The organism is Bradyrhizobium liaoningense (genome assembly GCF_018130785.1).
GTDB lineage: Bacteria > Pseudomonadota > Alphaproteobacteria > Rhizobiales > Xanthobacteraceae > Bradyrhizobium > Bradyrhizobium liaoningense_A.
This window is the reverse complement of record NZ_JAFCJT010000006.1, coordinates 1-55,228: the sequence shown is the minus strand read 5'-3', so window position 1 is coordinate 55,228 and position 55,228 is coordinate 1. Positions and strand designations below refer to the sequence as shown.

Below are 55,228 nucleotides of genomic sequence, written 5' to 3'. Positions count from 1 at the left end.
CCGAGCGCGACCCTGGTGGCATCGACGCGACGCACCGGCAGCATGGTCGCTTCCCCGATGAAGCTCGCGACGAAGGAGTCCGCGGGATGATCGTGCAGCCGCTCGGGCTGGTCGATCTGGATCAGCCGGCCATCCTTCATCACGGCGACGCGGTCGCTCATGGTCAGCGCCTCGCGCTGGTCGTGGGTGACGTAGATGATGGTGGCGCCGATCCGCCGGTGCAGTGCGCGCAGCTCGATCTGCATGGATTCGCGGAGCTGCTTGTCGAGCGCGGAGAGCGGCTCGTCCATCAGGATCAGACGCGGCTCGAAAATCATGGCGCGGGCGAGCGCCACGCGCTGACGCTGTCCGCCGGAGAGCTGCGCGATGCCGCGCTCTTCATAGCCCGCGAGACCGACCATCGCGAGCGCGGCACGCACTTTCCCGGGCCAGCTCGTTTTCGGCAGGCGCCGCGCGCGCAGGGGAAAGGCGACGTTCTCGCCGACGCTCATATGCGGGAACAGCGCGTAGTTCTGGAAGACCACGCCGATGTCGCGCTGGTGCGGCGGCATCCAGGTGACGTCGCGACCGCCGAACAGGATCGTTCCGCGCGATGGCAGGATGAAACCGCCCAGGATGCCAAGCAGCGTGGTCTTGCCGGAACCGGAGGGCCCGAGCAGCGAGACGAACTCGCCCGCGCCGACATTGAGGGAGACGTCATCGAGGGCGCGTACGGCGCCGTACGCCTTGCTCGCGGACCTGATCTCGACGCTTTCCGCTCGTTTGTCCAACGATCGACCTCGCCTCGTTCCCTGCAATGGCGTGCCTCACTGCGCGCCATAAGCCTGCTTTATAGACAGGAATTTTGACCAATCACGGCCGATGCGTGCACCGCACCAACTCTTCGCTCGCAAGCCCTGTCTTTAGGCTGTGATGCCAATGACACCAGACTTGGCAAAACTCGGCAATTGCCAAATTCTCACCGCATCCATAACATGACGTTATGCCCGAGCTGCGCCGGATGCTGCCCTCCAGTAACGCCCTGTTCGTCTTCGACGCAGCGGCGCGCAACGGCAGTTTCACGGCGGCAGCAGCCGAACTCAATGTCACGCAGCCCGCGGTGAGCCGCATGCTCGGCCAGTTCGAGGAGCATCTCGGCGTCCGCCTGTTCGACCGCACGGCGGGCCGCGCGGTGCTCACCGAGGAAGGTGAGCTGCTTTATCGCCGCGTGCTCGAAGGCTTTCGCAGCATCGAGACCGGGCTCGTCGAGATCGAGCGGCGCCGCAAGGGCACCGAGACGGTGACGCTGTCGGTCTCCTCCGCCTTCACCACGCATTGGCTGATGCCGCGCATCGACAAGCTGCAGCGGCAATTTCCCGAGGTCGATTTGCGCTTCCAACTCATCTCCGGCGCGCTGCGCGGACCGGTCGAGAATGTCGACCTCGGCATGCGCTTCCGCGATCGCGACGAGCCGTCATCCGGCGGCACGCTGGTGATGAAGGAAGTCATGCTGCCGATGTGCAGCCCCGGCTATCTCGGCGAGACCGATCCCACCGAGGGCAACACCATCATCCGCCTCGCCGAGACGCCGGGCGACTGGGCCGCGGATTACGCGTCCCTTCTCACCGGCCGCCGCGGCGCGGCCAAGGCGCTGAGCTTCACCGACTATGCGGTCGTGGTGCAGGCCGCCCTGCTCGGCCAGGGCATCGCGCTCGGCTGGCTGACGGTGGCCTCACACTGGCTCCTGACCGGCGCGCTGGTACCGGCCTCCGACACGCTCACCACCACGCGCCGCATCTGCGAATTCCTGCCGCCGCGCAACCGGCCGATGCGCCCCATCGCCGCCGAGATCCGCGACTGGATCATCGCGCAGATGCAAAGCGAGATCGCCGCGATCGACCGACTCTATCCGAAACTCGGCGCGATGGCGGCGTGTTATTGAGGGCGCACCTCTCCCTCCACGTCATTGCGAGCGAAGCGAAGCAATCCAGAGTGTTTCCGCGGAGGGATTCTGGATTGCTTCGCTTCGCTCGCAATGACGGTGTGGATAGAGCTTCGGCCCCTACCGATGCTCGATCGCCCTGATCGCGCCGCGCAGCTCGGCGAGGCCACGGAGGCGGCCGATGGCGGTGTAGCCGGGATTGGTGCGCTTGGTGGCGGCGAGATCGTCCAGCATGCGGTGACCATGATCGGGGCGGAACACGATTCTCTTGTCGGGTGAGCGCTGTGCGTTCTCCTTCAACAGCGCCTTGAGCACCGCGACCATGTCGACGTCGCCGTCGAGATGATCGGACTCGTAGAACGACAGGCCGTCGGCCTCGCGCTTGGTCGCGCGCAGATGCGCAAAGGCGATGCGCGGGCCGAAGCGCTCGGCCATCGCAGGCAGATTGTTCTCCGCGCGCACGCCGAGCGAGCCGGTGCACAGGCAGATGCCGTTCGCCATGGACGGCACGGCGTCGAACAGCGCCTGATAGTCGTCGGCGCTGGAGGCGATACGCGGCAGGCCGAACAGCGGACGCGGCGGATCGTCCGGGTGCAGCGTCAGGGAGACGCCGAGCTGCTCGGCGACCGGCGTCACGCGCGCCAGGAATTCCGCGAGATGCTGCCTCAGGATCTCAGGCGTGATGTCGCGATAGGTCTCGAGCCGGTCCCGGAATTGCGGGATGGTCATCGGCTCGGTCGTCGAGCCGGGCAGCGCGCTGGCGATCACCATCACGAGGTAATCGATATCGGCCTGGCTCATCTTCTCGAACAGCGCTTTCGCACGCGCCTGCTGCTCGGGCGAATATTCCTGCACGGCGGCGGGACGCTTCAGGATATGCAGCTCGAACGCCGCAAAGCGGTCCTGGTCGAAGCGCATGGCGCGGGCGCCGTTCGGCAGCTCCCATTCCAGGTCGGTGCGGCACCAGTCCACCACCGGCATGAAATTGTAGCAGATGATCTTGATGCCGGAAGCGGCGACCGCCTCCAGGCTCGCAATCCAAGCCTCGATCGACTTCGTCGCCCTGCCCCCGAGCCGCTTGACATCGTCGGGGATCGGAATCGACTCCACCACCGACCAGGTCAGCTGCGAGCGGCCGGGCTGGCCGTTCTCGATGAAGTTCTTGCGCTCCTCGACCGCCTTACGCGTCCAGGCCTCCCCGATCGGCACCTGATGCAGCGCCGAGACGATGTCGCTCGCCCCGGCCTGCCTGACGTCGTCGAGCGATACCGGATCATCGGGCCCGTACCAGCGCCATCCCTCGAGCATCATACGATCACTCCCATCAGTTCGCGGTCAGCACGACCTTGACGCTTTGCGAGCGGTCGAGCGCCAGCCGCAGGGCGTCCGGCGCGGTCGACAGCGGCCGCTCGGCGGTGACCAGCGACAGCACGTCGACGCTGCCAGCCCCGATCAGTTCCACCGCCGTCATGAACTCGAAGCCGAAGCGGAACGAGCCGCGCAGGTCGATCTCCTTGGCCATCACCGCATTGGACGGCGTCGGAATCTGGCCGCCCGGCAGATTGCCGATCTGCACCACGACGCCGCCGCGCCTGACGATGCCAATCGCACTGGCAAGCCCGGCAGCCGTGCCCGAGACCTCGAAAGCGACATCGTAGGGACGCGCCGCCGCCTGCGCCTTCAGACCTTCCTCGCCAGCCGAGACGTTCTCGACATGCGAAGCGCCGAGCCGGGTCGCGAAGGCCAGCGGTGCCGGCGCGATGTCGGCCACCGTAATGTCAGCCATGCCGGCGCGGTGCGCCGCGAGCATGGTCAGAAGCCCGATCGGGCCGGCGCCGAAGATGATGCCGCGCTTGCCCTCGATGTTGCCGGCGCGCGCGACCGCGTGCAGGCAGACCGCGAGTGGCTCGGCCAGCGCCGCAGCCTGATAGGACACATGGTCGGGAATCTTCACGCACTGCGCCGGGATCGCGTCAAAGTAATTGGCGAAGCCGCCCTGCATGTGCGGCGTCTTCGAGGCCGAGCCCATGAAGTAGATGTTCTCGCAGAGATTGGGCCGTCCCTCGCGGCAGGCGACGCAATGGCCGCACCAGCGCGACGGGTTGACGGCGACACGATCGCCGACCTTCAGGTTCGCTGCGGAACCTGCGATCTCCACGACCTCGCCGGAGATCTCGTGGCCGAGCACGAGCGGCGACTTCACGACGAAATCGCCGGTCCGGGCATGACGGAAATAGTGCATGTCGGAGCCGCAGATGCCGCCGGCGCCGAAGCGGATGCGCACCATGCCGGAAGCCAACTTGTCGAGCGGATGCTCGATCATGCGCAGATCTTCGGGGCCGAACAGGGTTGCGGCGAGAGCGGTGGAGGTCATTTGGAGAGTCCCATGTATTTAGGCAGCCAGAGGGTCAGTTCGGGGATGTAGGTGATCGCGATCAGCGCGACCATCAGCGGCACCAGCCAGGGCAGGATCGCGACCGTCGTGCGCTCGACCGAGAGCTTGGCCACGCGGGCGAGCACGAACAGCACCATGCCGAGCGGCGGATGCAACAGGCCGATCATCAGGTTCAGCGTCATGATCAGGCCGAAATGGATCGGATCGATGCCGAGCTTGAGCACGATCGGCAGCAGGATCGGCACCAGGATGGTGATCGCCGCCGTGGTGTCGATGAAGCAGCCGACGAACAGGATCAGGACGTTGGCGAGCGCCAAAAACACCCATTTGTTGTGGGTGATGCTGAGCATCCAGTCCGAGAGCATTTGGGCTGCCTGCGACACCGTCAGCAGCCAGGCGAAGATCGAGGCTGCGGTGACGATGAACAACACCGAGGCCGTGGTCTCGATGGTGTCGAAGGTCGCCTTCGCCACCGTCTTCAAGGTCATGGTGCGGTAGCGGACGAGTCCGAGAAACAGCGACCAGATCACGGCTGCGACCGCGGCCTCCGTCGGCGTGAACCAGCCGAGCGTCATGCCGCCGATCAGGATGACCGGCGCCATCAGCGCCATCACCGCGGAGAAGTCGAAGTACCAGTCGATCGCGAGCAGCGTGCCGAGGCCGATGACAACGGCCATGTTGGTCGACATGCCGGCCAGCACCATCAGCCAGATCGCGAGCGGGAAAGCGAGCACGATGGCGATCTCGAGGCCGGCCGAACCGAGCTGCGGCCAGGAGAACGGCGTGTCGCTGCCCCATTTGTTCTTGTGCGCGAAGTAGGTGACGGTGGCCATCATCAGCAGCGTCATGACGATGCCGGGAATAACGCCGCCCAAAAACAGGGCTCCGATCGAGACATTCGCCATCATGCCGTAGATCACGAAGGGCAGCGACGGCGGGATGATCGGCCCGAGCGTGGCCGAAGCCGCGGTGACGCCGACCGAGAACTCGGTGGAATAGCCGTGGTCCTTCATCGCCTTGATCTCGATGGTCCCGAGACCGGCGGCATCCGCGATCGCGGTGCCGGACATGCCGGAGAAGATCACCGAGCCGATGATGTTGACGTGGCCGAGGCCGCCGCGCATCCAGCCGACCAGCGCGACCGCGAATTTGTAGATGCGGCCGGTCACGCCGGCGATGTTCATGAGATTGCCGGCCAGGATGAAGAACGGCACCGCGAGCAACGGAAAGCTCTCGACGCCGGCGATCATGCGCTGTGCCAGCGTGACGTCAGGCGTCACGCCGCTGACCAGGATGTAGAGCAGCGACGACGCGGCCATGGCAATCGCCACGGGAACGCCGAGCAGCATCAGGATGAGAAAGCCTCCAAGCAACAGCAACATAACTTTACCCCTCAAAACCGTCGTAGGCGCCGGGACGTTCGAGGATCGAATAGCCCTGTCGCAAATGTTGGATGGCCACCTGCACCGAGCGCAGGAACATCAGCACGAAGCCCGCGAGCACGGCGTAATAGACGTAGTCCTTGGGCAGATTGATCGTGGTCATCGATTCATCGCCGATGATCTGGATGTAGACCCAGACCAGCTTGATGGCGTAGCCGAAGAAGGCGATCCGGATCAGGTCGATCGTCGTGGACAGCGCCCGCGCCACGATGTGCGGCAGATAGCGGTAAATCAGGTCGACCTGGATGTGCCGCGAAAGCCGTACGCACATCGAGGAGCCGATGAAGACCACGCCGATCAGGCAGTAGGTCGCGATCTCCTCGGTCCATGCATAGCTGTCGTTGAGGACGTAGCGGGTAAAGAACTGAAGGAAGACGGCCAGCGCCATCACCCAGAAGATCACCAGCGCCACCCAGTCCTCGAAAGCGTAGACGCCGAGATCGACCTTCGGCACCGCCTCTTCCTCGAAGGTGTGGGCGATCTCGTCCCCGGTGATCTGCCGGTGCACTTCGACGGTGGACATGGGCGGTACTCCTCAAACGACTTGAACGTCATTCCGGGGCGGCTCGAAGAGCCGAACCCGGAATCTCGAGGTTCCGGGTTCTCGCTTCGCGAGCCCCGGAACGACGGCGCTGGCTATTTCACCGCCTGGATGCGTTCCCAGTCGGCCTTGCGATAGCCAAAGGTCTCGAACGGAACGTTCTTCAGCACGATGTCACGGAACTCGTTCTTGTCGACCTCGGTCACGGTCAGGCCCTTCTCCTTGAAGAAGGCGACCAGCTTGGCCTCGTTCTGCTTGATCTCCGCGGTCGCTTTCGCAGCCGCTTCCTGGGCGACGTCGGTGAAGATCTTCTTGTCCTCGTCGCTGAGCTTCTTCCAGAGCGCGCCCGCCACCACCGTGTTGAGGTGGTCGACGATGTGGCCGGTCAGCACGATGTGCTTCTGCACTTCGTAGAACTTCTTGGCCTCGATCGTGGTCAGCGGGTTCTCCTGCGCCTCGACGGTGCCGTTCTGGAGCGCGAGATAGACTTCGGCGAACGCGATCGGCGCGGTGTTGGCGCCGCAGGCGCGCGGCATCGCGAGGTAAGCCGGCACGTCGGGCACGCGCATCTTCAGGCCCTTGAGGTCGGCGCAGCTCTTGATCGGCTTGTTCGACGAGGTCTGCCGCACGCCGTAATAGGTCACCGCGACGATGTGGTGGCCGCTCTTGTCCTCATAGCCCTTGGCGAGCTCCTTGAAGATGTCGCTCTTGGTGTAGGCAAGGAGATGGTCGGCGTCGCGGAAGGTGTAGGGATAGTAGGTCACGCCGATCGGCGGAAAGCTCTTGGCCGCAAAGCTCGAGCCGGAGATGATGATGTCGACCGAGCCAAGCGAGAGGCCCTGGTTGATGTCGGCTTCCTTGCCGAGCTGGGACGCCGGATAGACGTCGACCGTGTAGCGCCCGTTGGTGCGCTTGCCGATCTCCTGCGCGGCCCAGACCGAGGCGGTGTGGAACGGCTCCGAGGTCTCGTAGACATGGGCCCATTTCAGCTTGGTCTGCGCCATGCCGGGATTGGTCGCCGCGAACATTGCCGCGACCGAAGTCGCCAGCACCATCGTCATCTTCTTCAACACTGACTTATCCTCCACTGACTAAAGTCTGCTTCTTGTTCGCCCGCCCAAAACCGGGACGAGCCCCCCAATTTCATCGTCGCCGCACGCCGCCCCTTTTGGCCGGCGTCTTCGCGCGTCTTGGTTTTGCCGGTTTCGCCGGCGTGCGCGCGACCCCGCCTCGCTCCGCGGGCGATCCCGCGGCGGCCTCGGCACCAAAGTTCTGCGCAAAGCGCTCCTGTGAGTGCGCCAAGTGCTTGCGCATGGCCTCGCGCGCGGCGTCCGGATCATGCGACGCGATCGCGTCGCGCACGGCGCAATGCTCGTCGAGCGCAGTGCGCCACGTGCCCGGGCTCTCGAAGTAATGCGCAAGCTGCGCAAAATAGGGATTGAGGCGCTGGTCGAACAACTCGCCGACCACGCGCACCAGCACGGCATTGCCGAGACTGCCGGCGATCGCGACGTGGAAGGCACGGTCGTGCACCATCGAGGCCTCGCCGGGATGCTCGACATTCTCCATCGCGACAAGCGACGCATCGATGCGGGCGATATCGTCCTTGGTCGCCACGCGCGCCGCCTGCTCGGCGATCGCGCTTTCCAGGAATTCACGGGCGCGGAGAAGCTCGAACGGACCTTCGATGCCGGCGGCTGGCGGTGTGGGCGCGGCGTCCGCTGGCTCGATCACATAGATGCCTGAGCCGACGCGGATGCGGACGCGGCCCTCGACCTCGAGCGCGATCAGGGCTTCGCGCACTGTCGGCCGCGAGATCCTGAGCTGCTCGGCGAGCTCGCGCTCGGTCGGCAAGCGGCTGCCGACCGCGTACTCGCCGCTGTCGATCAGGCTTCGCAATTGATCGGCGACCTGGCGATAAAGCCGTCTCGCCTCCACAGCTTCCAGCGGCACGCTGGCCTCCCCGAAAGGGTCTCGCCGGGAAGCATCGCGTCCCGGCGGCCCGCCAATTTTGGGAAATTGGTCTTACCAATTGACCGAAGCATTGACCGAGGACAGGCGCCATGTCAAGCAGCGGCCAAACACAGGGAGAGACGACCATGCGCCATAACTCAACGCGTCTTGGCCGCGCCAATCTCGACCGGCTGCCGTCCGCCATCCGCCGCCCGGCCTATGACCGCTCGCGCGTTACGCCCGGCATCGTGCATTTGGGCCTGGGCGCCTTTCATCGCGCGCACCAAGCCGTCGTCATCGACGACTGCCTTGCCGCAGGCGGCTCGTCCTGGGGCATCGTCGGCGCGAGCCTGCGCAGCCCGGATACGCGTGACGCCCTCGCCCCGCAGGATCATCTCTACACTGTCGCCATACGTGCTGCCGAAGGCACCGAGCACCGCGTCGTCGGCGCGCTGCTCGACAGCGTCGTCGCGCGCGAGAAGCCGGCCGCGCTGGTCGAGCGGATGGCCGATCCCGCCATTCGCATCGTCTCGCTGACGGTCACCGAGAAAGGCTATTGCCACACGCCACAAACCGGCGATCTCGACGAGCGGCATCCTGATGTGGTGCACGATCTGAACAATCTTGACGCGCCGCGCTCGGCGCCCGGCTTCATCGTCGCCGCGCTGGCGCACCGGCGGGCGCAGGGACTTGCGCCCTTCACCGTGCTGTGCTGCGACAACCTCGCCGCCAACGGCCACACCGTGCAGCGGATCGTGACGCAGTTCGCCGGGCTCCGGTCGAAGGACCTCGGCAAGTGGATCGCCGAAGCGGCCACCTTCCCGTCGACCATGGTCGACCGCATTGTGCCGGAGACGACGGACGCCGACCGGGATGCGGTCTCGAACGCGCTCGGCATGCGCGACGCATGGCCTGTCATGACCGAGCCGTTCACGCAATGGGTGGTCGAGGACCGCTTCGCGGCAGGGCGGCCCGATCTCGCTGCCGCAGGCGTCGAGCTCGTCACCGACGTCAAGCCGTTCGAGCTGATGAAGCTGCGGTTGCTCAACGCCAGCCATTCCGCACTTGCCTATCTCGGCTATCTCGCGGGCTACGAGACCATCGCCGACACCATGCAGGATCCGCATTTCGCCCGTCTCGCCGCGCAGGTGATGGGAGAGGCCGCGGTGACGCTGACGATGCCGGCTGGCACTGATCTCGCCGCCTATCGTGCCTCGCTGCTCAAGCGCTTCGCCAACCCGGCGCTGCATCACCGGACCTGGCAGATCGCGATGGACGGCTCGCAAAAGCTTCCGCAGCGCCTGCTCGGCGCGATGCAGGATCGCCTGCTCAAGAACCTGCCGATTGCGACGCATGCGCTCGCGGTGGCCGGCTGGATGCGTTACGTCACCGCACGCGACGAGCAGGGCCGCACGATCGACGTGCGCGACCCCCTCGCGGCCGAGTTTGCCGCGTTGGCGCGCGAGGCGGGGCCGGTCGCCGAACGGCTCGCGCCCGCATTGCTCGGGGTCGAGAAGGTGTTCGGACCGCTTGGCGCCGAGCCGCGCCTGCGCGAGGCCGTGACCGCGGCGCTCGGACGTCTTTATAAGGACGGCGCGCGGCGGGCGGTGGAGACGCACGTCTCGACGTGACCACAAAGTGGGCAGCACGTTGAATGCTGCACTGCGGTCAAAGTCGAACGGAAGTCGCGCTTGATTTTTGCCTGTCATTGGCCCACCCGAGAGCGATGGCAAAGGACAGCAAGGTCATCGCCGCGAACGCGGCCTTCTACGCCGCCTTTTCAACGGGCGATTTCGACGAAATGGAGCGGATGTGGGCGGATGACGACGCCATTTCCTGCATCCATCCCGGCTGGCCGGCGATCATCGGCCGCGCCACGGTGATCGGAAGCTGGCGCGACATCCTGCAAAATCCGGAGCGGCCGCAGATCGTTTGTGCCGAACCGCAGGCGATCGTCGACGGCGACAGCGCCCGCGTGCTCTGCATCGAGATCGTCGACGGCACCGCTTTGGCCGCTGCCAACCATTTTCGACGGGTCGGCGACGGCTGGCGCCTGGTGCATCACCAGTCGAGCCCAATCGCGCAGATTGTCGAGCAGGCTGAAGACGATCGAACGAGCCACCGCGTCCACTGACCGCGGCAGGCCGGCCGGCGCTTTCTACTGTGCATGGGGTTGTTTTTCAGTTTTTCTGTTTGGCGGCCCCGAGTTCCGACAACTCATCCAGCACGACCCGCGCCTCGCCGAAATCATCGTCCCGGAAGAACATGCTTCGGGTGATCAGCACCGGAATGTTCGCCCTTGAAGCCGCGATCAGACCGTTGCGAGAATCCTCGATCGCGACGCAGTCGGCTGCGCCCAGCTTCAGCCGCGCCAGGGTTTCCAGATAGACATCCGGCGCCGGCTTCTTGTGGCGGACGTCGTCGCCGGCGACGACCGCATCAAAATCCGCAGCCCAGCGCGTTCCCAGCGCTTGCGACAGCAGCGCATCGATATTGCCATGCGAGGTGGTGGTCGCGATCGCAAGCCGCTGGCCGCGGGCCTTGGCCGCGGTGAGCAGGTCCGTGACGCCGGGCCTTAAGGGGCAGCAGCCGGTTTCGATCAGCTCGGCATAATGCGCGGTCTTGACGCGGTGAAGCTCTGCGATGTCCGTATCCGGCAATGGCGGCGCGATCCACAGCCCGTCATGATGGGCGCGCATGCGCTCCTTGCCGCCGGTCACGCGCAGCAGTTTCTTGTAGATCGCACGGTCCCAATGCCAGTCGAGACCATGGCTGGCGAAAGCGTGGTTGAAGGCCCGCCGGTGCAGCTCTTCGGTCTCGGCCAAGGTACCGTCGACATCGAAGATCAGCGCGGCTGCGCGCCCGATCAACTCCGCGGCGTCCGCTGCCGCCAGAGCGGTCGCGACTACCTGCATGAACGACGCCTCCCTCCCGACTTACGTGTGACAGGCGAGCATCGCCCGAGGCGACAGGCGAGTAAAATCGCAATATCTTTTGCCGGACCCAAAAATCTCTTATGAGCGAGGGCGCGCTACGGCGCGAACGGGAACTCCGACCTGCACGGGAGACGCATGCGGCTCTTCATCCTCGGCCTCGGCTATAGCGCCCGGCACTTCGTCCGCCAATGCGGCGACAGATTCTCCCATATCGCCGGCACCGTCCGCGATCCCGGGAAGCGGGACGCCCCCGCCGGCATCGAGGTGCACGCCTTTTCCGGAGCCGGTCCGGCACGCGAGGTGGCCGGGAGAATCCGCGACGCCGATGTCCTTCTGATATCGATACCGCCCGGCAGCACCGGTGATCCCGCAATCGCGGCATTCGGCGACCTGCTGGCATCAGGCCGCCGCAAGGTCGTCTATCTCTCGACCATCGGCGTCTATGGCGACCACGCCGGCGCATGGGTGGACGAGAGCACGCCGCCGCAGGCGACGCTCGACCGCACGCGCATGCGGGTCGCAGCGGAGCGGGCCTGGACCGACACGACAGGCGGCGATGCCGCGATCCTGCGGCTTGCCGGCATCTACGGCCCGGGCCGGAATGCGCTGGCGACGCTGCGCGCCGGAACGGCCCGGCGCATCATCAAGCCGGGACAGGTCTTCAACCGCATCCATGTCGACGATATCGCAAGCGCGATCATGGCCGCGCTTCGTCACCAGGGAGGCGGCATCTGGAACGTCTGCGACGACGAGCCGACGCCGCCGCAGGACGTGATCTCTTATGCCGCGCAGCTGACGAACGTTGCGCCGCCCCCAGAGGAGCCGTTCGAGACGGCGGAGATGTCGGCGATGGCGCGCAGCTTTTATGCCAGCAGCGCGCGTGTCTCCAACGCGAAACTGAAGCAAGAGCTCGGCGTCACGCTTGCCCACCCGACCTACCGGCACGGCCTCGACGCGCTGTGGCAGGCGGGCGAAGGACGATAGGGTTCCGGCATCTCCGGCGCGTCCCTGACATGCCCTTCCCGCGCTTGACTTCGCTCCGGCACAGCCGTGATCTAAGCGCTCAGCGAGCCACTACCAAACGAGCTCGCCCCTTGGGAGCATTCAATGAACAAGACGATCGCCATGATCGCGGCGGCGGCTGCCGTCATCACGTTCGGTGCGGCGCGCGCCGCACCACTGCCCGAAGTCAATCCCGACGAAGCCGGGTTCTCGAAGCAAGGCCTTGCGCGGCTCGACAGCTTCTTCGCGCGCGAGATCGCAGCCAAGCGCGTGCCCGGGGCAGTCGTTGCGGTGGCGCGAGACGGCAAGCTCGTGCACTACAAGGCCTACGGCATGCTCGATCCGGACAAGGGCACGCCGATGCCGGTTGACGCGATCTTCGCGCTGGCCTCGATGACCAAGCCGATGGCGGCGGTCGCAGGCCTGACGCTGATGGAGCAGGGACGGCTGCCGCTCCAGGCCAAGCTGTCCGACTACTATCCCCGCTTTGCCGACATGAAGGTCGGCGTGACCGAGGCCAATGGCTCGCTCAAGCTCGAACCGCAGGCCTCCCCGATCTTCATCCATGATCTCTACCGGCATACGTCCGGATTGATGTATGGTGGCAGGCCGGACAGTTCGAGCCCGGTGGCGCGGCTATACCCTGATGGCGTCGCGCCGGCGGTGGAAGGCGACACCGAGGCCTTCATCGATCGCATGACAAAGCTGCCGCTCGCGCATCAGCCCTCGACCGAGTTCGAATACGGTTTTTCGATCGACGTACTTGGTGCCGTGGTCGAGAAGGTGAGCGAGCAGAGGCTCGGCGACTATCTCGCCGCAAATGTGTGGCAGCCGCTCGGCATGAAGGACGCGACCTTCCACCCCACAGATGCACAGCGCCCTCGCCTCGCCCGCCCGTTTGCCAACGATCCGCTGACCGGCAAGCCGCAAGCCATCAAGCTGCTGGACACCCCGACCAAGTTTGATTGCGGCGGAGCCTGCTCGTTCGCGACCATGGGCGACTACATCCGCTTCGGGCAGATGCTGCTCAATGGCGGCGAGCTGGACGGCCAGCGCATTCTCGGGCCCAAGACCGTGCATCACATGACGACCAACCACCTTGGTCCCGAGATCAAAAACAACGTGGCGAACGTCGAGCCGCATCGCGCCGGCTTCGGCTTTGGTCTCGCGGTCGCGGTCCGGACCAGCGAGGGACTGTCGTCGGTCCCCGGCAATCCCGGCGAGTTCACCTGGAATGGCGCCTACGGGACGCAGTTCTTCTGCGATCCCAAAGAGCGTCTCGTCGTGGTGGTGGGAACGGCGGCGCCGGGCGAGCTCAGGAAATACTATCGCGAGCAGGTGCAGGACATCGTCTATGGCGCCATGGTGAAGTGAGACCGGCGCACTGGAATAGCAAGGGCGGCCGCTCGGGCCGCCCTTTTCGAATCTGGCGTCAGCTCAACACGCCGTACTTCTTGAACCAGGCCTCCGCCTGCTTCCAGGCATCTTCCGCCGCATCCTTGCGGTAGCTGCCGCGATAGTCGGCATGGAAGCCGTGCGGCGCCTCCGGATAAATCTTGAATTCGGCCGTCTTCTTGTTCTGCTCGAGCGCCGCCTTGAGCTGCTCGACCTGGGCCACGGGAATACCGGTATCGGCGCCGCCATAGAGGCCGAGCACAGGCGCCTTCATGTCGGGGGCGAGCTGAAGCGGGCTCTTCGGCCACAGCGGATTGGCGGGATCGACCACCGAACCGTAGAAGGCAACGCCCGCCTTGAGGGTGCCGCTGTGGGCGGCGTATTCCCAGACGGTACGCCCGCCCCGGCAGAAGCCGATGACACCGAGCTTGGTGATGTTGCCGCCTTGCGATCCCGCCCATGCCACCGTCGCATCGAGATCGGACAGCAGCTCCGCGTCCGGCTTGGCATTGACGATCGGCACCAGGTCCTTGACCTCGACAATCTTGGTGAGATCGGTACCCTTGCGGAAGTAATAGTCGGGCGCGATCGCGAATGCGCCGAGCTTGGCGAGGCGCCGTGTCACGTCCTTGATGTATTCGTGCAGACCGAAAATCTCCATCGCCACGATGATCACCGGCGCCCCGGTGTCGCCGGCCGGACGCGCGAAATAGGCAGGCATCTCTTCGGAGCCGACCTTGATCCTGGCGTCCCCAGCCTGGAGGCCGCCGGTATCTGTCGTGATGATTTCGGCACGGACCGGACCGGCCGCAAGCGTGTAGCCGGCAGCGACGGCTGCGGTGGCGCTCATGAATCCGCGGCGCGAGACCGGGGCGATTTTTGTCAGCCCGACGACGTCGGATGTCATGGTGATTTCAAAGCTCATCGGTCTATCCTTCCTGATGCCTAGCCCTGATCTTTCAGGCGACGCATTCGCCGATAGTTGCCGGTGAAACGCAAATCACCAGCCTGCGAGCGTGCCGCCTGATCGCGCTGTTTCACCGGCGCCGTCTCGGGCAACAGGCTCATCGCGACAAGTCCGACGATTGCCGCAAGCAGCAGATACCACGCCGGCGCCAGCGGATCGCCGGTGACGTGGAGCAGCCAGGTGACCACGAGCTGCGCCGTGCCGCCGAAGCTCGCGATCGCGACTGCATAGACTGTCGCGAATACGCCTCCGCGGATGTTCTGGGGCAGCGCTTCGGTGAAGGTCGCATAGAACGCGGTGAACGGCAGCGAGCCGATGATCGATAGCACGCCGAAGCCAATCAGGAGCGACAGCGCGCCCGGTGCATGGACGATCCACAGGAAGGTCGGATAGGTGAGCAGGAGGGTTGCGAGCTGCGGCCAGATCATGATCGGCTTGCGGCCGAGACGATCGGCGAGCCATCCGCCGACCAGTGCGCCGACGAACTGAATGCCGTTGCTGACGAGCGACACGGCGAAAGCCAGTGTCGACGACACGTGCAGGGTATTCTGCGCATAGGTCGTCATGTATTGCGTGACATAGGTCGAGATCGTGCCGCTGGCCAGGATCATCAAGGCCAGCACGATGATGCCGAGGTGACGCCGTGCTTGCGAGAGGTGACCCGAGCGCTCTTTCGCTGCGACACCGGCATCGGCATGCGGAATCGTCTCGGGCAGTGTCCGCCGCATCCAGAGCCCGAACGGCAGGCAGACGGCCCCGATCAGAAACGCCACCCGCCAGCCGTAGGAGTCCAGCATCTCCGGCGCCATGGTCGTGCTCAGGATGACGCCGACCAGCGCACCGGCGGTCGCCGCGATCTCCTGGCTCGCCGGCTGCCATGCCACGACCAGCGCCCGATGCTCGGGCGGGGCAATCTCGAGGAGATAGGCGGTGGTCGGTCCGACCTCGCCGCCGAGGGCGAAGCCCTGCGCCATGCGCGCCGCAATCACGATGATGGGCGCGGCGACGCCGATCATGCGATAGGACGGCGTGAGCGCGATGGTCAGGATCGCAGCTCCCATCAACGCAAAGCTCAGCAGCATGGCAGGCCGACGGCCGATCCGGTCGGAATAAATGCCGAGCACGATCCCGCCGATCGGCCGCGTCACGAAGCCGGCCCCGAACGTCGCCAGCGACAGCATCAGGCTGCCGTATTCGCTTCCGGTCGGGAAGAAGGTGTGGCCGATCTGGATGGCGAAGAAGCTGTAGGTAATGAAGTCGTAGAATTCGAGCATGTTGCCGATGGTGGCTGCGAATGCTGCTCGTTTGACGTTGAACGGCGCCGCTTGCTCAATTCCCAACGACACTTTGACTTCCCTGGATTCGCTCGTTTGCCGGCCTTAACCGTCTGGCTGCATTGCGTCGCAACATCCATTAACCGAAAGAGAGGGTTCTCTCCCGGCCAGCCACATCGCCAGGCGTTCCCGGTGAAGCGCCCTTTTGCGCATTCGCAACTCCAGGCCGCAATAAATGGGCTCCGCAGTGGCGACTATGACACATCATGTTGCTCAGGCGTCGCATATCACCGTCAATTAACGTGCAAGCTGTCGTGATTTGACTGAAATTTTCAGAAGAGTTGAGCCGTGCGATTTACTCGAACTTTCTGTGTGACGCTCTAGTTCCACGGCCGGAAGTTCCATCTGCACAACGGATGCAACTTCCCGAGCGCGGTCCTCCATCCGGCAACGGACGAAGAATCGCCCGAGAACTTCATTCTCGTCCACCCAGATTGCGCTACCAAAGGCTCAATTGAATAAAGCTTGTCCGACCCGGAACTGAAATGATTTTAGCTCGTGAAGCGATTGAATTGTTGGGGCAGATGGCCCGCATCCTGTGGTTCGAAGGCACCAAGCATGGCTTGCGCGACCGCGAATGGATGGCCCTGCGCTTTCTCTCCCGCGCCAACCGTTTCTCGCGGACGCCCTCGGCGCTCGCAAGCTACGTCGGCACCACGCGCGGCACCGCCTCCTTCATCATCGGCGAACTAGAGCGGCTCGGATATCTGGAGCGAAAGCGCTCCGCTACGGACAAGCGATCGGTGACGCTGAGCGTGACGCAACAGGGCAAGAAGTTCCTGGTGCGCGACCCCATCAGCGTGCTCCTCGAGCCGATCGCCGTCCTCGACGACGAGGCCAAGCTCCGCTTTCGCGACACGCTTCGGCACGTGCTCGATCAGGCGGACGCAGCCGAGCAGCGGCACCATACCGACGTTTGCAAGCGATGCATCTTCCTGCGTGAAGATCGCACCGCCACGGACGGCAAGGCGGCCGCCGAGTTCAGCTGCCGCCTGTTTCGCGCGCCGATCGCGGAGGCGGAGGTCGATCTACTATGCACCAGCTTCGAGCATCATCGCCAGTAGGAGGCGGCCCTCGATCACGGCGTCGCCTTGCGTGACGAGTAGATGACGCCAGCGCTGGACTCCACCACCAGACGGCCGTTCTCGTTCTTGATTTCTTCGATACGGCCAAGGCCGGGCACCTGCTGGCCAAGCACGGCTTCGATGACGCCGTTCGGACTTTGCAGGATCGCAATCCCCTCATAGGCCTGGCGGACCGACCAACCCTTGACCGCCTTGCGCGGCGCCGTCGGAGCAACCGAACCCGTGATCTCCGGCGCGGCAACCGAGGCCATCATCGGCATCGTCTGCAAGGGCGGCTGCGAGGCAACGGCTGCCGGCGCCGGCGCTTGAGCTTGAGCCTGGGCGAGCTTGTCCAGCTTCACCGTCGAGGACGAGCTCACCCGCTCGATACGGTCCAGGTTCTCGGCGAACCTGCCGAAGCGATCATTGGTCGCCTTGCTCGACTGATCGACCGCGGTGCGCAGGCCGTCGAGATTTTCGGACACGCCCGACACCTGCTTGCGCAGCTGCGCGACCGTCTCGCGCAGATTCCTGATCTCCGTATTGGCGGCAACGTTGCTCTGGGCGGGCTGCGTGGTGAGATAGGCGATCACGCCGGTGCAGGCGCAGACCACCAGGATCGCAGCGACCGCTAATGTTGCGAGCGGCACGACCCATGTCGGACGCGGCGGCGGCGGCTTGGCCACGATCACGGCCGGCTTCATCACTGTCGGCGCAGGCTTCGGTATCGCCATCTTGTCGAGGCGCGCCTTGGCACGAATACGCTTCAGCCCCTCGAGCGCCTCTTTCGCCAGAGTTTCGTCGTTCGCCGCCGCCGACACGCGCTTTGCATTTGCAGCGGGCTTGGCCGCCTGCGTCGTGTTTGTATCGCGCGCATCCGGAGCCGGCTTCGCCGCCGCGGAAACATCAGCGGTCGCGTTGGGACGAGCTTGTCCATCGGACAACATGTGAAAATGCTCCGTTCGGTTCGATCCATCGAACGGTGAAGTTATTTGCCGAAGCTTGCCTGAAACGTACGCAACGAAAACTTTTCACCGCGCACGATGCGACGTCGCATGAGTCAAAAGCGTCATGCACGTGGCGAGAGTGCGACTCGAAAGACACACACTCGCCAAGATTTCGCCAAGCTGGAGTCGCCTCGCCGTACATGAGTCGAATTGTCGCATGTGGAAACACGAGCAGGAGAGTCAATCCCGGGTTGAAAACCCCTCCATGCGCATCACACCCAGCACCACGCAAAATAGCTGAGATTATACGGGGATGCGGAACTTTAGAAACGCTACAGTGCAAAACTAGTTCGGATATCAAATCAACTGATGCGATTGGATATACAAAGAAACAACCCGAAACAAATCAACAGCATCAAACACGCATAGCAATCGCTTTGTTGCGCGCGCTTGATCGGAAATCGGCAATTGTTACGGTCCTACTCAAGTGATTCTCGCCAGTTGGCGAGGAGATCGACACAGTTCAGGTGCGTTCGGACGCGATAAGCAACTTGGCGCAACTGTTCTAGGTCGTCTCAATCCGCTCCGCGGGGTGATCCGTAAGACACCCGCCGGGCCTCACGCAGTAAGCGTTCAGTATCGAGTCGAAGTAGCAGGCCTGCACACGCAGGCACTGAATGCGTAGGGCTGCCCGCGAATATCGAAACCATAACAACGGTTCGCGGGATGGAAATATCGTCAAACAGCATGGTTGCCGAGCCGGGCATCACAACAACCCTCCGGCCGCAACAAGTGCGAAACAGGGGCGACAGACTAATGTATATTATCGTTGATGATCGCGAGAGCGTCACGAACAGCTACGTTGGAGGGCTCGTTCGCGAAGGTGTATCGTCGATTGGCTTCTCCTCCGGAGAATTCTGGGACTGGCTGCAATCTGCGAGTGAACCGGATCTGGCGGCGGTCGACGCCTTCCTCCTCGGGGACTGCGACGCCCGCGGAAGTCTGCCACGGGCGATGCGCAAGCGTTCCTCGGCGCCCATCATCGCCATGAGCGGCCAGAAGATGCTCAAGAACACGCTTGAGCTGTTCGAATCGGGCGTCGACGACGTCGTCCACGTGCCGATTCACCTGCGCGAGATCCTCGCCCGAACGGCCGCAATCGCGCGCCGCCGGGTCGGCGAACTACCGAGGCCCTGCGAGACCAGGATCCAGGTCTTCTTCAACGGACGTGACCCCGAGATCGCGGGCCACGCTCTCACCCTGCCCCGCCGCGAGCTGCGTATTCTCGAATATATGGTCAGCAACCACGGCAAGTGGATCACCAAGACGCAGATCTTCAACGCGGTCTACGGCATCTTCGAGTCGACCTTCGACGAGAGCGTGATCGAGAGCCACGTCAGCAAGCTGCGCAAGAAACTCCGCGACCGCCTCGGCTTCGATGCGATCGTGGCCCGGCGCTACGTCGGATACCGCCTCAACATCCCGGCCGGCGAGACCATCGACGTGCCGATGCAGGAACTCGACGAGGTCGGCATCCTCCTGAACAGGGCGCATGCCGCGCCGGTGGCGTACCCGGCCGGAAACTGACGCGGCAGGGCACCGCCACGAAACCGACAACGGCCTCTGCGAAGTGCCCTTCGCAGAGGCCGTTGCATTTTCAGCGGCAGAGAGGGCGAAACAGCGGCCTCGCGATGCCGGCGCCGCGGCAGCTACGGCTTCTGCTGGAATTCTTCCTTCGAAACGTAGTTGAAGTCCTCGACCAGAACGTCCTGGACGACGTCGGCCTGCATCCGCTCGTTGACGCGCTGCTTGATGGCCGTCGTGAGGATGGATAGGTCGTAACGGGCGAGCTTCCTGAAATCGAGGCGGTCGTCGGCATAGATCCTGCGGAAGGCCTCGTCGACGACGAACGGCTCCGGCGGGACGTTGAGCTGGTGCATGGTGCGCGCCTCAACGGTGTAGACGAAGCGTGCCACGATGTAGCCCTGCACATTGCCGCCCTCGACCATTGGCACGCTCAGCGCCCGCGTCTTCTGGTATTGGAGGCCGTCGAGATATTCGTCCTTCGCCGGCAGCAGGCTGCCGTTTTCCTTCCAATAGGCGACGGCATAGCTCGTGCCCGCGGTGAGGATGCATACCCAGAGCCCGGCCAGCACGAGTCTGATCATTTTCCGTCCTGTGTTGCGCGGCCGGTATAGGTGCCGTCCGACTCGGCATCCTTGATCGCCTTGACGATGATGCTCGCGACCTCGCGCACCGCATCGTAGTGCATTTCGAGGATGGCACGGTTTCGCTCGAGCTTCTCGCGCAACCGCTGGATCTCCTCGGTGATCTCGACCTCGCTGCCGAGATGCATCCGTGCCCGCATCAGGCGGACGAATTCGAGCATGCTCCGGCTCTTCCGGGCACTGAAGTCGTCGAAATCGATCTTCTTGCCCGTCGTGAGCGCGAACGTCTCTTCCTCGACGATGTTCTCGAGCCGGCGGATCGCAGACAACAGGCCTTGCACCTCGTCCGATCTCGCCGCGTCCGTGCCCTCGTTCACCACGTCACTGGCGACATTCGGCAACAGCGCGGGCAACAACGCATCGCCTGCTGCCGTTTCCATCGTCATCGCCTCGGTGTCCACGATCGGCTGCTCCACCACCAGGGCCGCCGCGCCTTCTTGTGCCTGCATAGGAAATTCACCCCTCAACTTCTGTCACCCATTCCCGGATCGTCATCCGGCCTTCCCCGTAACGTCAGGCCCCGCCGGATGCGCAGCGGCAAGCTGCTTGGCGATGCCGATGCCTTTGCCCTTTGCCAGTTGAGCACCAAGCTGCTCCGCCAGCATCGACTTCCAGACGCCGCCAGCCGTGCCCTTGCCGAAGACTTCCTCCGACTCCTTCGGCAGCATTGTCTCGACGAAGGTCTGGAGAATGAACGCCTCGAACTTCCTGTACACCTCGCCGGACGCGGGCGCCTTGATCACCCGGACCGGCGCCCCGTTCACCGCACCCGACTGCTGCGCTTCGGCAATCTGCGCCGCGGATTGATCGGCAGTCGCCGCCTTGGCCTTGCCGACCTCCGCGTCCATCGTGGCGGCGAAATCGGCGCCCGACGATTTCAGCGCATCGAGCTTCGCGGTCGCCGCCCGCTGCGTCACGGGATCGGCGGCCTCGAGGACATCGAGAACGAGGTCGGGTGTCGCTGTCACGATCATGTCTTGTTCCGGCTGGCTGGCCGTGGCGTCCAGTCGCGCACGGCGGGGCTTGTTCCCGTCATCTCCTCGAGCGAGCGCGCTTCCGCGTCGCGAAGCTTGTCTGCTAGCGCGGCCTTCGCGACCTGCTCGAGCTGTTTCACACGCCGGGTCTCCGAGCGGACCTGGTCGAGCTGCTGCGACGCCTGCGCCTGGACCGCGCGCGCACCGACGCTCGTCCGGTTCAGGCGCCGTGCGATCGATTCGCTCGACGACCCCGCCGGCGGCTTCCCCTCGTTGAGGGTTCCTACCAGCCATTCCTGCTCGTCCTGCAAGCTGCGCTCCTGCTGCCGCAGATGTGCGAGCTGCCATTCGGACAGCCGGAGCTGAAGCTTCACGAGCGAGACCATCCGGCCGAGCTTGTCCGCGCGCGACGCCATGACCGATCACCCCGCCAGCCACAACGAGACGCCGAGCATGAATTGCGTCAGGAGCTCGTCGCTGGTGAGGTAGAGCAGCAGGAAGCCGCCGAACAGCACAAAGGGCACCGAGATGAAATAGACCGGAATCGCCGGAGTCAGCTTGTTGATCAGGCCGACCGCCAGATTGACGATGACCGAATAGACAATGAAGGGGCTCGTGATCCGCAGCGTCAGCACGAACGCCTCGGACAGGCGGCCGACGAGCTGGTCGAGCGCCATGCTGCCGCCGATCCTGTTGCCGGGCTGCCAGACGTCGTAGGAGTTCATCAGCCCGCGCAGGACCTGCCAATGCTGGTCGGTCATGAAGAACAGCGTGGTGACGGCTGCCATGATCAGCGGTACCAGGGCCGGCGCCGGATCGGTGTCGCCGACCGGCGTTCCCGGGATGTTGCTCAGCCCGATCGCGCTCGCCATCACGGTCGCCATGGTCTGCAGCGCGAGGAAGAACACGCGCCCGCCGAGCCCGATGACGCTGCCGACCACGAGCTCGGAGCAGATCAGGAGCGCAAGCGTCAGCGGCGCGGCGTTGTCGGTGAGAGGCTTCAGGACCGCGATCAGGATCGGCGTCAGCGCAAACGTCGTGACGAGCGCGACGAACAGGCGGACCTGGGCCGGAACGTTGACGCTGGAATAGCCGGGTACGAGCATCAGGCAGGCGCCGATGCGGCAGAACACGATGAACGTGACCAGCACGCTGTCGGCAAGGCCGTTGATCACGATATGGCTCCAAGCGCCCTGATTTCGGCGCTGCGCGCGACCTCGACATGCGACAGGATCGGCAAGGTCGGGAACACCCGCTCCAGGATCATCCGGACATAGGGGCGGGCTTCCGGGGTCACCGCCAGAACCACGCTGGTGCCGTTCTCGGTGAATTTTCGGATCGCGGCGCTGGCTTCGGTTGCGAACTGCTCGATCAGGCGCGGATCGGCGTCGAACTCCATGACGTCGCCCTTGGCGTCGCGCTTCAGGCTCTGGTGGAACGCCAGGTCCCAGCGATTGCCGAGGCGGACGACGTTCAGCACACCGTTGTCGGAAAGGTCGCCGCAAATCTGCTGGGCAAGTCGCGTCCGCACATGCTCTGCGACCTGCTCGGAGCGCCGCACATGGGGTGCGATCTCGGCAATGGCCTCTAGGATCAGATGGAGGTTTCGGATCGACACGCGCTCGGCCAGCAGGATCTTCAGGATCGCCAGCAGGCCCGAATAGGAGATCTGCGACGGGCAGAGATCCTCGACCAGGCGCTTGTATTCGGGATCGAGACGGTCGAGCAGCCCGCGCATGTCCTTGTACGACAGGAGCTGCGCGAGATTTGCCCTGAGTACTTCGCTCAGATGCGTGAGCAGCACCGACAGATTGTCGACCGGCTTGCAGCCCTGACGCTTGACCTCGTCGGTGAACGCCTCCGTCACCCACAGCGCCTTCATGCCGAAAGCGGGTTCGATCACCTCTTCGCCGGGGACATCGGGCTTGCCGTCCTTGTCGACGAGCACCAGCACCTCGCCGAGCCGCAGCTCGCCATGGGCGACACGCGTGTCGTGGATCCGGATCTGGTAGCCCTTGGGATCGATCGACAGATTGTCGCTGAGCTTGATCTCCGGAATGACGAAGCCGTATTGCTTGGCGAACTTCTTGCGGATCTTGCTGACCCGGTGCGCAAGCTCGGTGCGCGAGCCCAGCAGATGGACCGACAGATGGCCGCCGAGCGACAGCTCGATCTCCGCGGTCTTGAGCGATTCCTTGACGGATTCCTTGGCATCGGCCTGGGCGCGCTCGTCAGCCTTGCGCGCATCCTCTTTCCGCTCCCGCGCCGCCTGCTGCTTCGGCAGCGAATAGCCGACGAAGGCCATGACGCCGCCGAGCAGCACGAAGGGCGCCATCGGCAGCCCCGGCATCAGGGCGAGCACGAACATCATCAGTGCGGCCGCGGATACCGCACGCGGATAGCCGCCGAGCTGCCGCAGCACGGCCTGCTCCGCCGAGCCCCTGGTGCCGCCCTTCGAGACCAGCAGGCCCGCCGACAGCGACACGATGAGAGCCGGCATCTGCGACACCAGACCGTCGCCGACGGAGAGTTTTGTGTAGACGTCTGCGGCGCGTGCCAGCGTCAGCCCGTGATGCGTCACGCCGATGATGATGCCGCCGAAGATATTGATCGCGGTGATGATCAGGCCGGCGATTGCGTCGCCGCGGACGAATTTCGAAGCACCGTCCATTGCACCGAAGAACGCGCTCTCCTCTTCGAGCTCGCGGCGCCGGCGCTGGGCCTCCTTGTCGTCGATGAGGCCCGCGGAGAGATCGGCGTCGATCGCCATCTGCTTGCCCGGGATGGCGTCCAGGGTGAAGCGGGCGCCGACTTCGGCGATACGCGTCGCACCCTTGGTGATCACGACGAAATTCACCGTCACCAGGATAGCGAAGATGATCAGACCGATGACGAAGTCGCCGCCCATGACGAACTTCGAGAAGCCGGCAACGACGTGGCCCGCGGCTTGTTCGCCCTCGCCGCCCCGCGACAGGATCAGACGGGTGGTCGCAACGTTGAGCGCCAGCCGCAGGATCGTCGCGATCAGTAGCACGGTCGGGAAGGCGGAGAAGTCGAGCGGCCGCTGGATCCACAGCGCGACCATCAGGATCAGCGCGGACAGCGCGATCGAAAAAGCGAGGCCGAGGTCGATCAGGATCGGCGGGATCGGCAGGAACAGGATCGTGAGCATGGCCACGATGCCGCCGGCGAAAAAGGCGTCGGCCCCCAATCGTCGCGGGGTCGGCAGGCTAGCAGCTAATATATCGGCCATGGGTCACCGGCAGAGGGTCCGCCCCCAATCTGCCGCGCAAAGCTTACGCGGGGGTGGTGGCCGGGCCGTAGCGGATCAGAAGCCGTGCTCGATCCGCGAATAGACCATCTCGGTGAAGGTGGAGAGGTGGGCGCCGATGAAGGAGCCGGAGACGGCAACGACCAGGAGAATGACGATGATCTTCGGCACGAAGGTCAGCGTCACCTCCTGGACCTGGGTCAGCGCCTGGATCAGCGCAATGGCGGTGCCGACAAGCATCGCGGCGCCAACGGCGGGTCCGGAGGCGACGATGATGGTCCAGATCGCCGCCTGGACGATGTCGAGGGCGTCCCGCTCGTTCATGACTGGCTGATCGTGAGCCCGGGCCCGACCGCGACCTTCGTGCCGTTCTCGAGGGTTGCGATGGAGCCGTCGCTGTTGATCGAGACCGACGCGACCTTGCCGCTGAAGCTCGCGCCGGTCGAGTCGGTGAAGCTGACGGTCTTACCGATCAGGCCGTTGGCCTGCGACAGCGATTGCGAGGACAGCAGCGCATCCAGCTTCGTATTGGTCTGCATCGCCTGCTCGACCGTCGAGAGCTGGGCGAACTGGCTCATATATTGCGAGGTGTCCATCGGGTTGGTCGGATCCTGGTTCTTCATCTCGGCAACGAGGAGCTGAAGAAACGTATTGTAGTCGACGCTGTTGCTCGCCGTGGTCGAGGTGGAGTTCGTCGAACTGGACTTGCCGGTGCTGTCGGTCGCGCTGGTGACGTTCATGTAGCCTCTCCGCTGTCAGGCAGCCTGAAATGGGATTTCGGTGGCAGCGCCGGCCAGGTTGGCCAGGATTGCATCCTCCACCGGAAACAGCGCCCGGATCCGCTTGAGCGCCTCGAAATAGCGCGTCGTCCCGACCAGCTCGTCGATCGCGGCGAGCCCGTCGAGCATCTCCCGGCTCTCGCAAACCGCGAGAAGGGCCGCATGATGCTCGCCATAGAGCCCTGCTGGAGCTGCGACGTCCGTCGGGTTCATCAGCATGAGCTGGACGATGAAGTAGAGCTGCCGCATCGCCGTGGTAGCGTCCGCGGCCTGCATGACCTGCCCCTCGAGCAGGAACATCACGTCGTTGACGAGCTCGACCGAGACCTTGCGGTCCACGCGCAGAACCGCGCCGTTGATGTAGATCCGTTCGCCCGCCCGCAACGATACTTTCATCAGAGGGCGTCTCGGATCAGGCGGTTGATTTCGATGAGCTGTATCACGTCGTTCGACCTCTCCTCGCGAAGCCGATCGGCTTCCTTGACGACCCACAGACCGATCGAGATGATGTCGGCGCGCAGCTTCTCGGGAAGTCCGTTCTCCGGATGCGCGAGATCTTCGATGAAGATCGTCCACAGCCGCCGCACATAGAGCAGGCTCTCGACCTGGTCCTCGCGGTTGAAGCGCCCTTTCTGGAGTCGCTCGAGCCGGTCGATGCCGAGGCTGAGCGCCTGCCGCTCGCGGCCCCGCGCCTCGTTGCCGCTATCGTCGACGACCGCTTCATAGGCTTCAAACGTCATCAAAATCACTCTGCGCAGGAGACCGAACAATACGACAAAGGTTACGAGCCGCGCCTCAGAGGTAGTTGACCAAGCTGATCTTCTGGAGCTGCGAGGTGAGCGCCAGCGCGGTCTGGATCTGGGTCTGCAGGGTATTGACCCGGACCGAAGCCTCGGTCGGGTCGACCGCTTCCATCTTGACGATCTGGTTGTTCAGAATGTCCTGCTGCACCTTGAGCTTTTCGGTGGCGCCGCTGACCCGCTGCTGGACTGTGCCCATCTTGCCGCCGAGCGTGGCTAGGTCAGTGATGGCGTTGCCGACGAGACCGATGGCCTTGTCCACGACCACCTGGAACGTCGCCTGGTCCAGACTCACGTTTCCGAGATCCGCCATCATGGTGTAGGCCTCCGCGAGCTTACGGAAGGCGGGTTCGTTGGCGCTCACGGACGAATCGGCGACCTCGGTCGTGGAGATACGGCTTTGCATGACCTGGTCGGTTGCGGATGACCAATTGGTGTTCCAGGCCGGGCTCGCGAACTCCGCATCGAAAGTGGTGTTGAGGAAGGTCTGCATCTGGGCCGGGGTGATGGTGCTCACGGCCGCCGAAGATTGCGGGAAACCGAAGGCCGCAAGGAAGTCAGCGTCGACCTGGTTCTTGCTCGCCGAGCCCGCGGTGTAAGCCGTGATCGGCGTGTTCTGCGTGTTGATGCCCGAGAAAAGAAACGAGCCGTTATAGGAGACGTTCAGCGCGCCGATCAGATCCTGGAGGTTGGAGGACGCCGGCGGCAGGATGATCCGCCCGCCGCCATCGGTACTGCGGGCAGCGATCAGATCCTTGAGGAAAGAGGTCGCGGTCTGGCCAAGCTGGGTGATCCGGCTCTGGGTAATATCCAGGCGTCCCGAGACGAGCTCGTTGGTATCGACGAGCTGGTCGGCGAAGCTGAAGTCCGCCCGCAGGGTGACGTCGCTTCCCGTCGTGGCACCAAGCTGGAGGCCAACATCGGCGAAGCGGCCGGTGGTGGCTTCCTTCGAAGCCTTGGCCAGCGCGGCCTGATTGTTCGTGATCGAGGACCTCAACGACGAAGACAGCATCAAGGTCGAGATGTAGTTGGCGCTCATCATGACTTAATTCCCCACGGCAGCCAGCAGACTCTGCAACATTTGGTCGACGGTCGAGATGATCTTCGACGACGCCGAGTAGGTACGTTCGACCTGAAGCATCAAGGACATCTCGTCGTCCATGTTGACGCCGCTGACGTTCGACAGCGCCGCGTTGCTGCGGTCGAGCAGCGTGTTCTGGTAGGTGGCGTTGTCGTCCGCGGTCTTGCGCTGGTTTTCGATCCAGCTCGTCGACGACGCCGCGAAGTCGATCAAGCTGCCGCTCGGCTTGCCTTGCGTGGTCGCATCGAACGGACGCGACGCATCCATGTCGCCGATGAGCTCCTGCAGCCGGGTCGAGTAGCCGCCGTTGCCGGCGGTGTTGTATCGATATGCGACGTTGCCGCTGATCGCGCCATCGCGCAACAGATTGGGGTTGCCGCCCTGCGCCGGATCGACCGACGCAGCAACGCTGATCAAACCGGCAAGGCCGACCGAGACGGTGGCGCTCGCGGGCATCGCCGGCGCACCCGGATAGGTGAAAAGGCCGGGCACGTCCGGCAGCGCCGCGCCGGACTGGTCGACCTCCTTGAAGGCTTCGACAAGGCCGCGTGCGATTTCGTCGAGCTGGCTCTGATACGTGACCGTGGCGCTGTCGCGCAATTGGGAGAGGCCCGCGAGCTTGCCGGTCTTGATCGGCATCACGGAATTGGCGCCGGTGACCGGGACACCGTCGATATAGACCGCATTGCCCGTGGTCCCGGGCGTGTAAATGTTGGTCGCAGCGAAGCTGACCGTGCGCGCCGTCTTGTCGAACAGCACGACGCCGCTGTCGGTGTAGAGCGCCGCGTCGCCGTTGGCGCGCAGCGTCATCGAGACGCCGACCTCCTGCGACAGCTTCGAGACGATGGTGTCGCGCTGGTCGAGATAATCGGTGACGTCATCACCGGTGATCGTTCCCTTCACGATCGCGGTGTTGACCTTGTCGAACTGGCTGAGCAGCTGATTGATATTCGCGACCGAGGTCGCCATGTCGGCGTCCGCTCCCTCGCGTACCGTCTGCACGGTCTTGGTGGCCTCGTTGAGCGCGGTCGCCATGTCCTTGGCGGACGTGACCGCCGCCTGCGCCAGCGTGGTGTTGTCCGGGGCGTTGGCATATTGCTGGAGCGCCTGCTTCAGCTTGTTGAGCTGGGCGGTCGGCGACTGCCCGGCTTCGGGATCGTCCACAGTCGAGGCCGATATCTTCTGAAGACCGTCCAGGATCGCATTCTGCTTGGCGGACGCAGACGTCGCGATCAAGACGTTATTGTAGAGACCCGAGCTGGCGGCGCGCTGGATCGCCGCCACGTAGACGCCGGCCCCGGGGAGATTGTCCAGCACGGCGATCTTGCGCGAATAGCCGGTGGCGCTGGCACCGGCGATGTTGCGCGAGATGGTCGACGACTGGATGCCCGACGCCATGAGCGACGCGCGTGCGGAGTCGAGAGCAGCAGTAAGAGACATGATTTGCTCTTGCCCGGAAGGAGCGCCGAAGGATTCAGCGCTTCAGGTTGACGACGACGTCGAGAAGATCGGCGCCGGTCTGGAACGATTTAGAATTCGCAGTGAAGCCGCGCTGCGCCTCGATCATCCCGGTGAGCTCGTCCGCGAGGTCGACGTTGGAGTCTTCCAGAGCGCCGGACTGGATCGTGCCGAGCCCGCCGGTGCCTGCATTCGCAGCCTGCGCATTGCCGGAGTTGGCGTTGGTCGAATAGACGTTCCCCGGCTCGGGAGTCAGATTGTCGGGGCTCGCGACATCGGCGAGCATGAGAGTGTAGAGCGTCAGCTGCTGTCCGTTCTTGAGGACGGCCGTGACGTGCCCGCCCTCGTCGACATCGACCTTGTCGATGGCCGACGGAACGCTGCCGTTGACGGTCGCCTTGAAGGAGAAGTCGGTGCCGACCTGCGTCATGTTCGACAGGTCCATGGTCAGCGGCGCACCGCCGGGCACGGTCACGGTGAGGCCCGTCGGGCTCGCCGCCGCCAGCGTGCCCTTGCCGGCCGCCGTGGTGTCGAAGGTGAATGTGGTGGCGGGAGCGAGCGACGTACCGGTCGCGGAGTCATAGACCTGAATCTGCCAGGTATCCGAGCCGGCGGCCGTCGCGGTGTGAGACATATAAACGTCGAGCGTCACGGCCTGGCCGATATTGTTGTAGGCCACGATCGAGCTTTTCGACGAATAAGACGCCGGGCCGGGCGGACCGGCGATGACGGCCGCTTTCGGATCCAGATTGCCGGTCGTGAGCGTCCCCGCCGTCGACGGCACGGGCACCTGTGAGACCTGGGCGATGTTGACGATCTGCATGCCGGCCAGGCTGTTCTGCGAGAAATTGGTCACGAGGCCGGGCTGACCGAGGAGGTAGTAGCCGGCGGCGTTGACCAGATTGCCCTGGCTGTCAGGCACGAACGAGCCGGCGCGCGTCAGGAACTGCTGCGTGTTGGCGGCGTTCGAGACCACGAAGAAGCCGTTGCCCTGGACGGCGAGGTCCGTCGTCGACGTCGTGAACTGCGTATGTCCGGCGTCGCTGATGGCGTAACGGACGGTGGTCTCGACGGCGCCGGAATCGTAATTGCCCGAACCGCTCTTGAGGATCAGCGAGGAGAATTCTGTCGAAGCCCGCTTGTAGCCGGTGGTGTTGACGTTCGCGATGTTGTCCGAGACCGTCGACAGCTTGTTGGACTGCGCAGACATGCCGGAAACGCCGGTGCGCATAATGCCGTAGAGGCTCATGGATTGGGCTCCTTTGGTAGGGTGGAATTACAATGAGGGTTCTTGCTTGCGCGGGGCTGATGGTCGGGAACCATGCACAACTTCTCGCTATGACGTTGTCTTCGGCTGACAGAACGAGCGCGCCTTGTCGGTCCACGCGCCGAAGCCGCTGGAGACGAGATGAGCCACGATGTGGCAGACGTAGCGCTTCTGCGCGGGCTGGTTGTTGGGACCTGCATTGTAGCGGGCGACCGCCATGGTCCAGCTGCCCTCGCGTTGCTTCAGCTCCTTCAGGAAGCGCGCGGCGTACTCGACGTTCTTGGCGGGATCGAACATCGCGCGCACCGAGGTGAACTTGTCGCCGTGATAGTAATGATTGATCTGCATGCAGCCGAGGTCGATCAGCTTGATGCCCTTGCTCCGCATCGCCTCGAAATTCGCGATCGCGTCGTTGATGTCCTTGGCGAACACGGTCTGGCCGTCGGCGCCGAGTGCGTAGGGATAGAGTGCGCCGCGCCGTCCAGTCTCGGTGAGGCCGACCGCATAGAGAATGCCGAGCGGTATCCCGTGCTGCTGAGACGCACGCGCCATCTCGCGCTCGCAGGGACGCGCATTGTCGGTCGCAGCTAGCGCGGCGCCCGCGTTACAGATAAACAGGGCCGCGACGATTTTGCGGCCCCACGTCCTGGTCATGACGCGTCTCCTGGTTGGACTGGCGCTCCTGCCGCGCCTGCTTCGCCCCATCGTCCGATTGCCCCGACGACGTGCCGGCGCCGCCGAACGTGCCTTGCGACTGCGACGATGGCTGTTGCTGGCTGGAGAGCTGCGGCTGCGACTGGCCGGAGCCGCTCTGGAATCCGTCCAGCGAGCCGTGCTGCACGGGCGCGACGTCGGCGACATAGCCTGCCGACTGCATGAGATCGCGGATCGAGTCGCGCTGCTGATCCAGCATCAGGCTGGTGTCCTTGCGCTCGGCCGCGAGGTGGACGGAGACTTCCGAACCGACGAGACGTAGCCGTACTGTGACGTTGCCGAGCGCCGGCGGTTCGAGATTGATCGTCAGGATCTTGAGCGGCTCAGACGCGTTGGTCTGCGACGTCGCGAGATCGGCGGCGGTCGACGCCGTCGGAGCCGGCGATTCCTTCAGCTCGGCGACGACTGCGTTGGCGACCTGCTGCGGGGCGCTGAACTGCGCCGGCGGCAGATGGGTCTCCTGCTGGACCACGGTGACCTTGGTCGCTTCGGGCAATGCGTCCCGCGCCGAGGCTTTGACCGCGCGTTCGACATTGGCCGTGACGGCCTCGAAGCCCTGCGTCGCGGGCATTGCCTTCGAGGACGCATCGCTGCCTTGCTGCGGGGCTGCCGCGGCCTGCAAGCGCGCGCCCGTTGAAACGGCAGCGGACGGCGCGGGTTCGGCAGATGCGACCTTCGCCGTGCCCTGGACCTCATGCTTCGTCGTGGAAGAGCGCTCGTGGCGCGCAGGCGCGTCCCTCTTGTCGCCCTCCGGCGATTGCATCTGCTGCTTCACGGCTGGCACGGCGGCGAATTGCTGTTCGACGATCGCCGGAATGCTCGATCGATCCGGAACATCGGCCTTCGCGCTGTGATCGACGGGAATTTGCGTCTCCGGCGACTTCTCAGTTTTCTCGTCGGACGATTTGCGAATGGCTTCAGGCTTGTCATCCGCCTCGGTGCGTTCCCGCACCGTCTTGTCCTGTCCGGTCGGGTGCGCCAGACGCGTGGGCAACGATCCGGCCTTCACGCTCGTGTTGCTGCCCTCGTCGTTGAGCGCCCGCTTCGCGAGGTTCGAGACGGTGTGCAGCAGATCGTTGAACGACGAATCTGTCGGCGGTTTCGTTCCGGCGGACTTGCCCGCGCGCGATGTGCTGCGCATGTTGAGGCTTTCGGCGAGACCCGAAAAAACCTGTCCGGAGGTTCCACTGAGCTTCGTCATGGACGGCGATCCCTGGTAAGGCGTTCGAGTTCGCCGAGCTGCTTCTGCGCGCGCGCAAGCGTCTCGGTCGACGAGGCGAGATCGAGACGCGCCGGCGTGACTGGAGGCTTGTCGGCGGCGGCGGTGGATCCGCCGGCGAACGACTTGCGGACATCGAGTGCGAGCTGCAACGTCGCATTCAGCAACGGAACGTCGCGCTCGGGCAGCTTCGGGCGGTCGAGTGCCTTCAGCTCGGCGACACCACCGTCATACTCGTCAGTGAGGGCCCGCGAAACGCCGCGGAAGAAATGCGCGCGCTCGCGATCTGCCGAAGCATCGGCGCTGAGCGTCAGCGCGCGCTCGCCTGCAAGCCGGGTCACAGCCAGCCGTCCATTTACCATCGCGGTGCGCGCGATCACGAGATAAAGCTTGAGGCGGCTCGCGCGGTCGAGCTGCTCCAGCAGCGTGACGATCCGCGCAAAGCGGCGTTCGTCGAGAGCGAGGCTGGATTGCGTCAGGCCAGAGGAGAAGCGCTGCCAGAAGTCCCCGGCATAGACCGAGTTGCGGTAATGGCGGATATAGGCCAGCGTAAGGAACTCGAACTTGTCGAAATCCTCGGCCTGCCCGACCAGCAGGATCTCGCGCCGCAGCGCCGCCTCCTCCACGAGCGTGCCCGGCAAAAGCAGGCGCGCGTCGTCCAGGCGCTCGATCGCGAGCGATGCCTCGGCGCGCGCGAACAGCGCGCCCTGGACCAGCGCGACCTGTCCGCCCAGGCCCGATGGAAGCGTGCGCGGCTTGACGTTCTTGAGCAGCTCGCGCGCCTCGTCCTGGCGGCCTTCGACATAGGCCAGCGCACCATTGAACAGCCGCTCGTCGACGTTCAGCTTGTCGCGCGGCAGCTTTCGGATGACCTGCGGCCCGCCGCCGCTGAGCAGATAGATGATGACGGCCTGGCCGTTCTGCGCATTGCTCCACACACCCGCATCGGCGGCGAGGAACTTTTCCCCGACCTGCCGGATCAGCGCGATGTGGCTGCCATGCGCCGCGGTGTCACCACGGGCAATACCATCCTGCACCGCCTGCAATGTGCGCACGAGCTCATAGGGCTCGCCCGAGGTTGATGCCGGGGACGGTGCCGGATCGGCAAACGCGTATACCGTCGTGAACGGCAGCAGCATCAGCAGCGCGGCGCCCAGGAGCGGCCTGATCAAGGGCGCTTCTCCCGGATCAGGATCTCGATCCGGCGGTTCTGGGCGGCAGCAGGATCGTTCGTCAGTTTCGGCCGCCGATCGGCGTAGCCTTCGACGTGCTCAATCCGCTGTGCGTCAACGCCGGACCGGACCAGCATGTAATAAGCCATCTGCGCGCGCGCGGTCGACAGCCGCCAATTGTCGTAATTCTCGGATTTGTAAGGCCGGTTGTCGGTGTGGCCGCGGACGATGATCATGCCCTGGCGCTTCGTCAGCAGCGGCCCGATCTTGTCGATCACGCGGATGAGTTCGGGCCGCGGCTCGGCCGAGCCGACCGCGAACATGCCGAAGCTCGCGTCGTCGGTCAGGCTGATCAGCAGTCCTTCCTCGACTTGGCGCACCTCGGCCGCCGGCCCCGCACCGGCCTTGATGTCCGACAGCGCATCCGCGATCGCGGACTGTAGCTGCTTGACGGTCGGCTGCTGGGTCTGCGCCGTATCGCGCGATTCGAGATTCTTCGCGGCATCATTAGGGCGTGACTGTGCGGCGGCGCTCGCCTGGGCGCCTGGCTGCGTATTCGCCTGGGCGCTGCCATCGCGTTGAGCCTGCGAAGGCGCAGGCCCCGGCGGCAGCAGGGGTGACAGGCTTGCAGACGACGCCTCCGCGTTCGGAGCCACGCTTCCGCCGGCATCGTCCTGCCTGGCGCGGGGCGCCTGCGGCTCGCCCTGACCTGTCCCGGACGCGTTGTCGCGCGCGGAGGCATTCGGCTTTGGCTCGCTGTCGATGAAGCGATCCGCATCCTTGGAGGTCTGTGGCGCCAACTTCCAATAGCCGGGGTCGAATGGATCGCGGTAGGCATCGCCGCCCTTGAGGCCATCCTCTTCGGCGGAGGTCAGCGCGCCGGCTCGGCGCTGGCCCGAGGCCTGGTTCGAGCTGTTCGCGATCTCGGCAAGCGTCGCATAGGGATCGCGGAACAGAACCTTCTCTTCGAAGGAGGCAGGCTTCTCCGCCGTCGGCGAGTCTCCGCGACGTTCTTCGTTCGGCCCGGCCGGCTGACGCTTGCCGTCCTGGCCTTCGAACTGCGTCGGCTCCTTCTTGGTGAGATCCTTGAGGCCCTTCGGGGCCGGTGCGTTCTCCGCGAGCTTGATCGGGTTGAAATAGCTCGCGACCACCTGCTTCTGGTCCTGGTTGAGCGCATTGAGCAGCCACATGACCAGAAAGAATGCCATCATCGCCGTCATGAAGTCCGCATACGCGATCTTCCAGACGCCACCGTGATGCGCCTCCTCGGCGAAGGCGCTGCGCCGGCGGATGATTACCAGCTCGTGCTTGACTTCTTCCATGGCGACTACCGGCGCGCCTCGTTCAGACGTTCGCTCCACGCTGCGATCTGCGTCTCGATCACGGTCTGGTCAGCGACAACGCGGACCTCGAAAGTCTCGGCGGCTTCGTATTCAACCCCGGTTCGCCGGGCCGTCTGGAGTTGCGAGCGCACCAGATCGAGCAATTCACCCGGGCCGGTGACCTTGAACACCGGCACCGGCGAATTGCCGGTCAGCGCCGCGATCTGCTCGACCAGTGATCCGATCGCCTTGTCACGGACGGCCTCGGCGAGGAAAGGCAGCAAGATCCGCGCAACCGAGCTTGCGATGTTGGTTTCGATCTCGCGGCAAGCCGTCTCGAAGCCGCCCACGATCGCAGCCGCCTGCTGGTCGGACCATTTGGCCCGCTCCTCGCCAAGCCGGATCGCGCTGCGGACGCGCTCCTCGGCAACCCGGGCATCGCCTTCCGCAACACCAGCGGCATGGCCGCGACGATAGGCATCTTCGAGAAGATTGACCGGCGGAGCTTCCGCCTCGGGCGCCGGAAGCGGCGACTGAAGCTGCGGCTGCGATTGAGCCGGACGCTGCGGCTGGACCTGATGCTGCGGCTGAGGCTCACGTCGCACCTCCTTCGGCCTTGTCAGCACATCCTGGATCTTGGGCGGCGGAGGCGGCGGTGGAGACTTGGCCCGCCCATTCGCGTCGAACTGCGTCAGGAGTTTTCCGATTGCCGCGTTCATGCTGCCTCCTCGCGTCGCATCCAGTCTTTAAGGATTGCTGCTGCCTGCATCTGATCGAGACGGACGATCTGCTCCAGCCGCTTCTGCGGCGTTCGCTGCATCTTGCCTTCGAGATCCTCGACGAGGTTGAGCTCGGGGTCCTGACTCTCGGCCAATGCAAGGGCCGTGGCAGCTTCAAGCTCGGCGACCTCGGCCGCCTCGGTCTGCTCCTGTGCTGCGCGATGCATCAGGATGCCGTTGACCGCAGGGCGAAGGCCGAACCAGACCAGCATCGAGGCAACGGCCAGGATGGTGACCGCATTGATGACGCTGCCGAGCTGCTTGTTGATCATCTCGACGAAGCTGATCGGCGGTACCGGCGCCAATTCGCGCGAGCCTTCGATGAAGTCGACGGCCGTCACCTGGATCTGGTCGCCGCGCTGCTTGTCCAGTCCGCCGGCGGTCGCCGCGAGCTGGCTGATCTCGGCAAGCTTGCTGTCGACGATCGCCTGGTTGCTCTTGTCGCCGAGGTCGGCGACGAGCCGCGCACGGTTGACCAGGACGGCAATGAAGAGCTTCTTGACCGAATAGCCGTCGCTCACCGTGGTCGTGGTCTTGGACGACACCTCGAAATTGGTGACGTCCTCGCGGCGGCTCTTGTCCTCGTTGGAATTCTTGCCGCCGCCGGCGTTCACCTGCTGGTCGGGAAGATTCTGCTGCACCGTGGTCGGGGTCGAACGGTCCGCGTTCTGCGACGATTCCTTCTCGCGGACGTTCCGGACCGACCGCTCGGCGCGGTTCTCCGGATCGTAGACGGTCTCGTTGATTTGCCGCTTGTCGGTCGAGAGCTGCGGCGCGACGCTGACCTCGAAATTATCCAGGCCGAGATACGGCGTCAGCGCCTTGCGGATGTTCTCCTGCACCATGCCGCCGACCGTCTTCTGAAGACTTGCCATCTTGGTCGGTGCGGCGGTCGCCTCATCCTCTTCGGCGAGCAGCATCGAACCGTCGGCATCCAGCACCGTCACCTTGTCGCGGCTCATGCCGGGAATGGCGGCGGCGACGAGGTGGCGGATCGACTGCGCCGTGCGCGCCTCGATCGCGCCATCGGTGCGCAGCACGACCGACGCCGAGGGCGGCTGCTGCGTCGCGCGGAACGAGCCCCGGACCGGCAGCACGATATGGACCCGAGCCGCCTTGACGCCCTTCATCAACTGCACCGTGCGCGCGATCTCGCCTTCGAGCGCCCGGAGCTTGGTGACCTCCTGCATGAACGAGGTGAGGCCGAGCGAACCGATCTTGTCGAACAGCTCGTAGCCGGAATTGGCGCTGGTCGGCAGTCCCTTCTCGGCGAGCAGCATCCGCGCCTGCATGGTCTGGCTCGGGCGCACCGAGACGGCGTCGCCGGCCGTATTGACGTCGAATGTGATATTCTGCTCGCGCAGCGCGGCGCCCATGCGCGTCACGTCTTCGCGGGAAAGGCCGGTATAGAGCGTTTCGAACTCAGGCCGGCTCAGATAATAGGCGCCGCCGACGACGGTGACGAGAACGGCAAAGCCGATCAGTCCCAAGGCCATCAAGCGCCGCGGCCCAAGCTCCAGCAGATTGTTGAGCAGTTGCTGTACCTGCGCGCGACTGAGCAGCATATGACCTCGTACCAATGCGAACGTATGGGACACTCCGCTGCCAACCTTGTCTGAAGGTTGCGCCAGGGCACGAATGTGTCAGTTCGCAGGCGAGGCGTTGAAATTTCGCAAGAGTCTTGGACGACGCAATCGGTTCAGGAGCAACAAGCAGGCGCGAGCGCATGACAGCGCGATCGGGTGCGGCGTGTTGCACGAAGTCTGGCGTCGGAAGATCTTCTATTACGGGCACGCATGTGCCGTCACATCCGCCGTTCACGGCAGGGACCGTGCTCCCGAGGGAGCACGGTCGTTTCCAAAGCCGAAGCTTACTTGAACAGCGACAGGATGCTCTGGCTGTTCTGGTTGGCGATCGAGAGGGCCTGAACGCCGAGCTGCTGCTGGGTCTGGAGCGCCTGAAGGCGGGTCGATTCCGCGTTCATGTCGGCGTCGACGAGCTGACCGACACCACGATCCACCGAGTCCATCAGGGTCTTGACGAACTCCGTGTTGGTCGAGATGCGGTTCTTGACGGCGCCGAGATCGGCTGCGGCCGAAGCCACCGAGTTGAGCGCGGCGGTGACCTGCGTGATAAAGCCGTCGAGCGTGGTCTGGTCAGCCGTCGAGTCGGTCAGCGCCGCGATGTTGATCGTGTTGATCGACGCGGCGCCGCTCACCTTGTCCAGGATACCGGTCTGGGTCGCGGTGTAGAGCGAGTAGTTGGCGATCGTCAGGGTGATGGACCCGATCGTCGGCGTGCCGCCGACGCGCGAGAACGACGACACCAGGTTGAAGGTCGCCGGCGTCGTCGCGGTCGTGCTCAGCCAGTTCACGCCGTTGAAGGTCGCCGCATCGGCGGTGCCCTTCATCTGCTGCTGGATCTGGGTGATGTCGGCCTGGATCTTGGTGCGGTCGATACCGGCGGTCTTGGCTTCGACCAGCAGCGACTGGAGCTTGGTCAGGCCGCCGGTCTTGTCACCGACAACCGCGGTCAGAGCGGTATATTCGGTGTCGACGGTCGCAGCCGACAGACCGAGCGAGTCCGAGACGGCGGAGAGCGCGGCGTTGTCGGCGCGCATCGAGGTGGCGATCGACCAGTAGGCGGCGTTGTCCGAAGCGGTGGCCACGCGCTGGCCGGTCGAGATCCGGTTTTGCGTCGTCGCGAGCTGCGAGCTGACGTTCCGGAGGGTCTGCAGCGCGGTCATTGCAGACGAGTTGGTGAGCAGACTAGAACCCATTTTAATGTCCCTTTGAAGATTGGATTGAGTTTGGGGACATACCGGGCTTGCACCGGTACGACAGGGCGGCGTCATGCCTTTGGGCTACGGAAGAGCGGGTTAGGCCCAACCTGTCGTAGCGACGAAGTTAGCGAGCGAAGCTTGTGCGAGGCTTGTGGCTCTGTGCCTCGGCTGCAACAGGGCAGCCGAAATTGTGACGTGCTGGCGGCGGCACGCCAAAATGAAAAAGGGCCGCGCTTCGCGAGAAGCGCGGCCCTCCCCGGATGGTCTTGAGGCTTAGCGGAACAGCGACAGGATGCTCTGGCTGCTGTTGTTGGCGATCGAGAGCGCCTGCACGCCGAGCTGCTGCTGGACCTGGAGGGCCGCCAGGCGGGTGGACTCCTGGTTCATGTCGGCGTCGACGAGCTGGCCGATACCGCGATCAACCGAGTCCATCAGCGACTTCACGAAGTCCGAGTTGGTCGAGATACGGGTCTTGACGGCGCCGAGATCGGCAGCGGCCGAAGCCACCGAGTTGATCGCAGCAGTGACCTGCGTGATGTAGCCGTCGAGCGTGGTCTGGTCGGCAGCCGAGTCGGTCAGCGCGGAGATGCTGAGCGTATCAACCGACGCAGCGCCGCTCACCTTGTCCAGGAAGCCGCCCTGGGTGGAGGTATAGAGCGAGTAGTTGGCGGTGGTGAGGGTGATGGAGCCGGTGGTCGGAACCGCGCCGACGCGGGAGTACGACGACACCAGGTTGACCGTCGCAGGCGTGGTGGCGGTCGTGCTCAGCCAGTTCACGCCGTTGAAGGTCGCGGCGCTGGCCGTCGCCTTCATCTGCTGCTGGATCTGGGTGATGTCGGCCTGGATCTTGGTGCGGTCGATACCGGCGGTCTTGGCTTCGACCAGCAGCGACTGGAGCTTGGTCAGACCGGAGTCCTTGTTGCCGATGACCGTGGTCAGAGCGGTGTACTCCGTGTCGACCGTCGCGGCCGACAGACCGAGCGAGTCGGACACCGCGGAGAGCGCGGCGTTGTCGGCGCGCATCGAGGTGGCGATCGACCAGTAGGCGGCGTTGTCCGAAGCGGTCGCCACGCGCTGGCCGGTCGAGATCCGGTTCTGCGTGGTGGAAAGCTGCGAGCTGACAGACCGCAGGGTCTGGAGCGCGGTCATGGCGGTCGAGTTCGTAAGCAGGCTTGACATTGCGAATGTCCCTTTATGTACGCGTTACATTTTCACGAGGGGACATACCGGGCTTTCACCGGTACGGAGGGGCGGCATCATGCCTTTGGACTGATGTGGCTGGGGTCCAACCCGCCGTGCCGCATTGCTAGCACGCCGAATCTTGCGTCCGGATTAAGATCGGCTTGAATTTCGTAGCAATATCAGATGGTTAACATTAGCCTATGCTAACCATAAGTCGGCACTTCTTGCTAACCATAAGCGGCCTAGTGCGCCGCTTACGAGAACGACCGCACCAGGCCAGAGGCCAGCAGGTTCCAGCCGTCGATCAGCACGAAGAACAGCATCTTGAACGGCAGCGCGAGGATCGTCGGCGGCATCATCATCATGCCCATCGACATGGTCAGCGTCGCCACGATCATGTCGATGACGAGGAACGGCAGGATGATGAGGAATCCGATCTCGAACGACCGCCTGAGCTCGGAGATCATGAAGGCCGGAATGATGACGCGCATGTCGATGCGCTTGTCGTCGAATTTCTTGCGGAAGCTCTCCGCGGCCAGCGCCTCGAAGGTCTGGAGATCCTTGTCGCGGACATGGGCCAGCATGAATTCGCGGAACGGGTCCGTGATCTTCAGATAGGCCTCTTCCTCCGAGATCTCGTTCTTCATCAGCGGCTGGACGCCGGTTTCCCAGGCGCGGTCGAAGGTCGGCGCCATCACGTAGAAAGTCATGAACAGCGCGAGGCTGATCAGCACCAGATTGGCCGGCGTGGTCTGAAGGCCGAGACCGGAGCGCAGGAACGACAGCGCCACCGCAAATCGCGTGAAGCTCGTCACCATGATCAGCAGTCCCGGCGCCACCGACAGCACCGTGATCACCGCCATCAGCTGGATGATGCGGCCGCTGGTGGAGCCGTTGCCCGGCGGCAGCAGCGAATTGAGGTCCGGAATCTGGGCCAGCGCCACCTCGGGCAGCACGACCAGAACCAACGCGAGCAGCAGGACTCTCACTCTCACTGAATCACCAACGTCTCAATGATCAATTCGCGGATCTTGCCAGACGAGCGGATATTGGCGCGCTCCGTCAGGTCGTCGCGCAGATGCTGAAGCCCGCGCGATCCCTCGAACTGGCCAACCGATGCCGACCGCAGATAGGTCACGATGTCCTCGCTGATATGGGCGGCCAGGATGCCGGCATCCTCGTCGCTCATGCTCTCGGTCACCATGGAGGCTTCGACACGGGCCCAGTTGTTGGCCGGCGCGGCGAGATTGGTCACGATCGGGGACAGCTTTCTCAGCCGTGCGCTGCCGGCGTAGCTCGTGGCAAGGGGCGGCGGCATGGCGCTCTTCTTCGCGTCGACGACGCGCTCCGCGGCCGCGAACAGATGCAGGCCGGCAACCGCGCCCGCGCCGATCGCAATCAGGGTCAGCACCACAATGGCCGCAATCAGGCGCATCACGTCCCCTGCCCTCGCGGCGCGGCTCGGCCGGCGCGACTCTCAGAATGGTGCCACGGCGTCATAGATCCGATGTCCCCATCCAGGCTGCTGTACGTCAGACAGATTTCCGCGACCACCATAGGAGACGCGTGCCTCGGCGATCTTCTCGTAGGAGATCGTGTTGGTGCGCGATATATCGCGCGGACGCACGATGCCGCCGACGTTGAGCACGCGCATCTCGGTATTGACCCTGAACTCCTGCGAGCCGCTGATCATCATATTGCCGTTCGGCAGCACGTCGGTGACGATGGCTGCGATCGACAGCTTGATGTCCTCGGTGCGGTCGATCTGGCCGTTGCCCTTGATCTGGGTGTTGGTGCTGAGATTGGCGTTGGTCTGGCCCTTGTCCTGCCATCCGGCGACGTCCATCAGCCAGTCCAGCCCGAACTTGATCTGCGAATCGCGCGAGCGGTCGGTCTTGTTGTCGAGCTTGGCCTTGTCCTGCATGGAGATGATCACTGTCACGACGTCGCCGGTGCGCCGGGCGCGGGGGTCACGGTAGAGATCGGTGCCGTCGTCCCAGGTCGAGCGATAGCTGACGGGCGAGCGCAGGCGGGGCGTCACGGGAATCGGATCGGCCTGCGTCCGCAGGCCGCTACCGACCGGCGACAATCGCGGACCGGTCAGGACCTCGGCAGGATCATTGACGCATCCGGCAAGCGATAACAGCGACAGGATGAGGATCAGATTCTTCATCTATTTGGTCTTTCCGTCATCCACGCGACGCATTCCGCCGAGCAGATCGGCAAGGTGTGCCGCGCGTGCCGTATCCATCTCGTTGAAGATCGCGCTCGAGCTCCTCGGGCTGAGTTTTGCGAGCACGGCGGCGGCGGTCTCGTCCGCCATCCCGGCGATCTGGGTCGCCGCGGCATCCGGCTTCATGCGCGAATAGATCTCGACGACGCTCGCTTCGGCCTTCTTCAGGAAATCGTCGCGCAGCGCCATCCACTTCTCGTATTCGGCGCGCTTGGCCTCGACCTCGGCGATCCGCTCCCGGAGCTGGGTCTCGGCCTTCTCCAGTTCCTTGAGCTGCCAGGCCAGCCGCGCATCGACGGCGGGGTCGGCAACGTTGCTACAGAACAGGGCGACCTCATTGTCCGGAGGTACCGCAGCCTGCGCCGGCGCGGGCTTCGGAGCCGCCGTGACACTGCCGGGCTTGGCCGGGCGCACGGGCGCCACTGCGGGCGCCGGCGCAGGCTTCTCGGGAGCAGGCACGGCACCGGTGATTGCGGGTCCGGAGTCTTCGGCGGCCCACGCCGTCGCCCGGATCGGCGCATTGTCGCCCGGGATCGGCGAGGCCGGCGGATACGGCTTCTGCGATCCAGGCGCGCGGGCACGCGCAAAGGACAGCAGGTTGAGCGGCTTTGACGGCTTGGCCTCCTCCAGCGCCAGAACGGGCGAAGCGCATCCGAGCGCGCAGGCCGCGACCAGGAGGAGGAGTATGGCTTTGTGATCCAGCTTCAGCATCGGGCCGCGTGCGATTCTCGGTCGAGACCTGAGCATTGAGCGACCAAGCTTGCACGACGCTTGTGCATCACTGCACGATGACGTCGGCCTGGAGCGCGCCGGCCGTTTTGATCGCCTGGAGGATCGCGATGATGCCCGACGGCTTCAGGCCGATCTGGTTCAGCCCGCGGACCAGGCGCTGGAGGTCGACGCCGCTCAGGATCGCCACCTGCGATCCGGCCTCGTTGGCTTCGACGATGGTCTGGGGAACGACCACGGTCTGCCCTTGCGAGAACGGCGCCGGCTGCGACACCACGGGAAGCTCGGTGACACGAACCGTCAAATTGCCGTGCGTCACGGCAACGGTCGATATGCGCACGTCGCGCCCGATCACCACCGTGCCGGTCCGCTCGTTGATCACCACTCGGGCCGGCGTGTCCGGCTCGACAGTCAGCTCGCCGATTTCGGCCAGGAAGCGGACGGGGCCGATATGGCGCGGCTTCGACAGCACGATGGTGCGGTAGTCGCGCTCGAAGGCGATCTGCGCGCGGTAGCGGCCACCGGCGTAACGGTTGATGGCGTCGAGGATGCGTGTCGCGGTGACGAAATCAGGATTCTTGAGCTCCAGCACCAGGAACTCCATTTCGTGGAGACTTCCCTGCACCTCGCGCTCGACCAGCGCACCGTTCGGGATGCGGCCCGCGGTCGGCGTGCCCTGGCTGACGTTCTGCGCCTGCCCTCCCACACTGTAACCGGCGACCGTGATCGCGCCTTGCGCCACCGCATAGACCGCGCCGTCCGCCGCCCGCAGCGACGTCATCACCAGCGTGCCGCCGAGCAGCGAGGTCGCATCGCCGAGCGACGATACGGTCACGTCCATGCGCTCGCCCGCCCCGATCGAGGGTGCCAAATCCGCGGTCACCATGACGGCTGCGACGTTGCGTGTGCGCAGCGTCGTCGGACGCGGGGGATTGTTGGTGCTCGTGGTCTCGTTCCTGACGTTGATGCCCATGTTCTCGAGCATCGATTGCAGGGACTGTTCCGTGAACGGAGCGTTGCGGAGCGTGTCGCCGGTGCCGTTCAGGCCGATGACGAGGCCGTAGCCGACGATCTGGTTTTCGCGCAATCCCTTGATGTCCGCGATGTCCTTGATGCGGACGGCGGCCTGGGCGCTGGCGGCGGAAACGAGGAGGACGAGCGCAAGCAGGACTCTGGTCATGATCCATCCACGACCTTGACGGTGCCGTCCGGCTGGACGACGCCCCTGATGATCACGCCGGTGTCGGTGTTTCGCACCGGGATGAGCGCGCCGGCCGCACCCGACTGCATCGCCGCGCCGTAAGTGACGATCGACAGGCCACTGTCTTCCACCACGACCTTGACCATGGCGCCGCGGGCGATGGTCCAGGGATCCTCCACCGAATTGGTCGGAATCGGCTGGCCCGGCAGCAGCGTGCGCCGCGCCATGCGTCCGACCAGGACCTGGCGTCCCTCGATGAACATGGCAACGCCGAGCACGTTCGGCGAGAAGGCGCGTTCCGTGATCATGTCGTCCCGGATCAGCTCGCCGGCGCGGATCGACACGGCCGGCACGGGAAGCCGCTTCTCCTCGGCCGCGGCGACGCGCGCCGAGACGAGAACCAGCAGCACGGCGGCCAACCCGCGCACCATCAAGCCCACCCTGTTCAACATCGAGACACCGGAACTAGCGCATGCCCTTCGAGACCGTCGAGGCCATTTCATCCGAGGCCTGGATGACCTTGGCATTCATTTCGTAGGCACGCTGCGCCGAGATCAACTCGGTGATTTCCTTCACCGGGTCGACGTTCGAGGCTTCGAGATATTGCTGGTTGATCTTGCCGTAGCCGGAATCGCCCGGCAGGCCGACGACCGGCGTGCCGGACGCCGTCGTTTCGCGATAGAGGTTGCTGCCCAGCGGCTCGAGCCCCGCTTCGTTGGCGAAATTGGCGAGGTTGAGCTGGCCGATCTGCCGCGGGTTTATTTCGGTGTCCAGCTTGGCAAACACCTGTCCGGTCTGGTTGACCGTGACCTGAACCGTTCCCTGCGGCACCGTGATCGCGGGATCCAGCAGATAGCCGTCGATGGTGACGAGCTGGCCGTTGGCATTGGTGTTGAAAGAGCCCGCGCGGGTGTATTGCACCTCGTTGTTCGGACCGAGCACCTGAAACCAGCCGCGGCCGTTGATCGCGAGGTCGTAGGGGTTGCCGGTCTGCGTGAGCGCGCCCTGGATGTGCAGCTTGCGGATGGCCGCGGACTTGACGCCGAGGCCGAGATTGGAGCCTTCTGGGATCGGCGACGAGCCGTTGACGTTCGCGACGCCCTGCATGCGGTCCATCTGGTAGAACAGATCGGTGAATTCCGCACGCGCCCGCTTGTACGACGTCGAGTTGATGTTGGCGATGTTGTTCGCGATGACTTCGATGTTGGTCTGCTGGGCGTTCATGCCCGTGGCCGCAATGGCGAGCGATTTCACAGCGTCATTCCTTCAGATCAAATCGACATACGAACGACTTCTTGATAGGCCTGCACGACCTTGTCGCGAACCGCGACCGCAGTCTGCAAGGCCTGCTCGGCCGACATCAGCGCCTCCACGACCTTCCGCGTCGATTCCTTGCCCTGCATCGCCGAGATCGACGCCGCTTCGCCCGCCTTCAGCGTTCCGATCGCGTCCGTCGTCACCTGCTTCATCACCGATTCGAACCCGACCTCGTCGGTGGACTGGATGGCGGACGGCGCCGCGGGCGAGATGGCCTGCGCCTCGGTTGCGCGGCTCGCCGCTTGCCCGGCGGAAATCGCGGTGGATGAAATCGCTTCAAGCATTGTCAGCTCCTCAGCAGGTCGATGGTCATGCCCAGCATCGACCGCACCTGTTTCACGACCTGGAGATTGGCTTCATAGGACCGGTTGACTTCGCGCATGTCCGCCATCTCGATCATCATGTTGACGTTCGGCAGCTTGACGTAGCCGGCCTTGTCGGCGGCGGGGTGTCCCGGATCGTACTCCACGCGGTACGGCGTGGTATCGACCCCGATCTCCTTGACCTTCGCAAGCTGCGCGCCCGAGACGCGGTCCATGGCAGCATCGAAGGTGATGGTCTTGCGCTGATAGGGATCGGCGCCGGCGGAGCGCCCCGTCGACGTCGCGTTGGCGAGGTTTTCCGAGACGATGCGCATGCGCGTCGACTGCGCTTCGAGCCCGGAGCTCGCGACCGTCAATGACGCTTGCAGTGAGTCCAGCATGTCAATTCACCTCAGGTCTTCGCGCTCGACAGCAGCATGCGGTGAAACGACCGCACGACCGCCGAGTTCATCGAGTAGTCGCGACTGACGTCGCTGCCCTTGATCATTTCCTGCTCGAGGCTGACGGAGTTGCCGGAGTGAACCACGTCCCAGCTGTCCTTCTTCGCGATCTTTCGCGTGTCGGTCTCGGCCGCGGACAATTGCATGTGCGAGGGCGACGTCGTCGCAAGCCTGACCGGCATGCCGTCGAGCACCTTGTTGAAGGGCTCGACGTCGCGCGCCTTGAAGCCCGGCGTATTGGCGTTGGCGACGTTGGTCGCAATGGTCGACTGGCGGAGCTCGAGATACCGCGCCTGCGACGATGCGAGTTCGAAGAGATAAAGCGGTCCCACGACAGCCCCGTTCTGATTTCTTAAGAAGAAGTTTAGGGCCGCAAGCTTTCGTCAGGCTGATGCAGCCGACGCTATGCTCGGAAATCTACTGGACCTTCTCGGTCCGCGGCGCTTGCTTGGACTGGAGGAAGTAGATGATCTCGGCGACCGGCCGGAAGAATTCCGCCGGAATCACCTGGTCGACCTGAACCGCCTCATAGAGCGCGCGCGCGAGCGCCTTGTTCTCGATCACCGGGATCCGGTTCTGCTCCGCGACTTCGCGGATCTTCAGCGCGATCACGTCCATACCCTTGGCGACGACGAGCGGAGCCGCATTTTCCTCGCGCTTGTAGCGTAGCGCGATCGCGAAGTGCGTCGGGTTCGCGATCACCAGCGTCGCGCGCGAGGCAGACGCGATCATGCGTTGGCGCGAGCGGTCGCGCGCCAGCGAGCGCAGGCGCGCCTTGATCAGGGGATCGCCCTCCGCCTGCTTGTGCTCGTCCTTGATCTCCTGCTTGGTCATGCGCAGCTCGCGCCGCCAGTGGAAGCGCGCCCAGGCGAGATCGATCGCGACCAGGACGATGGTGGCGATGCAGATCGCCGAGACGATCCGCATCGCGATGTTGAGAATCATCTCCGGCAGCGCGACCGGATCGGTGTACATCGCCTCGAACGCCTTCGCTTCCGACGAGCGCAGCACGAAGGCGACGACGGCCGTCACCGAGGCAAGCTTGAACAGCGACTTGGCGAACTCGATGAGGCCCTGCGTTCCGAACAATCGGCTCCAGCCGCTGATCGGGGAAATTCGAGACAGGTCCGGCTTGATGCGCTCCAGCACCAGGCGCGGCGCGTTTTGCAGGAGTGAGGCGGCGAGGCCGAACACCGCCAGAATGACGACCAGCGGCACCAGGAATCGCAGCGCCTCGAGCCCCACCACGGTGAGCAGGTTCCGCGCGTCCGCACCGTTGCTGAGGGGAAAGCCTTCGGGATCGTCGAGCAAGCTCTTCAGCGTCGGCGTCAATTGCTGCACGCCCTGGCCGATCAGGAACGCCTGGATCACCATCAGCGCGGCCATGGAGGCGAAGATGGAAGCCTCCCGAGAGACCGGGATTTTGCCCTGTTCGAGCGCATCGCGGACTTTCTTCTCGGTCGGCTCTTCTGTCTTGCTCTCCTTATCGGATGTTTCTGCCATGCCCGTTCAGCGGTCAGCGGAAGACCAGCTCATCCTCCTGCTCGGGGTTGAGCTCGATTTCGCCCTTCTCCGCCAGTTCGAGCGCGAGGTCGGTGATGACGCGGCGCGCCTCCAGCACGTCACGTTGGTTCGACGGCTCACCGATGGCGAGTTCGTGCTCGACGACGCGGCGGACGCGCGAGGCGACCGAGGACAGGATCAGTTCGCGGAAATGCTTATCCGTGCCCTTCAGCGCGATAACGATGCGATCGGTCGGCACCTGGTCGAAGATCATGGTGCGCGCCTTCGGGGTCAAATTGACCACGTCGTCGAAGGTGAACAGCAGTTCCTTCAGAACTTCGGCCGACTTCGGACGCTTCTCCGACAAGCTCTTCAGCATGTCCTCGATATGGCCGCGCTCCATCTTGTTGATGATGTCCGCGACGCGCGCGTAGGTGTCGGCGCCGAGGTTACGGGCGAAATTGAGCGTCAGGTCCTCGTGCAGGGTCTTCTCGAGGACTTTCATGGCGTCGTCGACGATCGGCTTGAGGCTGAGGACGCGCCGCATCAGTTCATTGCGCAGGCTCGACGGCAGCTGGCTCATCACCTTGGCGGCGCAGGACGGCTTGACCTTGGACAGGATCAGCGCCGCGGTTTGGGGATGCTCCTTGGAGAGGTACGTCGCCAGCGAGTTTTCCGACACCGACGAGACGCGGTCCCACACCGACCGGCTCGAATTGCCAAGCAGGTCCGACATGATCGCTGAGACCTGGTCGGCCGGAAGCACGTCGCCGAGCACGGCTTCCAGGCCGCCGATGGTGCCGAGAATGTTGGCGCCCATCGAGAACTGCTGAGCGAACTCCTCGACGATCGACTCGAGTTCCTGCGCGGTGATCGGCCGCAACTCGGCCGCGGCCTTGGTGACGATGCGGATATCCTGCGGCTCGAACTGCGAGAGCACGCTGGCGGCCGCCTGCCGGCCCATGGCAAGCAGGAGTGCCGCGACCTTTTCCGTTCCGCCCAGCGTGGCAACGCCTCGCTGCTTGATAGGAGCGACGCCGACCTGTGCCGCCATGATCAGGTATCACCCTGCCCCAGCGGTCCGACGATCTCCGTGAGCGAGACGCCGAAGCGGGAATTGTCCTCTTCGACGACGACCACTTCGCCGCGGGCGACGACGCGGCCATTGACCACGACGTCGACGGGCTCGCCGACCCGATGATCGAGCGGAACCACCGCGCCCCGGCCGAGCTTCATCAGATTCGCGACGGGAATGGTCGCTGATCCCAGCACCACCTGCATCGTGACGGGAATGCGCAGGATGGCATCGACATTGGCGAATTTGCCGGTTTCCTCCGCCGTGCGCGCGGCGATCTCCGCCAGCCGCTCCAGCGGAGACGCATCGGTCTCTCCCGACGCCGATGCAGACTCATATTCGAAAGATTGCGCCATTTGGTATCGCCTCTTGGTATTTCCGCTCCTGGATCGCCGCGACGTTCCGATCGCACGTGTCCTGCAAGTCCCGAATTCAATGCTTGTTCGCCTCAGCGCCGCTCACGGTTGCGGCCGGTTGGAGTCCGCTCCGCGCATCGAGCGCCGCGATCGCCTCATGGGCCTGATCAATCTTCGTGCTCAACACATTGGCGAGCCGGCCGAGATTTGCGGTGGAATCATGTGCGGCGGTGATAACGGTGTCGAAGGCGCCCGCCGTCTCGTGGACGATGGTCGAAAACTCGCCCTGGTAGCTGCGCAGCCGCGCCAATTCGCGGTGCATCCGGGTCACCCTCATGCTGGTGAAGGCCAGCGCGATCAGCAGCACGGCATCAACGAGATAGGATATCATCGACGAACTCCCGCTTCTGATCGACGGGATCGGCCACCTGCATGGCGTAATAGCCATCGAGCTGGCCGATCTGACACCAGAACAGCACCTGGTTGTTGCTCTCGAGCCGAGCCAGCGTGCGCGGCGTGGCTTCGAGCTCGAGCACCTGCCCCACCTTGAATTGCACGACGTCCTCGAGGGAAATCATCTTCTCGTCGAGCACCGCGCTCAGCGTCACTTCGGTACGGTGAACCTCGCTCTCCATCTGCTCGCGCCAGCGTGGATCGGCCGCACGGCCGTCGCTGACGACGACGGTTGCGAGCTTCTGCCTCAGCGGGTTGAGCGCGGAGTGCGGAATGATCAGGAACATCTGGCCGCCGCGATAGAGCGCCTGCACCATCATGTTCGCGCAGATCGACATATTGCTGGCGCGCCCAATCGCGAGCGACGCCATCGCCGTCTCGACTCGCTCGACACGGAAAGTGACATTGGAGGTGCCGGCGAAGGCGCCCTGCAGCGCCTTGGCGAACCGCTCAAACAGTGCCTGGACCAGCCGGATCTCGATGTTCGAGAAGGTGCGTTCGACGTCGAGCGGCGGTTCGGCGCCGTCGGAGCCGAACATCGCCTCGACCATCGTGAACACGAAGTCGCGATCCAGCATGATGATGACGCGCGAGTCCCACTGCTCGGCATAGAGCACGGCGGCAACCGCGTTGCCCTCGTAGTCCTTGATAATGTCGCCGAGCGGGTCGTTGGTGATGCCGTTGACGGAGAAGTAGCACGGCGTTCCCGCCATCGGCTGCAGGCTGTCGGTGCACGATGCCGCCATGCGATCGAAGATCACATTGAGCATCGGCATGCGTTCGATCGATATGCCGGCGGCGTCCAGCAGGTAGTTCGGCAGCTGCTTCCGCTGATCGACGTCGAGGTCTTCCATCGTCATGCGCGGGCAGCCTTCGGTTCAGCCTCGGTCACGACCGCCTTGGGACCTGCAATCGTCTCATTCTCGACCACGTCGATCGACGGCCGTTCGCCGCTCGCGATCATCTTGCGACCGTGCTCGACGGCGATCTGCGGCATGGCGCCGTTCATGAACGCCAGCAGCGTCTGCTTGACGATGATGTAGGGCCGGCAGCGCTTCTCTCGCGTCATCTTGATCTTCAGCGCGAAGGGCGAGAGGACGCCGTAGGACAGGAAGATTCCGGCGAAGGTGCCGACGAGCGCCGCGCCGATGAAGCCGCCAAGGAGCTTCGGCGACTGGTCGAGCGCGCCCATGGCCTTGATGACGCCGAGCACCGCGGCGACGATGCCGAGCGCCGGCAGCGCCTCGGACACGACCACCATCGAATTGTAGGGCGCCAGCTTGGCCTTCACGATGGTATGGATCTCTTCATCCATCAACGCTTCGATCTCGTGCGTGCGCGCATTGCCCATGATGATGAGGCGGACATAGTCGCATATGAACTGGAGCAACGGCGGATCGCCGAGCACGCTCGGGAATGCCTTGAAGATCTCGGAGGAGGCCGGGTCGTCGATATGCGCCTCGACCTCGTTGCGGCCCTTGCCCCGCAGCTCGCGCATCAGGGCATGGAGCGCTCCGAGCAGATCGAGGTAATAGCGCTCACTCGGCACCGCGCCGGTGATCGCCTGCATGCAGGCGACGCCGGTATCAACGACCGTTTTCCACGGATTGGCGACGATGAAGGTACCGACCGCGGTGCCCATGATGATCACGAATTCCCATGGCTGCATGAGCACGGCCAGATGCCCGCCCATGGCGGCAAATCCGCCAAGCAGTGCGGCTACCGTGATGAAAATCCCCACGAAACTGAGCAACGCGCCACTCCATCGCCGATCCCATCGGGAATATCTAGTCGGCGACGCTTGCGCGAAGCTGGCTTCTTGGTCGCCAGCCCCGCGCAAGCATTTCGCGGCAGCTTGAGACCATGTCGCAACGGCGGCCAGAGGGGCGCGTGCCATGCTATCCACGATCGCGGACTACACCAGACTGACCAAGGACATGGGCAAATCGCTGACCCAGGTCGCGACCCAGCCGGACGTCAGCCGCGACACCGATTACTTTCTCAGCCATATCGGCGATGTGAAGACGATCGACGACTTCCTGAAGGACTATCGCCTCTACTCCTATGCGATGAAGGCCTATGGCCTCAGCGACATGACCTATGCCAAGGCGTTCATGCGCAAGGTCCTGACCGAGGGTGTGGCGACCACGGACACCTTCGCCAACAAGCTGACCGACACCCGCTACCGGCAATTCGCCGCCGCCTTCAATTTCGCGGCCCTCGGCGACAAAGCGACCCAGACTGCCGCGGCCACGACCGGCACGGCGACCCAATACGTCACGCAGACGATGGAGGAGAACGCCGGCGACCAGAACGAGGGTCTGCGGCTGGCGCTCTATTTCACCCGCAAGGCCTCCACCGTCACCACCTCCTACCAGATCCTCGCCGACAAGGCGCTGACGCAGGTGGTCCAGACCGCGCTCGGCCTGCCGTCGACGATCAGCTCGGCCGACATCGACGCGCAAGCGAAGTTGATCACGAGCAAGATCAATCTCGCCGATTTCCAGGATCCGACCAAGGTCACCAAGTTCGTGCAGCGCTTTGCCGCGATGTGGGATGCGACCCAGGCCCAGAGCGACAATTCGACCAACCCCGCGCTGGTCCTGATCGGCGGCGCGTCGTCGATGGCGAGCATGGATACCGACATGCTCACGAAGCTTCAGTCCATCCGGTTCGGAAAGTAAGTCATGCAATCCGCTCTCTATGTGGGATTGTCGGCCCAGGTCGCCCTCGAAAAGCGCCTCCAGACGATCGCCAACAACGTGGCCAACGTCAACACGGCTGCATTCCGCACCGACGTGGTGAAATTCGAGACCGTGCTGTCCAAGGCGGGCGCGAACCCGGTCGCATTCTCCTCGCCCGGCGACAACATCATCTCGCGCGAGATGGGCAACATCACCGAGAGCGGCAACCCGCTCGACGTCGCCGTGGTCGGACAGGGCTGGATCGCCTTCGCCGGACCGAACGGCACGGTCTATACGCGCGACGGCCGCCTCCAGATTGCCCCCAACGGCGATCTTCAGACCGTGTCCGGCTTCCCCGTGATCGATGCCGGCGGCGCGCAGATCACGCTCGACCCGAACGGCGGACCGATCGCGATCGCGCGCAGCGGCGCGATCACCCAGGACAACAACGAGATCGGCTCCATCGGGCTGTTCAACATTCCCGCCGATGCCAATCTCGACCGCTACGGCAATTCCGGCGTCACGCCCGACCGGCCAGCGACCGCCATCGCCGACTTCTCCCGCGACGGCTTCAAGCAGGGCTATGTCGAGGGCTCCGGCGCCAATCCGATGATGGAATTGACGAAGCTGATCGCGGCTTCGCGCGCCTTCGACGGCACCAATTCGATGATCGAGGGCACCGAGAGCTCGCTCCAGAACGCTATCCGGACGCTGGGCGAGCCGGGCAAATAAACTTGCAAGTAGACTGCGCCGCGTGCGCATTGAAGGTGGACGATTTCCTTGAACGCTCTTCGGCAACTCGAGTGGGCGCTGCTGGAGCTTCAGCAGAGCACTCCCCTGGCCAGCGTCAGCGGCGCGATCTCCGAGATCGCTCCGACGCATTTCCGCGTCTCCGGCCTGTCGCGCTTCGTCAGGCTTGGTGAACTGATCGGGGTCAACTCCGGCGGCAAGCCCCAGATCGGCGAGGTGGTGCGGATCGACAGCGAGGGCATCATCGCCAAGCCGTTCGACCGGCAGTTCGCGGGTGGCCTCGGCTCGGTCGCCTACCGGATGCCGCCCTTGTCCTTCGCGCCCGATCCGAGTTGGAAGGGTCGCGTCATCAACGCGCTCGGCGCGCCGCTGGACGGACAAGGCCCCCTCACCCCGGGATCGCGCACCGTCTCGGCGGAAGCCGAGGCGCCTTCGGCCATGAGGCGCGCGCGCGTCCACAAGCCGCTGCGCACCGGCGTGCGCGTCATCGACCTGTTCGCCCCGATCTGCGCCGGCCAGCGCGTCGGCATCTTTGCCGGCTCCGGCGTCGGCAAGTCGACGCTGCTTGCGATGCTGGCCCGCAGCCAGGGCTTTGACACCGTCGTGCTGGCGCTCGTCGGCGAACGCGGCCGCGAGGTGCGCGAATTCATCGAGGATGTGCTCGGCGCCAACCGCAACCGCGCGGTCACCATCGTATCAACGGGAGATGAAAGCCCGATGATGCGGCGGCTGGCGCCGAAGACCGCCATGGCGGTCGCCGAATATTTCCGCGACCGGGGCGAATCGGTCCTGCTGGTGGTCGATTCGATCACCCGTTTTGCCCATGCCGCCCGTGAGGTCGCCCTCGCCGCCGGCGAGCCGGCCGTCGCGCGCGGTTACGCCCCGACGGTCTTCACCGACCTGCCGCGCCTGCTGGAGCGCGCCGGCCCCGGCGAGGAGGGATCCGGCACCATCACCGGCATTTTCTCCGTGCTGGTCGACGGCGACGACCACAACGAGCCGATCGCCGACACCATCCGCAGCACCCTCGACGGTCATATCGTGCTCTCCAGGCACATCGCTGACCAGGCGCGCTATCCGGCCGTGGACGTCCTGGCCTCGGTTTCCCGCCTCGCCCATAACGTCTGGGACCCCGAGGAGCGCGAATTGGTGAGCAAGCTGCGCACCATGATCGCCAAATACGAGGACACGCGCGACCTTCGCCTGATGGGCGGATATCAGTCGGGACGTGATTCGGGCCTCGACCAGGCCGTGGACCTGGTCCCGAGAATCTACAGCGCCATGCGGCAAGACGCCTCGGCCGCACCAAGCGCTGATCCATTCCGCGAGCTGCGAGACATGCTCAAGGGCGACTAGGCCGGGCGCGGCGGAGCGCGCTCGGCGCGCCCGTCGTCGCCGTCCTGCTCAATATCGCGACATTCGATCACGCATGTCGCTACGCTTCCGGCGCTTTCTCACCCGTTGCCGACGACCGTCGAGCGCGCATCAGCCGTTCGGTGGAGATCGCGCCGCCAAGGCGAAAGCGATGCAGTGGACGCATTTCGCTGTTATCGCCACAACAACCGGCACGTGCAATCCTTACGAGTTCCCTTGGCGATTCCCGGGCGGATCGCACAAGTTGTGGATGACGCGCCACTGCGCGTCAGCGTCATGCACAAGCTTCGATCAATTTGCATCAACGGCGAACAGCAACATTCTGTGCAATCAAACCGTCGCATATTTGCGTGCAAATAGCTTGTTACACTGAGTATTACGATCACCATGATGTGTCCTGACGAACGAGATTGTCTTGAACGTTACAATCGCTTCGAACGACATCCAGTCTCCAGGAGCGTCTCTACTTGATTTTGTTGAGAAGCTCATTCATCGTTTCGGTGGAACGTAAGAAACGTCTGCGTGTGACTTGAACTTCAGGGGCTACGGTTGAACAATTCCGATCCATCGTCCGGCTGTGACGGCAACTCGGGCTTTCGTTCGACGACGCCACGATTGGCACACCATCATCGACACGGCTTCTCGCGCCGTATCTCGCAGGGTCCATCTGTCGAGGTCGGGGGCGGAACAGTGCGTGCTTTCGCGCGAGAGCCGGGCCCTGCGTCTGTGTCGGACATTATGGATGGTGCTGCTTCTCGCGAAGGACTCGTGTGCAACGACGGAAGGCGGCTCCGGGGCGCCGCAGACGTGATATCCGGGGCAAGGTAGGAATTCATGCCGTTGGCACGCGAGGCCGTCGAGCTGCTGGTTCAGGCGGCGAGAGCCTGGTATTTCGAAGGCAATCAGCACGGGTTGCGCGACCGGGAATGGATGGCGCTGCGCTTTCTCCACCGCGCCAACAGGTTCTCGCGCACGCCGTCCGCGCTGGCCGGCTTCATCGGCGCGACCCGCGCCACTGCATCGCAGATCGTGAAGACGCTGGAAGCCAAGTCCTTCCTGGTGCGAAAGCCTTCGCACGAGGACAAGCGGTCCGTCGTGCTCCACGTCACCGCGCAGGGCGAGAAATGCCTGAGCCAGCACGACCCGATCAATCACGTGGTGAACGCGGTCACGTCTCTCGGCATCGACGAATGCATCAGGCTGCGCGACTCGCTCCGCGAGATCCTCAATCACCTCGACGCGGCCCATCAGCGGCTTGATGCCAGCATCTGCCGCGACTGCATGTTTCTCGCCGAACGCAGTCCCGGCACAGGCAAGGGACGTGCGAGCGCCGAATTCATGTGCCGGCTGTACCGCGCCCCTGTTTCCCTCGAGGAGACCGAACTCCTCTGCACCAGTTTCGAGCGCACCCGCGACCGCCCGAAAATCGAGGAGCATCTCGACCGCGCGCGCGTGGCGAGCCAGGGATAGGAAAACGCGCAACGGGCCTCCTCTCGTGTTGTCGCGGACGCGCGGCGTACGGGGCATGAGAGCGAAGCGCACGCGTATGCTTCCTCCACATCGTCATTGCGAGCGCAGCGAAGCAATCGAGACCGCCACCCGGAGAGACTCTGGATTGCTTCGCTGCGCTCGCAATGACGGAATAAGGGACTGTACTACAGTTCTCAGACATGCACGCGTAGGATGGGGAGAGCGAAGCGAAACCCATCATCTCTCATCAACGCGGAAATGTGATGGGTTTCGCTGCGCTCTGCCCATCCTACGGCCCCTCAGACACGCCTTCGCGCTCTCGCGGCGCATTTCGCCCGAGCTTTGTTTTGTCTCGCCACCCTCTTGTCCAAGAGGGCGCAGGGAAGGCCGGGTGC

59 protein-coding genes (1 of these 59 cut by a window edge) are annotated in these 55,228 nt (G+C 64.3%); 11 read left to right on the top strand and 48 right to left on the bottom strand.

Annotated features, from left to right (window positions below; all coding sequences use genetic code 11):
• Window positions 1-770, bottom strand: partial view of an ABC transporter ATP-binding protein gene (locus tag JQ627_RS16205; RefSeq protein WP_212485166.1) — the 5' portion only. 310 nt of this gene lie to the left of the window's left edge; only the first 770 of its 1,080 coding nucleotides appear in the window; it begins with the start codon at window positions 768-770; its stop codon lies off the left edge, out of view.
• A 212-nt stretch (window positions 771-982) separates the two neighbouring features.
• Here JQ627_RS16205 and JQ627_RS16200 point away from each other — a divergent pair, with 212 nt between their 5' ends.
• Window positions 983-1,921 (top strand): LysR family transcriptional regulator, encoded by a 939-nt coding sequence (locus tag JQ627_RS16200; RefSeq protein ID WP_212485165.1) that lies wholly within the window; start codon window positions 983-985, stop codon window positions 1,919-1,921.
• 120 nt (window positions 1,922-2,041) lie between these two features.
• On the opposite strand, the gene uxuA is transcribed toward JQ627_RS16200, so the two are convergent.
• The 6 genes from uxuA to JQ627_RS16170 form a co-directional block, all read right to left on the bottom strand.
• The gene (gene uxuA / locus JQ627_RS16195) at window positions 2,042-3,232 is read right to left on the bottom strand and encodes a mannonate dehydratase (RefSeq protein WP_212485164.1); all 1,191 of its coding nucleotides are present in this window, start codon (window positions 3,230-3,232) and stop codon (window positions 2,042-2,044) included.
• A 13-nt stretch (window positions 3,233-3,245) separates the two neighbouring features.
• A complete protein-coding gene (locus tag JQ627_RS16190) occupies window positions 3,246-4,295 on the bottom strand; it encodes an L-idonate 5-dehydrogenase (RefSeq protein ID WP_212485163.1) in 1,050 nt (349 codons plus the stop codon).
• Window positions 4,292-5,698 (bottom strand): TRAP transporter large permease, encoded by a 1,407-nt coding sequence (locus JQ627_RS16185; RefSeq protein ID WP_028160738.1) that lies wholly within the window; start codon window positions 5,696-5,698, stop codon window positions 4,292-4,294. Before JQ627_RS16185 ends, JQ627_RS16190 begins: the two co-directional genes overlap by 4 nt.
• A gap of 4 nt (window positions 5,699-5,702) precedes the next feature.
• Window positions 5,703-6,281, bottom strand: a complete 579-nt coding sequence (locus JQ627_RS16180) for a TRAP transporter small permease (RefSeq protein WP_212485162.1) — start codon at window positions 6,279-6,281, stop codon at window positions 5,703-5,705.
• Between the two features lie 113 nt (window positions 6,282-6,394).
• Window positions 6,395-7,354 (bottom strand): sialic acid TRAP transporter substrate-binding protein SiaP, encoded by a 960-nt coding sequence (locus JQ627_RS16175; protein WP_249143139.1) that lies wholly within the window; start codon window positions 7,352-7,354, stop codon window positions 6,395-6,397.
• 88 nt (window positions 7,355-7,442) lie between these two features.
• Entirely contained in the window at window positions 7,443-8,252 is an 810-nt protein-coding gene (locus JQ627_RS16170; RefSeq protein ID WP_212485160.1) for a FadR/GntR family transcriptional regulator, read from the bottom strand.
• Window positions 8,253-8,398: 146 nt separating this feature from the next.
• Here JQ627_RS16170 and JQ627_RS16165 point away from each other — a divergent pair, with 146 nt between their 5' ends.
• Entirely contained in the window at window positions 8,399-9,883 is a 1,485-nt protein-coding gene (locus tag JQ627_RS16165) for a mannitol dehydrogenase family protein (protein ID WP_212485159.1), read from the top strand.
• 95 nt (window positions 9,884-9,978) lie between these two features.
• On the top strand, window positions 9,979-10,386 hold the full coding sequence (locus JQ627_RS16160) for a nuclear transport factor 2 family protein (RefSeq protein ID WP_212485158.1): 408 nt from the start codon (window positions 9,979-9,981) through the stop codon (window positions 10,384-10,386).
• A gap of 46 nt (window positions 10,387-10,432) precedes the next feature.
• Here the strand turns inward: JQ627_RS16160 and JQ627_RS16155 are convergent, their stop codons facing one another.
• Window positions 10,433-11,167 carry an HAD family hydrolase gene (locus tag JQ627_RS16155; RefSeq protein ID WP_212485157.1) on the bottom strand — a complete coding sequence of 245 codons (735 nt, stop codon included), beginning with the start codon at window positions 11,165-11,167 and terminating at the stop codon, window positions 10,433-10,435.
• A gap of 156 nt (window positions 11,168-11,323) precedes the next feature.
• Here JQ627_RS16155 and JQ627_RS16150 point away from each other — a divergent pair, with 156 nt between their 5' ends.
• Together JQ627_RS16150 and JQ627_RS16145 are read left to right on the top strand one after the other, a co-directional pair.
• Window positions 11,324-12,172 carry an SDR family oxidoreductase gene (locus tag JQ627_RS16150; RefSeq protein ID WP_212485156.1) on the top strand — a complete coding sequence of 283 codons (849 nt, stop codon included), beginning with the start codon at window positions 11,324-11,326 and terminating at the stop codon, window positions 12,170-12,172.
• Window positions 12,173-12,295: 123 nt separating this feature from the next.
• Window positions 12,296-13,564, top strand: coding sequence for a serine hydrolase (locus JQ627_RS16145; protein WP_212485155.1), 1,269 nt, complete (start codon window positions 12,296-12,298; stop codon window positions 13,562-13,564).
• Between the two features lie 58 nt (window positions 13,565-13,622).
• Here the strand turns inward: JQ627_RS16145 and JQ627_RS16140 are convergent, their stop codons facing one another.
• Window positions 13,623-14,510: a dienelactone hydrolase family protein gene (locus tag JQ627_RS16140; RefSeq protein WP_212485154.1), complete on the bottom strand. Its 888-nt coding sequence runs from the start codon at window positions 14,508-14,510 to the stop codon at window positions 13,623-13,625.
• A 20-nt stretch (window positions 14,511-14,530) separates the two neighbouring features.
• Window positions 14,531-15,826 (bottom strand): MFS transporter, encoded by a 1,296-nt coding sequence (locus JQ627_RS16135; RefSeq protein ID WP_249143137.1) that lies wholly within the window; start codon window positions 15,824-15,826, stop codon window positions 14,531-14,533.
• Window positions 15,827-16,371: 545 nt separating this feature from the next.
• Between JQ627_RS16135 and JQ627_RS16130 the strand changes: the two genes are divergently transcribed.
• On the top strand, window positions 16,372-16,950 hold the full coding sequence (locus JQ627_RS16130) for a MarR family winged helix-turn-helix transcriptional regulator (RefSeq protein ID WP_212485153.1): 579 nt from the start codon (window positions 16,372-16,374) through the stop codon (window positions 16,948-16,950).
• A 14-nt stretch (window positions 16,951-16,964) separates the two neighbouring features.
• On the opposite strand, the gene JQ627_RS16125 is transcribed toward JQ627_RS16130, so the two are convergent.
• Window positions 16,965-17,897 (bottom strand): hypothetical protein, encoded by a 933-nt coding sequence (locus JQ627_RS16125; RefSeq protein ID WP_212485152.1) that lies wholly within the window; start codon window positions 17,895-17,897, stop codon window positions 16,965-16,967.
• Between the two features lie 816 nt (window positions 17,898-18,713).
• On the opposite strand from JQ627_RS16125, the gene JQ627_RS16120 reads away from it, so the two are divergent.
• The gene (locus JQ627_RS16120) at window positions 18,714-19,484 is read left to right on the top strand and encodes a response regulator transcription factor (RefSeq protein WP_212485379.1); all 771 of its coding nucleotides are present in this window, start codon (window positions 18,714-18,716) and stop codon (window positions 19,482-19,484) included.
• A 122-nt stretch (window positions 19,485-19,606) separates the two neighbouring features.
• On the opposite strand, the gene JQ627_RS16115 is transcribed toward JQ627_RS16120, so the two are convergent.
• The 37 genes from JQ627_RS16115 to motA form a co-directional block, all read right to left on the bottom strand.
• Entirely contained in the window at window positions 19,607-20,065 is a 459-nt protein-coding gene (locus JQ627_RS16115) for a hypothetical protein (protein ID WP_212485151.1), read from the bottom strand.
• Window positions 20,062-20,574 (bottom strand): flagellar biosynthesis protein FlgN, encoded by a 513-nt coding sequence (locus JQ627_RS16110; RefSeq protein WP_212485150.1) that lies wholly within the window; start codon window positions 20,572-20,574, stop codon window positions 20,062-20,064. Before JQ627_RS16110 ends, JQ627_RS16115 begins: the two co-directional genes overlap by 4 nt.
• Before the next feature lie 42 nt (window positions 20,575-20,616).
• The gene (locus JQ627_RS16105) at window positions 20,617-21,099 is read right to left on the bottom strand and encodes a rod-binding protein (protein ID WP_212485149.1); all 483 of its coding nucleotides are present in this window, start codon (window positions 21,097-21,099) and stop codon (window positions 20,617-20,619) included.
• Entirely contained in the window at window positions 21,096-21,515 is a 420-nt protein-coding gene (locus tag JQ627_RS16100) for a hypothetical protein (protein ID WP_212485148.1), read from the bottom strand. The genes JQ627_RS16105 and JQ627_RS16100 overlap by 4 nt, the downstream gene beginning before the upstream one ends.
• Before the next feature lie 6 nt (window positions 21,516-21,521).
• Window positions 21,522-22,274 carry a flagellar biosynthesis protein FliR gene (gene fliR / locus JQ627_RS16095; RefSeq protein ID WP_212485147.1) on the bottom strand — a complete coding sequence of 251 codons (753 nt, stop codon included), beginning with the start codon at window positions 22,272-22,274 and terminating at the stop codon, window positions 21,522-21,524.
• Window positions 22,271-24,352: a flagellar biosynthesis protein FlhA gene (gene flhA, locus JQ627_RS16090; RefSeq protein ID WP_212485146.1), complete on the bottom strand. Its 2,082-nt coding sequence runs from the start codon at window positions 24,350-24,352 to the stop codon at window positions 22,271-22,273. Before flhA ends, fliR begins: the two co-directional genes overlap by 4 nt.
• 75 nt (window positions 24,353-24,427) lie before the next feature.
• The gene (gene fliQ, locus JQ627_RS16085; RefSeq protein WP_014492683.1) at window positions 24,428-24,694 is read right to left on the bottom strand and encodes a flagellar biosynthesis protein FliQ; all 267 of its coding nucleotides are present in this window, start codon (window positions 24,692-24,694) and stop codon (window positions 24,428-24,430) included.
• On the bottom strand, window positions 24,691-25,110 hold the full coding sequence (flgD, locus tag JQ627_RS16080) for a flagellar hook assembly protein FlgD (RefSeq protein ID WP_212485145.1): 420 nt from the start codon (window positions 25,108-25,110) through the stop codon (window positions 24,691-24,693). The genes fliQ and flgD overlap by 4 nt, the downstream gene beginning before the upstream one ends.
• A 15-nt stretch (window positions 25,111-25,125) precedes the next feature.
• On the bottom strand, window positions 25,126-25,545 hold the full coding sequence (flbT, locus tag JQ627_RS16075; RefSeq protein ID WP_212485144.1) for a flagellar biosynthesis repressor FlbT: 420 nt from the start codon (window positions 25,543-25,545) through the stop codon (window positions 25,126-25,128).
• Window positions 25,545-25,889 (bottom strand): flagellar biosynthesis regulator FlaF, encoded by a 345-nt coding sequence (gene flaF, locus JQ627_RS16070; RefSeq protein WP_212485143.1) that lies wholly within the window; start codon window positions 25,887-25,889, stop codon window positions 25,545-25,547. Before flaF ends, flbT begins: the two co-directional genes overlap by 1 nt.
• Before the next feature lie 55 nt (window positions 25,890-25,944).
• Window positions 25,945-26,991 (bottom strand): flagellar hook-associated family protein, encoded by a 1,047-nt coding sequence (locus JQ627_RS16065; protein ID WP_212485142.1) that lies wholly within the window; start codon window positions 26,989-26,991, stop codon window positions 25,945-25,947.
• A 3-nt stretch (window positions 26,992-26,994) separates the two neighbouring features.
• Entirely contained in the window at window positions 26,995-28,470 is a 1,476-nt protein-coding gene (flgK, locus tag JQ627_RS16060) for a flagellar hook-associated protein FlgK (protein ID WP_212485141.1), read from the bottom strand.
• 34 nt (window positions 28,471-28,504) lie between these two features.
• On the bottom strand, window positions 28,505-29,737 hold the full coding sequence (locus JQ627_RS16055) for a flagellar hook protein FlgE (protein ID WP_212485140.1): 1,233 nt from the start codon (window positions 29,735-29,737) through the stop codon (window positions 28,505-28,507).
• Between the two features lie 87 nt (window positions 29,738-29,824).
• The gene (locus JQ627_RS16050; RefSeq protein ID WP_212485139.1) at window positions 29,825-30,409 is read right to left on the bottom strand and encodes a transglycosylase SLT domain-containing protein; all 585 of its coding nucleotides are present in this window, start codon (window positions 30,407-30,409) and stop codon (window positions 29,825-29,827) included.
• Complete coding sequence (locus tag JQ627_RS16045; RefSeq protein WP_212485138.1) at window positions 30,360-31,670, bottom strand: flagellar hook-length control protein FliK; 1,311 nt, start codon at window positions 31,668-31,670, stop codon at window positions 30,360-30,362. The genes JQ627_RS16050 and JQ627_RS16045 overlap by 50 nt, the downstream gene beginning before the upstream one ends.
• Window positions 31,667-32,860, bottom strand: a complete 1,194-nt coding sequence (locus JQ627_RS16040) for a chemotaxis protein (protein ID WP_212485137.1) — start codon at window positions 32,858-32,860, stop codon at window positions 31,667-31,669. The genes JQ627_RS16045 and JQ627_RS16040 overlap by 4 nt, the downstream gene beginning before the upstream one ends.
• Window positions 32,857-34,182 carry a MotB family protein gene (locus JQ627_RS16035; RefSeq protein ID WP_212485136.1) on the bottom strand — a complete coding sequence of 442 codons (1,326 nt, stop codon included), beginning with the start codon at window positions 34,180-34,182 and terminating at the stop codon, window positions 32,857-32,859. The genes JQ627_RS16040 and JQ627_RS16035 overlap by 4 nt, the downstream gene beginning before the upstream one ends.
• Before the next feature lie 5 nt (window positions 34,183-34,187).
• Complete coding sequence (locus JQ627_RS16030) at window positions 34,188-34,901, bottom strand: hypothetical protein (protein ID WP_212485135.1); 714 nt, start codon at window positions 34,899-34,901, stop codon at window positions 34,188-34,190.
• Window positions 34,898-36,526 (bottom strand): flagellar basal-body MS-ring/collar protein FliF, encoded by a 1,629-nt coding sequence (gene fliF, locus JQ627_RS16025; RefSeq protein WP_212485134.1) that lies wholly within the window; start codon window positions 36,524-36,526, stop codon window positions 34,898-34,900. Before fliF ends, JQ627_RS16030 begins: the two co-directional genes overlap by 4 nt.
• Window positions 36,527-36,831: 305 nt before the next feature.
• Window positions 36,832-37,740 carry a flagellin gene (locus JQ627_RS16020; protein WP_212485133.1) on the bottom strand — a complete coding sequence of 303 codons (909 nt, stop codon included), beginning with the start codon at window positions 37,738-37,740 and terminating at the stop codon, window positions 36,832-36,834.
• 276 nt (window positions 37,741-38,016) lie between these two features.
• Window positions 38,017-38,922, bottom strand: a complete 906-nt coding sequence (locus JQ627_RS16015; protein ID WP_212485132.1) for a flagellin — start codon at window positions 38,920-38,922, stop codon at window positions 38,017-38,019.
• 257 nt (window positions 38,923-39,179) lie between these two features.
• The gene (fliP, locus tag JQ627_RS16010) at window positions 39,180-39,920 is read right to left on the bottom strand and encodes a flagellar type III secretion system pore protein FliP (protein ID WP_014492667.1); all 741 of its coding nucleotides are present in this window, start codon (window positions 39,918-39,920) and stop codon (window positions 39,180-39,182) included.
• Window positions 39,917-40,360: a flagellar basal body-associated FliL family protein gene (locus JQ627_RS16005; protein ID WP_212485131.1), complete on the bottom strand. Its 444-nt coding sequence runs from the start codon at window positions 40,358-40,360 to the stop codon at window positions 39,917-39,919. Before JQ627_RS16005 ends, fliP begins: the two co-directional genes overlap by 4 nt.
• 42 nt (window positions 40,361-40,402) lie before the next feature.
• Window positions 40,403-41,098: a flagellar basal body L-ring protein FlgH gene (gene flgH / locus JQ627_RS16000; RefSeq protein WP_212485130.1), complete on the bottom strand. Its 696-nt coding sequence runs from the start codon at window positions 41,096-41,098 to the stop codon at window positions 40,403-40,405.
• Complete coding sequence (locus JQ627_RS15995; protein WP_212485129.1) at window positions 41,099-41,869, bottom strand: MotE family protein; 771 nt, start codon at window positions 41,867-41,869, stop codon at window positions 41,099-41,101.
• A 67-nt stretch (window positions 41,870-41,936) separates the two neighbouring features.
• Window positions 41,937-43,067 (bottom strand): flagellar basal body P-ring protein FlgI, encoded by a 1,131-nt coding sequence (gene flgI / locus JQ627_RS15990; protein ID WP_212485128.1) that lies wholly within the window; start codon window positions 43,065-43,067, stop codon window positions 41,937-41,939.
• Entirely contained in the window at window positions 43,064-43,540 is a 477-nt protein-coding gene (gene flgA, locus JQ627_RS15985; protein WP_212485127.1) for a flagellar basal body P-ring formation chaperone FlgA, read from the bottom strand. The genes flgI and flgA overlap by 4 nt, the downstream gene beginning before the upstream one ends.
• A 13-nt stretch (window positions 43,541-43,553) precedes the next feature.
• Window positions 43,554-44,342 (bottom strand): flagellar basal-body rod protein FlgG, encoded by a 789-nt coding sequence (gene flgG / locus JQ627_RS15980; protein ID WP_212485126.1) that lies wholly within the window; start codon window positions 44,340-44,342, stop codon window positions 43,554-43,556.
• A 17-nt stretch (window positions 44,343-44,359) separates the two neighbouring features.
• Window positions 44,360-44,689, bottom strand: coding sequence for a flagellar hook-basal body complex protein FliE (locus JQ627_RS15975; RefSeq protein WP_212485125.1), 330 nt, complete (start codon window positions 44,687-44,689; stop codon window positions 44,360-44,362).
• 2 nt (window positions 44,690-44,691) lie between these two features.
• Window positions 44,692-45,108, bottom strand: coding sequence for a flagellar basal body rod protein FlgC (flgC, locus tag JQ627_RS15970; RefSeq protein WP_212485124.1), 417 nt, complete (start codon window positions 45,106-45,108; stop codon window positions 44,692-44,694).
• Between the two features lie 11 nt (window positions 45,109-45,119).
• The gene (gene flgB / locus JQ627_RS15965) at window positions 45,120-45,500 is read right to left on the bottom strand and encodes a flagellar basal body rod protein FlgB (protein WP_212485123.1); all 381 of its coding nucleotides are present in this window, start codon (window positions 45,498-45,500) and stop codon (window positions 45,120-45,122) included.
• 85 nt (window positions 45,501-45,585) lie between these two features.
• The gene (flhB, locus tag JQ627_RS15960) at window positions 45,586-46,671 is read right to left on the bottom strand and encodes a flagellar biosynthesis protein FlhB (protein WP_212485122.1); all 1,086 of its coding nucleotides are present in this window, start codon (window positions 46,669-46,671) and stop codon (window positions 45,586-45,588) included.
• A 13-nt stretch (window positions 46,672-46,684) separates the two neighbouring features.
• Window positions 46,685-47,725, bottom strand: a complete 1,041-nt coding sequence (locus JQ627_RS15955; RefSeq protein ID WP_212485121.1) for a flagellar motor switch protein FliG — start codon at window positions 47,723-47,725, stop codon at window positions 46,685-46,687.
• 2 nt (window positions 47,726-47,727) lie between these two features.
• On the bottom strand, window positions 47,728-48,102 hold the full coding sequence (gene fliN / locus JQ627_RS15950; protein WP_014492655.1) for a flagellar motor switch protein FliN: 375 nt from the start codon (window positions 48,100-48,102) through the stop codon (window positions 47,728-47,730).
• A gap of 76 nt (window positions 48,103-48,178) precedes the next feature.
• Entirely contained in the window at window positions 48,179-48,493 is a 315-nt protein-coding gene (locus JQ627_RS15945) for a hypothetical protein (RefSeq protein ID WP_028160773.1), read from the bottom strand.
• Entirely contained in the window at window positions 48,474-49,415 is a 942-nt protein-coding gene (locus JQ627_RS15940; RefSeq protein ID WP_014492653.1) for a flagellar motor switch protein FliM, read from the bottom strand. Before JQ627_RS15940 ends, JQ627_RS15945 begins: the two co-directional genes overlap by 20 nt.
• The gene (motA, locus tag JQ627_RS15935) at window positions 49,412-50,308 is read right to left on the bottom strand and encodes a flagellar motor stator protein MotA (protein WP_014492652.1); all 897 of its coding nucleotides are present in this window, start codon (window positions 50,306-50,308) and stop codon (window positions 49,412-49,414) included. The genes JQ627_RS15940 and motA overlap by 4 nt, the downstream gene beginning before the upstream one ends.
• 142 nt (window positions 50,309-50,450) lie before the next feature.
• Here motA and JQ627_RS15930 point away from each other — a divergent pair, with 142 nt between their 5' ends.
• From JQ627_RS15930 to JQ627_RS15915, 4 genes are all read left to right on the top strand, one after another.
• The gene (locus JQ627_RS15930) at window positions 50,451-51,239 is read left to right on the top strand and encodes a DUF1217 domain-containing protein (protein WP_212485120.1); all 789 of its coding nucleotides are present in this window, start codon (window positions 50,451-50,453) and stop codon (window positions 51,237-51,239) included.
• A gap of 3 nt (window positions 51,240-51,242) precedes the next feature.
• The gene (gene flgF, locus JQ627_RS15925; RefSeq protein ID WP_212485119.1) at window positions 51,243-51,971 is read left to right on the top strand and encodes a flagellar basal-body rod protein FlgF; all 729 of its coding nucleotides are present in this window, start codon (window positions 51,243-51,245) and stop codon (window positions 51,969-51,971) included.
• A gap of 48 nt (window positions 51,972-52,019) precedes the next feature.
• Window positions 52,020-53,345, top strand: a complete 1,326-nt coding sequence (gene fliI / locus JQ627_RS15920; RefSeq protein ID WP_212485118.1) for a flagellar protein export ATPase FliI — start codon at window positions 52,020-52,022, stop codon at window positions 53,343-53,345.
• Between the two features lie 852 nt (window positions 53,346-54,197).
• The gene (locus JQ627_RS15915; protein ID WP_212485117.1) at window positions 54,198-54,833 is read left to right on the top strand and encodes a MarR family winged helix-turn-helix transcriptional regulator; all 636 of its coding nucleotides are present in this window, start codon (window positions 54,198-54,200) and stop codon (window positions 54,831-54,833) included.
• The last annotated feature ends 395 nt before the right edge of the window (window positions 54,834-55,228 follow it).

Coding starts and splice junctions, on each gene's coding strand:
- JQ627_RS16200 (WP_212485165.1), top strand. CDS start 983: ATGCCCGAGCTGCGCCGGATGCTGCCCTCCAGTAACGCCCTGTTCGTC.
- JQ627_RS16120 (WP_212485379.1), top strand. CDS start 18,714: ATGTATATTATCGTTGATGATCGCGAGAGCGTCACGAACAGCTACGTT.
- flgH (WP_212485130.1), bottom strand. CDS start 41,098: ATGAAGAATCTGATCCTCATCCTGTCGCTGTTATCGCTTGCCGGATGC.
- JQ627_RS16015 (WP_212485132.1), bottom strand. CDS start 38,922: ATGTCAAGCCTGCTTACGAACTCGACCGCCATGACCGCGCTCCAGACC.
- JQ627_RS16050 (WP_212485139.1), bottom strand. CDS start 30,409: ATGACCAGGACGTGGGGCCGCAAAATCGTCGCGGCCCTGTTTATCTGT.
- JQ627_RS16180 (WP_212485162.1), bottom strand. CDS start 6,281: ATGTCCACCGTCGAAGTGCACCGGCAGATCACCGGGGACGAGATCGCC.
- JQ627_RS16185 (WP_028160738.1), bottom strand. CDS start 5,698: ATGTTGCTGTTGCTTGGAGGCTTTCTCATCCTGATGCTGCTCGGCGTT.
- JQ627_RS16110 (WP_212485150.1), bottom strand. CDS start 20,574: ATGCAGGCACAAGAAGGCGCGGCGGCCCTGGTGGTGGAGCAGCCGATC.
- JQ627_RS16065 (WP_212485142.1), bottom strand. CDS start 26,991: ATGATGAGCGCCAACTACATCTCGACCTTGATGCTGTCTTCGTCGTTG.
- fliQ (WP_014492683.1), bottom strand. CDS start 24,694: ATGAACGAGCGGGACGCCCTCGACATCGTCCAGGCGGCGATCTGGACC.
- JQ627_RS15955 (WP_212485121.1), bottom strand. CDS start 47,725: ATGGCGGCACAGGTCGGCGTCGCTCCTATCAAGCAGCGAGGCGTTGCC.
- JQ627_RS16045 (WP_212485138.1), bottom strand. CDS start 31,670: ATGACGAAGCTCAGTGGAACCTCCGGACAGGTTTTTTCGGGTCTCGCC.
- JQ627_RS16020 (WP_212485133.1), bottom strand. CDS start 37,740: ATGGGTTCTAGTCTGCTCACCAACTCGTCTGCAATGACCGCGCTGCAG.
- JQ627_RS16135 (WP_249143137.1), bottom strand. CDS start 15,826: ATGCTCGAATTCTACGACTTCATTACCTACAGCTTCTTCGCCATCCAG.
- flgA (WP_212485127.1), bottom strand. CDS start 43,540: ATGTTGAACAGGGTGGGCTTGATGGTGCGCGGGTTGGCCGCCGTGCTG.
- flgD (WP_212485145.1), bottom strand. CDS start 25,110: ATGAACGTCACCAGCGCGACCGACAGCACCGGCAAGTCCAGTTCGACG.
- JQ627_RS15930 (WP_212485120.1), top strand. CDS start 50,451: ATGCTATCCACGATCGCGGACTACACCAGACTGACCAAGGACATGGGC.
- flgF (WP_212485119.1), top strand. CDS start 51,243: ATGCAATCCGCTCTCTATGTGGGATTGTCGGCCCAGGTCGCCCTCGAA.
- JQ627_RS15915 (WP_212485117.1), top strand. CDS start 54,198: ATGCCGTTGGCACGCGAGGCCGTCGAGCTGCTGGTTCAGGCGGCGAGA.
- JQ627_RS16175 (WP_249143139.1), bottom strand. CDS start 7,354: ATGGTGCTGGCGACTTCGGTCGCGGCAATGTTCGCGGCGACCAATCCC.
- JQ627_RS16035 (WP_212485136.1), bottom strand. CDS start 34,182: ATGGAAGAAGTCAAGCACGAGCTGGTAATCATCCGCCGGCGCAGCGCC.
- fliN (WP_014492655.1), bottom strand. CDS start 48,102: ATGGCGCAATCTTTCGAATATGAGTCTGCATCGGCGTCGGGAGAGACC.
- uxuA (WP_212485164.1), bottom strand. CDS start 3,232: ATGATGCTCGAGGGATGGCGCTGGTACGGGCCCGATGATCCGGTATCG.
- fliF (WP_212485134.1), bottom strand. CDS start 36,526: ATGCTGCTCAGTCGCGCGCAGGTACAGCAACTGCTCAACAATCTGCTG.
- JQ627_RS16130 (WP_212485153.1), top strand. CDS start 16,372: ATGATTTTAGCTCGTGAAGCGATTGAATTGTTGGGGCAGATGGCCCGC.
- flgI (WP_212485128.1), bottom strand. CDS start 43,067: ATGACCAGAGTCCTGCTTGCGCTCGTCCTCCTCGTTTCCGCCGCCAGC.
- flhB (WP_212485122.1), bottom strand. CDS start 46,671: ATGGCAGAAACATCCGATAAGGAGAGCAAGACAGAAGAGCCGACCGAG.
- JQ627_RS16055 (WP_212485140.1), bottom strand. CDS start 29,737: ATGAGCCTCTACGGCATTATGCGCACCGGCGTTTCCGGCATGTCTGCG.
- JQ627_RS16125 (WP_212485152.1), bottom strand. CDS start 17,897: ATGTTGTCCGATGGACAAGCTCGTCCCAACGCGACCGCTGATGTTTCC.
- JQ627_RS16100 (WP_212485148.1), bottom strand. CDS start 21,515: ATGGCGTCGCGCGCGGACAAGCTCGGCCGGATGGTCTCGCTCGTGAAG.
- JQ627_RS16165 (WP_212485159.1), top strand. CDS start 8,399: ATGCGCCATAACTCAACGCGTCTTGGCCGCGCCAATCTCGACCGGCTG.
- flgK (WP_212485141.1), bottom strand. CDS start 28,470: ATGTCTCTTACTGCTGCTCTCGACTCCGCACGCGCGTCGCTCATGGCG.
- flgC (WP_212485124.1), bottom strand. CDS start 45,108: ATGCTGGACTCACTGCAAGCGTCATTGACGGTCGCGAGCTCCGGGCTC.
- JQ627_RS16140 (WP_212485154.1), bottom strand. CDS start 14,510: ATGAGCTTTGAAATCACCATGACATCCGACGTCGTCGGGCTGACAAAA.
- JQ627_RS16030 (WP_212485135.1), bottom strand. CDS start 34,901: ATGAACGCGGCAATCGGAAAACTCCTGACGCAGTTCGACGCGAATGGG.
- JQ627_RS15995 (WP_212485129.1), bottom strand. CDS start 41,869: ATGCTGAAGCTGGATCACAAAGCCATACTCCTCCTCCTGGTCGCGGCC.
- flbT (WP_212485144.1), bottom strand. CDS start 25,545: ATGAAAGTATCGTTGCGGGCGGGCGAACGGATCTACATCAACGGCGCG.
- JQ627_RS16150 (WP_212485156.1), top strand. CDS start 11,324: ATGCGGCTCTTCATCCTCGGCCTCGGCTATAGCGCCCGGCACTTCGTC.
- JQ627_RS16005 (WP_212485131.1), bottom strand. CDS start 40,360: ATGCGCCTGATTGCGGCCATTGTGGTGCTGACCCTGATTGCGATCGGC.
- JQ627_RS16160 (WP_212485158.1), top strand. CDS start 9,979: ATGGCAAAGGACAGCAAGGTCATCGCCGCGAACGCGGCCTTCTACGCC.
- JQ627_RS16155 (WP_212485157.1), bottom strand. CDS start 11,167: ATGCAGGTAGTCGCGACCGCTCTGGCGGCAGCGGACGCCGCGGAGTTG.
- JQ627_RS16105 (WP_212485149.1), bottom strand. CDS start 21,099: ATGATCGTGACAGCGACACCCGACCTCGTTCTCGATGTCCTCGAGGCC.
- JQ627_RS15940 (WP_014492653.1), bottom strand. CDS start 49,415: ATGACGATGGAAGACCTCGACGTCGATCAGCGGAAGCAGCTGCCGAAC.
- JQ627_RS15975 (WP_212485125.1), bottom strand. CDS start 44,689: ATGCTTGAAGCGATTTCATCCACCGCGATTTCCGCCGGGCAAGCGGCG.
- flhA (WP_212485146.1), bottom strand. CDS start 24,352: ATGGCCGATATATTAGCTGCTAGCCTGCCGACCCCGCGACGATTGGGG.
- JQ627_RS16115 (WP_212485151.1), bottom strand. CDS start 20,065: ATGATCAGACTCGTGCTGGCCGGGCTCTGGGTATGCATCCTCACCGCG.
- JQ627_RS16145 (WP_212485155.1), top strand. CDS start 12,296: ATGAACAAGACGATCGCCATGATCGCGGCGGCGGCTGCCGTCATCACG.
- JQ627_RS15945 (WP_028160773.1), bottom strand. CDS start 48,493: ATGATATCCTATCTCGTTGATGCCGTGCTGCTGATCGCGCTGGCCTTC.
- JQ627_RS16190 (WP_212485163.1), bottom strand. CDS start 4,295: ATGACCTCCACCGCTCTCGCCGCAACCCTGTTCGGCCCCGAAGATCTG.
- flaF (WP_212485143.1), bottom strand. CDS start 25,889: ATGACGTTTGAAGCCTATGAAGCGGTCGTCGACGATAGCGGCAACGAG.